This is a genomic window from Psychromonas ingrahamii 37, from assembly GCF_000015285.1.
Classification (GTDB): domain Bacteria; phylum Pseudomonadota; class Gammaproteobacteria; order Enterobacterales; family Psychromonadaceae; genus Psychromonas; species Psychromonas ingrahamii.
Genome location: NC_008709.1, coordinates 1,614,800 through 1,672,470, shown reverse-complemented (window position 1 = coordinate 1,672,470; position 57,671 = coordinate 1,614,800). Strand labels below are relative to the sequence as shown.

The window sequence follows — 57,671 nt, the reverse complement described above, 5'->3', positions numbered from 1 at the left end:
TTGTCGCACCGCTCAGTGAGAAAGAACCGGTAGCAAAAAAGCCTCTTAAAGTATTGACGTATGTCTTTCGTTTACTCTTTGACATTGTGGTCTCTAATTACGACGTAGCGAAACGCGTACTGCAAAGCAATAGTAGTTTAAAGCCGGCTTTTATTGCGGTGCCTTTAGCCATTAATGAGCCTTTACCACTCACCATCTTTACTAGCAGCGTCTCATTAACACCTGGCACAGTGAGCGTAGAATTGTCGGATAACAGGCAATGGCTGTATGTACACGTTCTGCACCTTGAGGACGAGCAGCAGTTAATTAACCTTATCAAAGATCGTTATGAAGCACCTTTAAAGGAGATTTTCGGATGTTAAGTTACGCTATACTGATTTCTTGCGGCTTAATTGGTTGTGCTTTAGCCTTAAATGCTTGGCGCTTGATCATTGGCCCCACTACCCCTGACAGAATTATCGCCGTTGATACCATGTACATTAACAGTATTGCACTGATCATATTGTTAGGGCTTTACCAAGGCTCGCCCAGTTACTACGAAGGTGCATTACTGATTGCACTGCTTGGCTTTGTAAGTACTTCGGCCTTTTGTAAGTACTTATTACGCGGCGATATTATAGAATAAGGAAGAGTGATGAGTGTATTTTTAGAAATAGTGGTGAGTATTTTATTGGTATTGGGTAGCATTGTTACGCTAATTGGCTCTATTGGCTTAGCCAAATTCCCTGATTACTTTACTCGCTTGCACGCGCCAACTAAAGCCAGCACCGTAGGGGTTGGCTGTATCCTGATCGCTTCGATGATATTTTTCAGCGTTGAACTTGGCCATGTGAACTTGAAAGAAGCATTGATAAGCATATTTTTGTTGATCACAGCTCCCGTAGCCGCACATATGCTAGCTAAAGCAGGCTTACACTATAAAGTAAACATGAAGGAGAACACCCAAAATCAACATTTGGCTAAAAAGGCTTACTTACACAAAAGTCCTGATGATGAGTAGACGTTAGTATTGAGAACTTCTTGCAGCAGATAACCACAAACAAGCTTTTCACAATGGGCTTCTCATTCAATTTATAGTTTGTATTGGGCTAAGATTTTTTATCTTAACAAAAGAGAATTGGGTAGTTCACATCGAGCGGCTGTTTGCGCCCTTGTATTTAAATGGAGCAGAATAATTTATAGGTGTTGGCCGGATCACAAGCCATATAATGAAGTACGTTATTTAAAGGCATTAAAAGATTGTGGTTCACCATTATTAGACTGAGGAAAAGCTTAAACTAATCCTCAGGGCGTGAAGCGAGTTAGAAACTTATAAAATTTGAATCAGTATCACTTACCCACTACAAAAAATAAATGGGTTCATTTAGCTATTTGAGCTTGAGAAAATACCAAATGGGAAAAACATTTTCATCCTCAAAAAACAGTCGTTAAAAAATTATAACCTGCTATTTTTAAGCTTATATAGGTGACTGCCTCTTGGTTTTAAGTGGTTTGTTTAAATCTGATAATGACACCGTTATTTATGCAAGAAAAAGTCCCTACTTAGAATAATAAGTATTTTGTACATCCCTCTTCTCTCTTTTTACATGATTTTTTATAAAAAAATGTAACCTTTCAAAATAACTGGTTGGCGAGTTTTTTATGAAAGTTCGTCATTAATGCTAGGGATAAACTAGCCAATCAAATTTACCTTAATAAAAGAGTATTGGTTACAGCTTAAGCTTAAGCTACTATCACTTTAATAAAACACGTATTATAGAAATAATGCTATACGCAAAAAAGGTGTTCTTAATGAAGCTAGGCGAATTGGAAAAGTTACTGTTAAATTATCTGTGGAGAGTAAAAATAGCCAATGCTAAACAAGCTCATCTTCACTTTGAAAAAATTCGCGGAGGGACACTTAACACTATTCAGTCAACTCTGGACAGGCTTTATAAGAAAGGACTGCTGTCTCGGAAAAAATGCAGCCATGCTTTTGCATACTCTCCTGCAATTGAGCGAAAAGAATTATTAGGTTCGCTGATAACTGATATTACGCAAGAGCTGGCAAAAAATGATTCTGAAGCAGTATTAGAAGCTTTTGTTGATATTTCATCCCAATTGGATCCACTGAGCTTGCAACGCCTTGAAGATCTGATTGCCAGTAGAAAAAACGAGATAATTAAAAAAGATGATTAATAGCGTGTTCAGCTTGAGCTTACATCTGCTCTACATCATTTCCCTTTTTACTCTGGTATTGAGCGCTGCTTGTTGGTTAGTCAGCCCTTTTTTTACTCAATGGCTTAAAAAATTCACTCTTGAGTCGAAGCTGATATTATTACGAATTTTCGGCATTTCACCACTCGCAGGGGCTGTGATGCTCTCCATAATAGTCACTGTGCCCGCTTTAAATCACGACTCCTTACTGCCCATAGATCATTGTCATGCTGCCAGCGCCTGTTTTGGTGCACCTACTTCTCATATGGTTACCTTGGTTGAATTATTGATAGCAGGGGCTATTGTCGGCCTTTTTTTATGGGCTTGTATATCAGCTTTGAGATACTTCCAGCGCGCTCAAAAACTATTTAAGCGCCTAGATCTGGTGTCAGAAGTGGGCCCTGAATCAAACGTTAAGATCATCGAGAGTCCCGTACCCTTGGCTTTTTCTCTTGGTATCTTTAAGCCTATCACGGTGCTCTCAACCGGACTCAAAAATCAGCTCTCGCCCCGGCAGGTGCGAATAGTGTCGATACATGAAGAAGTACATACGAAATATCGGGATGGCTTGTCTAAATTGCTAATGCAAGCAATATGTACCTTCCATTTTACTTCTGCCCAAAAATATATTCTGGAGCAACACGCTCTGGTATTAGAGATGAGGGCTGATCAACTTGCAGCCCAAATTATTCAATCTAACCTGGATGTTGCAGAGACTATTTTGACAGTAAAAAAATTGATGAGTCCCGAGGCTCAAACCGAGCCATTGTGCCAGTTTTTAGCTTCAGAGTTAGAGCAAAGAGTACATTATTTGTTAGCGCCTGTGCCTGAAAAATCCTTATGCCCAAAAACGATTAAACTGGCCGTACTGACTCTGATAATCACAGCGGTTTGTGCTTCTGTCCCCCTTCACAATGCCATTGAATTCTTCATTACTCTATAGCCACTCAAGCATGTTATGACTCCCTTCACAAAAACCTATCGACAATCGGTTTTTACTTCGGTACCCTTATTAAGTAATAAGGGCACTACACATGCCTCCGATAATCACTTTACTAACAGGAACTATTTTATGTTCAAAAAGATAATATCTACGCTCGTACTTACTTCAGCGATGCTGATTTCCAATGTGGCTTACAGTCACTCCGAACATAGCAACTCATCAGTTGAGCCCCCCACTACAGAGCAAGTTATAACCAAAGCAACTAATGATCTTATTAAATTAGTTGATGATAAAGCGACTATTGAAGGGCAAATACTTAAACCAAGCTGGAAGTCTGTGGATAATAAAAAAATGCATTATAAATCTGTCCGATACTACTCTATTTCTTTCACTAATACGGTCGAGAGTCGAACGTTATACATTTTACTGAACGCTCAAGGCACATATTTAGGCGCTAACTTCGACGGAAATTTTGAACAATTATAAGAAATTTCACATATTGTACTAATTAGTCACAATTAACGAGGCATTTTCTGCAATGTTTACTAAATCCAATGTTATTTCCAGGGTACTCTTGTTGCTTTGTTTTTGTGGCTTCTCTGCCACGCTAATGGCTCACGGTGTGGATGAAAGCACCAAAGGCTTCTTGCAAGCCAATCAGGGTGTTTCCATCATTCCTTATATGTACATCGGTGCTAAACACATGGTGACGGGGTATGACCACATATTATTTTTGATAGGGGTTATATTTTTTCTCTATCGTTTAAAAGAGGTCATGCTTTATGTGACCTTGTTTACCATAGGTCATAGTTTGACCCTGATGTTTGGCGTCTTATACGACATGGGAGTTAACGCCTATCTGATCGACGCTATTATCGGATTTTCTATCATTTACAAGGGGTTTGATAATCTTGGCGGGTTTAAACGGGTACTTGGTTACCAACCTAATACAAAAATAGCCGTAATGATTTTTGGTCTATTCCATGGCTTCGGTTTAGCAACCAAAATACAGGAATTTGAGATCCCACAAGATGGCCTGATAGAAAATCTGATTGCTTTTAACGTGGGGGTTGAGTTAGGACAATTGTCAGCATTGATTTTGGTTTTGTTAGCACTGAGCTATTGGCGCCGGCACCCGAGTTTTTTGCGTTTTTCAACAGCAACAAATGCACTACTTATGAGTAGTGGCGTGATGTTGGTTGGCCTTCAACTAACAGGCTACTTTACAACAATTTAAGGTTAAAAGATGACTCAGTTAAAAGAAACAACAGCTACCCAACATAAAATAGAGCACACTTTGCCTTCAATTCGAACGCTAGTCAAAGCCAGTGTATTTGCAGTAGTACTTGGCTCTATAGTGTTAACAACAGCCATTTTACCTGCTGAATATGACATAGACCCAACAGGCATAGGTGCAGCGCTTGGCTTAACCCAATTAGCGAACCCATCACCTGTTGAGCAGGTAAAGCCGGTGGTAAAAAAAGCTAGTGGGAAATATCAAGAGCACAACAACGAAGTCATTATTCCAGCTGGAAAAGGGCTCGAATATAAGTTAAAAATAAATAAAGGGGCAGCGATCCGTTATTCCTGGAAATCGACCAGCGAAGCGCTCTTCTTTGATTTTCATGGTGAACCCAAAGGCGATACGACTGGCTATTTTGAAAGCTATGCAGTCAGTACGGGTAGAAAAGTAAAGGGCACATTTACCGCCCCTTTTGAAGGTTCGCATGGTTGGTATTGGAAAAATAACAGCTCATCTCCGATCACCGTTTTGGTAAGCACAGAAGGCCATTACGAGCTTATTGGCATCAAGTAATGTCACCAGAAGCACGGCCCATTTGGCTATAACCATCAACAGGGAAACATAATGAAAAACCATGACATACTGAAAGCACTTATTCTAACTGCCGTGCTTGGGACTGTTTCTGCTGCAATCATCACTCGCATGAAGAAAGTAATACAAAAGAGCATGGCCACAGCCACGAAGAAGTAGAAAAAGCTCAGTGTATAAATCTGCTGATTTATCCTGAACGAGTATCACCGAGTCGATATAATGAGAAGATTGCTGCCCTTTAGCCTATGATCTAGAAGGGTTAAGCAATCTTCAGACAGCGGAAAGCAGACCCAATCAATAATACTGGGCTAATAAAACCGAGAAACCATGTTTATAATCATTAAGTATTTGGTCACCGCAGCACTGGTGGTACTGATTTCCGAAGTCGCTAAACGCAGTGAACATCTTGGTGCGCTATTAGCTTCATTACCTGTGGTAACTTTACTGGTGCTGGTTTGGCTTCATCTCGAAGGCACACCAACAGAAAAAGTGGCCAATCATGCATTTTATACCAATTCTACTAATTATGTGATCTAATAGTATTCCAATTATTAAATAATGAAACGCTATTGATGACTACAAAAAAACATGACTTTACTGCATTAGCTAAAACGCATCAAAGCGTTCGAATGAGGCTCCGTTTTTTAGCACTTGCACACTTCCAAGAAGGTAATTCACGCACTGCTATCGCTAAATTTTTAAAGGTCAGCCGAACCAGTATAAATAAATGGATCTCTCAGTATCACCAATTTGGAATGGATGGCTTAATCGATAAAAAAACAACTGGCAGGCCTTTTCGATTATCGAACGAGCAACATAAGCAACTCATTCATTATGTAACTGAGTCATCTAAAAGTGAGCTTGGTGGACGATTAAATGGCTCAGACATACAACTTTATATAGAAGAAAATTTTGCAGTGCATTACCATTTATCAAGTGTTTATAAGTTACTGCATAAGTTAGGTTTTTCTTGGATAACATCCCGTTCTAAGCACCCTAAGCAATCAATTGAAGCGCAAGAGGATTTTAAAAAAATTCCAATTCAAAACGATCTTTAAGATCCCTGGTCATATTGCATTAGATCGTGTGGATATATGGCTACAAGATGAAGCACGATTTGGCCAGCAAAATACAACAACCAAATTATGGGCTGAAAAAGGTAGCCGTCCAAGAGCAGTAAAACAACAGCAATTCGAATACGCCTATTTATTTGGATCTGTCTGTATTACCAATGGCGCTTCAGAAGCACTAGTCGTACCTTATGTAAACAAAGACATTATGATGACGCATCTTCAACAAATATCAGATAGAACCCCAATTGATAGACATGCCGTTATCATCATGGATGGTGCTGGTTGGCATAGCGATGATATTGACGCTGACTTCAAGAATTTAACAATCATAAAGCTGCCACCCTATTCACCCGAACTAAATCCGATTGAACAGGTATGGAGTTGGCTTCGACAACATCACTTAGCAAACAGATGTTTCAGTGGTTATGATTCAATAGTTGAAACTGTCTGTGATGCTTGGAATGATTTTGTAAGTGACAGCAAAAGAGTGATAAAAATGTGTACGAGGGATTGGATGTCATTGATCAGTTAAATAAGCGGATTGGTATTACACTTTCTGGTACGTGATCCCGACTCTGCCGATGTTCTTGATTTTTCCCCTTGTTTACCCCAGATTTGGCTTTTGGCTAAGTTTATCAGGCGTCTGTCTCATGACATTAGGGTTGTTTTTACTATGGGCTAAATTAGTATCATTGTTTGGCATTGAACTACTTTAAGCCTCTGATAATTGAAAACGACTTATCAAGTCCTCAGTTTATATACTGTTATTTTAAATCTTAGCCATGTCAATTTCTTAACTAAATAGCTCTATCTCATCTACCATCCAGGGAAGGTCAATATTCACTGTATTTGAAAAAAGTAGTTAACCTGAGATTGGGTTATTTACATTAGCAGAAGAAAAGCTGAGTATTTTTGCTAACAAGTTTAATTTATACCCCTGATACTTCAAGATGCAAAGTCAGCAAGGAAAACCAGCGCTGCGTTGCACCAATCGGAAAGGGAATGCTGCATTTACATTTACCGCTAGAGGATTAACACAGTTAATCGCTCGAAAGGTCATGTTGCTTCTTGCGCTGCTCTCCGAGCTTGCGCCTGACAAAGCATCTTGAAGTAACATGGGTATAGCAGGAAGTAATAGGAAAATAGCGCCAAGTTCACAGGTTGTAACACCCTCACAAGTTATCAAGTTACTCGGTGATTTTTCTTCACCAGAACAATTAAATAATCTACCGTATTAAACGAAAAATTCACCTGAAACAGCTTATCTAGAAGCCTTTGGAGAATTTCGAGAAAAGTTAATTAAAGTTTTTAAATGATTATAGGGATAGATAGTTTAGTATAAAATCAACTCTGAACTAGCACGTTTTATAAGTCCAAGCTCAGCTGTTTTACTTGCCCTTCAGGTTTTAAAACCACACTTAGACCGAGGAGCCTTATCTCTCTGCCATTCTGTCTTTTGATAATTTCACACAATAGTTCACGGAAATATTCCAGCTCCAATTCGTGATGTCCATGCTCTATTGTGGTAAGTTGAAAATCAGCAAACTTCATCTTGATCCCCTGTTTGATGATCGAACGCTCCGGAGTAGCATGCCCAAGTCGTTTATCTAGCTCAGGAAAGAGCTTCCGTTCGATGAACAGCCAGCATTCCTCAAAGGTAGTGATATTAATTGAAAATGTACGCTCTACTCCGACGGACTTACGTTCTCGCTCAGTAACTACTTCGCGATTGTCGATGCCATGGCTAAAATTCCAGAGTGCCTCGCCCATACGACCGAACCGTCTAAGTAATTCATAATAATTGCTGTTTTTAATATCCGCACAGGCATAAAACTCTGCATTATTAAGCTTTTGCAAGCTTACCTTACCAACACCAGGGATTTTCTCCAGTGGTAGAGTATCGATTACGCTCTGTACCTTATCCGGAGGGATCACAAACTGACCATCCGGTTTATTCATATCAGAAGCGACTTTAGCTAAAAACTTAATCGGTGCAACACCAGCTGAAGCAGTAAGATTCAACTCCCTACGGATATCATTTCTTATTGCTTCAGCAATAAGTGTTGCAGAGCCGTGTAATTGGCAGCATTCAGTGACATCAAGAAAAGCTTCATCTAAAGATAAAGGTTCGATTAAGTGAGTGTAACGCTCAAAAATAGCTCTAATTTGCGCTGAAATCTCTTTATAAACCTGTATTCGACCAGGAACCACGGTTAAGTGTGGACACAATCTCAAGGCATGAGCAGTTGCCATTGCAGAACGCACACCATATTTACGAGCCTCATAGTTAGATGTGCTAATCACCCCGCGCTGAAGCTCACTCCCTCCAACTGCAAGAGGAATCCCTCTATAGCTTGGTTCGTCTCGCATCTCCACCGATGCAAAAAATGAATCCATGTCAATATGGATAATTTTGCGTTGCCGAGGGAGGGGAAGATCAGACAAAATAACCACCTGTTTTAGAGACAATTTATTTTGGGCTTTTTTGCTTAAAATGCAACTGCTTTTTATTGGAATGGTTGGCAGCAACAGGGGTTCGAAGAGTAAGAATCAGCAGGGTATTGTTTTTTAATTAATCTAAAAAATAAGACCCTGCTTAATGATGATTGCTAACAACGATTATTAAGCAACTATTCTCTTTTCGATCAATGATTCAATACGTTCAAACTCAGACAAACCGTGACGCTCTTCAAGTACCGCATTCAAACAGGATTTTATTTTTAACTCATGCTCTTCTAGCGTTTTTTTAATAGCAAATGAAGTTAGTGTTTCGATAATTTTCAGATCACCTAACTCACTTGCGGCTAGTTGAATCTCTTCGATTGTCTTGTTTTGCATTTTTTTACCCTAATTTAATAATATTTATTACCTTTATATTTCACTAATCTGTGTAAAGATTCTGGAGTCAGCATCTTTAAAAGAAAGGGAAATCGTGACAGAGAAAGTTAATTCCCCGTGACTGAGGCAACAAAATTGCAACCGTTTGCAATTAATTGATAGTTTTACCAGGATGACATCCTGTCAAATTTTATAAATTTATCGCTTCCATCGATAAGCTTCGCATAAATTACACTACTCATTACACTATTGGAAGATGGACAATTTTTCGATTATTTTAAAAAAAATAAAACACAGAACGTCAGCTTACCAGCAATATTTTTTAAAAAACTGTATTACATTGTTTTTAAAGTATCTTTTAAAAATTGATCTAGATCAATTTTTAAAAGATATGAAAATACCTTTATCTTAAACCTGCTTAATATTTTACCTATATATATTAAATAATTGACATTAACTTTATAATAATATTTTTTGTGAGGATTATATCAATAACTCTTATAATCATTAATCATAAAAAGGCGATGATTCGATTTTTACTGACTTAATAAGCATAAAAAAAGAGAGAGTGACTTGCTCTAATTAGATACTGATGATTGCCATAATAAGCACATTGGCATCTTCGCTTTAAATCGGCTAACCGATGAAAAACAGATTATATTTATTGAACCACTCTCTCTATCACGCGGTTCGCAATCAACCCGCTGCTCGGGGGTGTAAAAAAATTCATGATTAACATTGACCTTACCCTAAGGGTAATGGCTAAACTCATTATATCTCCTCCAATAAGTTAAGGATCTGTCATGACAAATTCATCTCTGTTAAAACTGCCCGTCTATGGCATGAACTGTGCCGGCTGTGCAAGTCGACTGCAGTCTGCATTAAATGAGATAAAAGGTATCGAAGCAGAAGTCAATTTTGCATTAGAAGCTGCGCATATCAATTTTGACCCTGAGATCGATCATAAGAACACGCTCAATACCATTATGGCGCTGTTAGAGCAGAAAGGTTATCAAACCGATACTGAGACTATTCTCTTAACAGCCGAAGGTTGGAGCTGCGCAAATTGTGCTAATACAACCAGTAAGATGCTTAATGCGCAAACCTTAGTAATAAATGCTCAAGCTAACTTTGCGACTGAAAAAGTGCAGGTTCAAACGATCAGGGGTGCATTAAAAAAAGCGGATATTGACACTTTTTCATCATTAATTCCCTACACCTTGCATATTTCATCGAAAAAAAACCTTAAAGCTGAAAATGCATTAAAAGTAGCGAAACAAAACACCGCGGATAAAAAAGCGCTGCTCATATTAAGCTTCTCTATTTTACTTAGCCTGCCTTTTTTACTGAATATGGTCACCATGTTTGTTAACAACCATATATCCCTGTTACCTGGCTGGTTAGAATTTATGTTAGCCACTCCGGTACAATTTATTATCGGCGCCCGTTTTTATAAGGGAGCTTGGCTTAGTTTAAAAAACTACAGCACTAATATGGATGTATTAGTTGTACTGGGAACCAGTTCCGCCTATTTTTACAGTTTGGTTGTTTTTTTAGGTGGGTTAAATCAGCCACTTTATTTTGAATCAAGTGCCATGGTAATCACCCTGGTGACCCTGGGTAAATACTTAGAGCATCGCGCTAAACAAAATACAACCACTGCCATTAATGCATTGGCGGCATTACGTCCTGATACGGCAAAGGTTAAAAAAGGCAAAGTTTTTATTGATGTGAATATTGATGAAGTGCAACTGGGTGATTTAATACAGGTCGCTATTGGCGAAAAAGTCGCTGTTGATGGCTTAGTCATTGAAGGTCAAAGTTATCTGGATGAATCTTTATTAACCGGTGAGAGTAAGCCTGTTTTAAAACAGAACAATGATCCTGTCATTGCAGGCAGTATTAACGGTGATGGGGTTTTATTAATCAAAACAACGGCAGTGGGAGAATCCACCAGCCTCAGTAAAATTATTTCTTTGGTTGAAAATGCACAAATGAGTAAAGCCCCTATTATGAAACTGGTTGATAAAATCAGTGCTATTTTTGTGCCCGTTGTTTTGCTTATTGCGACCATCACATTTTTAACCTGGTACCTGTTAGTGGGAGATTTTCAGCAGGCTCTAATCAGTGCCGTCGCTGTCTTAGTTATCGCTTGCCCCTGTGCACTTGGGCTTGCCACACCAACAGCTGTTGTGGTGGGTACTGGGGTTGCAGCACAAAAAGGGATCTTGATTAAAGATATCGACACATTGCAAAAAGCCTATAAATTACAAACTATTATCTTTGATAAAACTGGGACATTAACGCAGGGTAAAGGGGAAATAAGTACGGTTTACAGCGTAAATCAAGATAATAGCACCCTGCTAAGTTTATTAAGTGCCCTGCAAACGGGCAGTAAGCATCCTATTGCCAATGCGATTAAAAACTACTGTGAAAAAAATGCGATTAGCCCCTTAGACGCGAGTGAGGTACAAGCTATCAGTGGTCAGGGTATTCAGGGAATCGTCTCAGGAAAATTGTTAGTCGCGGGTAATATTAGTTTGATGAATGATTTTTCTGTTAAGTTACCGGAAGGGTTAGTTGATAAGCAAAAAGCTGCCACGGGCAGTATTGTCTATGTCGCATCTGATAATGTGTTTTTAGGTTATATCAGTATCGAGGATGCGCTTCGTCCGGAAAGTGCTGAAGCGATTCAACAGTTACAGGGCCGAGGCTTAGAGACAATAATGTTAAGTGGCGATAAACAAAGTGTGGTTGAACATATCAGTCGACAACTCCAGATGAACAGCAGTTTTTCCGAATTAAAACCGGAACAAAAACTTGAAAAATTAACCTTTTTACAAAACAGTAAACAAGTTGCAATGGTCGGAGACGGGGTGAATGATGCACCAGCGCTTGCGCAAGCCGATGTGAGTATCGCAATGGGCACTGGCAGTGATGTGGCCAAAGAGAGTGCTTCTATTACCTTAATGCGTAATGACCCGCGTTTAGTGGCGTTAGCGATTGATATCTCTAAAGCCACTTGGCGAAAAATACAACAAAATCTCTTTTGGGCTTTTATTTTCAATACGGTGGCTATTCCGGCAGCGGCATTGGGTTATTTAAATCCGGCCATCGCGGGTGGTGCAATGGCTTTGTCGAGTATTACAGTATTAAGTAACTCTATATTGTTAAAACGTTTTAAAAGTCATTAATTTAATAGCGTATTTATGTAATCTATCGGGCAAGTCGATTTGGCATAATAAGCAAGTCGACAATCAGCTTATAGATTATTAAAATTTCACTTATATTTAAGCAGTAACGGGCACTTTATATGTTATCTATCGGTCAAGCAGCAAAAGCAACAGGATTATCGGTGAAATCAATCCGCCATTATGAACAGATAGGTTTGATCCCTCCCCCACCACGCAGTGAAAATGATTACCGCTGTTATCCCGCATCCTTAATTAAACGCTTACATTTTATTAAAAAAACCAAAGAAGCAGGTTTTAACTTAAAAGAGAGCAAAGCATTATTGTTATTATCTGAAAATAAAACCCGCAGCAGCGCAGATGTAAAAGCAATAACAATGCAAAAAATAGAAGAGTTACAGCACCGGATAGATCAACAGCAAATTTTATTAAATAGCCTGAAAGAAATTTCCAAGCAGTGCCATAATGATGAAAACGCCCAGTGTGCGATCATTGATGCCTTTGTTAAGGGATAAAAGTTAAGGGATAAAAGTTAAGGAATAAAGGTTAAAGAATCAAAGTTAAAAAAAAGCCCCTTTAGCTAAAAATAAAAATAAAGGGGCTGTTATTTTCAAAGAATTTACGCGTTTCTGACTCTTTCAGCTTCAGCTTCTAACCCTAATTTATGAAGACGTAATTCTTCGTCTTTATCACCCGCCTTAGGATCATTAAATACATCAATATTCATTTCACCTTCGGATTTAGCGACAATACAAGTAACAACACAGTCGCCCGTGATATTAACCGCGGTACGGATCATATCTAACAATCTGTCGACACCCATAATAATGGCGATCCCTTCAACCGGCAGACCCACTTGATTAAGTACCATGGCCAGCATGATCAGTCCAACACCGGGCACCCCGGCTGTGCCAACGGATGCAAGTGTTGCAGTGAGTATTACCGCACCGTAGTCAGCTAAAGACAAATCAATATTAAAGGCTTGTGCGATAAATACCGTCGCAACCCCCTGCATAATGGCAGTACCATCCATATTGATGGTAGCGCCCAGCGGCACCGTAAAGGAGGCCACTTTATTTGAAATACCGAGATGCTTAGTCGCGGTTTCAAGCGTGACAGGAATGGTTGCATTTGATGATGCCGTTGAAAAAGCAAAGGTGATGGCCGTTTCCATTTTCTTTAAAAAGGTAATGGGATTAAGACCGGTAAAGACTTTAAAACAAATACCGTAAGTGATTAAACCATGCAGTAACAAAGTGGCAGATAGCACTAAAAAATAACTTAATAAATTGCTAATCGCATCTAATCCGATTTCCGTAAATAATTTAGCCATTAAGAAAAACACACCGTAGGGTGCAATATTCATTAACATTACCACCAGCTTCATAATCACTTCATTAAGATCAACAAAAAAGGCTGCGATGCGTGCACCAGATTGTCCGGAAGCACTGACAGCGATACCAAATAAAATGGCAAACACAATAATTTGTAAGGTGTTGCCCTCGGCCATAGCGTTAACGGGATTGGTAGGGAACATGTTAATAATAACAGAGGCTAATGAAGGCGCTTCTGACGATGCGTAAGTTGTTGCGGTAGAAAGGTCAGTCCCAACACCCGGTTCAAAAATATTACCCATAATGATTGCAAAGGTAATAGCAATCGCTGTAGTCATCAGATAAAAGGCGATGGTTTTCCCGCCCAAACGCCCCAGGGTTGAAATATCTTTTAATGAACTGGTTCCGCAGACTAATGAGACAAAAATAAGCGGTACGACTAACATCTTCAAGCTGGCGATGAATATTTTTCCGCCCACTTCAAAGAATCCATTCACAATATATTCATTAACAAATGCGTTGTCAGGTAAAAATGTACGGATTAAAAAACCCGTTATGATGCCAATAAGCATACCAAGTAGAACACGTTTAGTGAGTGACATTTTTTGTTTTTTTTCTGTCATGCTAACTCCTTGTAAATTCATTATTATTGTCGGCAAAATATGCCGTATTGTAGGTTAAAGACATTGATTAATTGTTAATTCTCTCTGCATTAACATAAGTGTCAGAAAATAAAATTTGACTTTTTTTCCCTGATTGGCCCATCTTTAGTTGGTTTTGCTGATAACCTTAACGTCACCCCCTTTTTTAATTATTATTTGGGGTACTCAATAAAAACCGTTACCTGCAGAGGTAAATATAGAGATAATTATCTTGTTTAAGCAATTTTTTATCAGCATTGTCATCACTTACAGCCGGTAACTCACAACCAAAATTGCCCGTCATATTGCAGAGATTAACAAACTGTTTTTACTGGTGAAAAACACAAAGAAGCAGGAACACTCTTGTATGAACAGCAGAAAAAAGCATCAACAATCTGCTTTGGGCCCATTAGATGCTCTATTTGGATAAGCACATAATTTTTGGCGTACTTAAGATCACCCTTAAATAACCGATCTTTGATGGATAAATTTTGCCATCAACAGCAGTTTTATCCTCACCATCAAATTATAGGCTACGCGTTTGCTATTAAGCGGGCGAAATATAGCAGCTTAAGAGAGCGCAATATAGGGGGTTATAAAGGATTAGATCATGATAAGTCGTTAAAAATATTAATAAATTAGCATTGTTGTATGAAAATTATTCAATACAATCTAAAAACACAAGTAATTGAAAAATAAGCCTTCGAATTGGTGTTCAGAGACAAAATGGGCAGATTAGCCGTTATTGTAGAAAAAAGACTTTCTTGGATAATAACCGGCCATTAACAATAACCGATAAGTGATGTAAACCAGGGTAGTATTGGCGCGTCGATATTTTTTTGAAATCAAACTGTTTAGAAATCTGTTTACAATTTTTGGTGATAGTTGATTCTGATATTTGAAATATTTTACCGGCTAAACTGCCATTTTTTTTCATAAAATCAATTGCAAATTCAACCCGTAATTTCCCTAATGCGGCCTGGCTGCTTAAGGTAAATGAAAAGAGTAATTTATCCCCCATCATAACAACGTCATCCACTTTAAAGGCGATGATTTTTATGTTTTCAGGTCGGTGGAAGCCAAATAAGGATAATATAATAGGATTGGCCTGCTTTAATAATCCCCGGCAGGCATGTTTAACCAGTCTCTGTCTGTTGTTACCAAGGTTATTGTTATTATCAAGGTCATTGTTATCAGCTTGCTGTAACCAGCGTTGCGCAACCTTTATCACCACAGCCGGATGATCCTTGCTAATATCATTTAGGTTATTAGCCACACTGCGACGTACATATTCACTAGGATCGTCTTTTAATTGTTCAAGAATAATAAACAAAGGCTGCGGATCCTGTTTAAATTCAGATAATGCGAAGGCCCAGGGCAGACGCGGCCTGCAACCTTCCGATGCAAGCCGGCGCACATGTTCATTATCTGATTGGCTCCAGATAAACATCTGTGCCATCATCGCCTCGGGGTATTTAAGGATAAAGGGCCGGACGGCGAACTCTGCGCTTGAGTAGCGGGTAAAATATTCAAGCGCCTGCAACGAACTTTGGTAATGATCCAAACCATATTTTTCAACAAAATCAGGAAAAAACAGCGCTTCTAAACCACTAAACCGGTGGGCTATTTTTTCCAAAATGACAATGCTTTGCTCAAAAGGCGCGGGCAGAAAGCGATGCAGGGCGTTGGTGATGGTTCTGATACGTGCCTTTAAGGCTTTGTCGTCCCACTCAGCATCAAATATAACGTCTTGAAAGGCGGTACAACAAAAGTCGGGATAAACCGATAAAACCTGATCGGCAAGGTCAAGAATAAAGACTTTGTTATACACATCTTTTAACGGCTCAGCCATCTCATTTCCCCAGTATAATTTATGCTTAATAACGCGCAGTATTCACCATCAAAAAACACGTTCTCCAACATAATAAATAATGCTTAATAACGCGCAGTATTCACCATCAAAAAAACATTCACCATCAAAGAACACGTTCTCCAAAATAGAATACGCAGAATTCACCTTCCTGCATTCTGGTCCAGCGCTCATTATTAGTTAACGGACGGGTCGTTATAATAGTGACCACATCGTCAGGTGATGTTTCTTCATTAAAGTCGATCACCATATCCTCATCAATCAACCGGGCTTTGCCAAAGGGTGCTCGACGCGTTATCCAGGAGAGGTTATTGGTGCAATAACACATCACATATTCGCCATCACTTAAGAGCATATTAAAAACACCCATTTCACGCAGGGTATCCGCATAACCCGCCACTTTTTTGAACATCGCCGGCATATCAGCAGGCTCAGTTGAATAATCCTGACGTAATTGATCCAAAATCCAACAAAAGGCACGCTCACTGTCGGTTTGTCCAACGGGAATATCATGTCCCATCGGCAGCGCTTCAGAGCCCGTTAGTTGACCATTATGGGCATAAGTCCAGTTTTTCCCCCACAATTCACGAATAAAGGGATGGGTATTTTCTAAACTCACAGCACCTCTATTCGCCTGACGAATGTGACTGATCACAGATTTACTTTTGATCGGATACTCTTTTACCAATTTTGCGACGGGAGAATGGCAACTGGGAGTAGGATCTTTAAAACTACGGCAACCCTTACCTTCGTAAAAAGTGATTCCCCAGCCATCCTTATGCGGGCCGGTTTCGCCACCCCGCTTTATCAACCCGCTAAAACTGAAACAAATATCAGTGGGCACATTTGCGCTCATTCCTAATAATTCACACATTTATAAGTCCTACTCTCTGTTAACTCAATTCCGCTTTTTTTTATTGCGGCCTTGGCATAAAACTTTACTTACTTAACATTAAAAACGAAGGAATTGAGTTTAAGCCATTTTCTTTTCTATTAAATAAATCAAAATATGAATAATCTTGATATGAACCTCTTGGATACGATCTGCAAAACCAAAATGAGGTACACGGATCTCAACATCAGCAAGCCCCGACATTTTGCCGCCATCTTTACCGGTTAATGCAATAACAGAAATACCTTTTGCTTTTGCCACTTCGATTGCATTTAATATATTTTTAGAATTACCACTGGTTGATAAGCAAAATAACACATCACCTTTGCGCCCCACACCCTCCAGGTAACGCGCAAAAATCGCATCATAACCGTAATCATTACCAACACAGGAAATATGACTTGGATCTGAAATAGCAATAGCGGGATAGGCGGGTCTATGTTCGCGGTATCGCCCAGTCAATTCCTCTGCGAAATGCATCGCGTCACAATGTGAACCGCCATTACCGCAGGAAAGCACTTTACCGTCATTTTTAAAGGAGTCAGCGAGTAAACTAGCCGCTTTTTCAATATTTTTTAAGTTTTGCTCGTCGGCTAAAAATGCCTGTAATACTTTTTCAGCTTCTAACAGTTCAGCTTTAATTATTGATAGATTCATTATATCTCTTCTTATTTAATTTTTATTCAGGGCAAAAATGCATTAATACAGAATAGGTCTTTACCCAAACTGCTTGAAGACGCAGGAATCAACAGGTTGAGAGGTGATCCCTTTCGGATAAATCGACGCTATAACGTTGAAGCATCATCCTAAATCAATGCATTACAACGTCGAAGAGACTGATTGCCCTACGGGAGGTTGGTTATGCGCTTATTTTTACACAGTTGCCAAAGTGATAACAGCATCTTCATAGGATAAATGTGAAATTAAACGGGCAATAATTGAGTAGGTACAAATTGAAGTAAAAAACCAGATAACTATTATTTGACTCTAGGTTGATTTAAGAGCCACTCACCAGTTTTTACCTAAAGAGAAAAATGCCCTAATGTCATTTCCCTTATTACGATCCAGAGCAACGCCAGAACCCACTCCGAACACGGCAGGTCCAAAATTCGTATCTGTTCCTAAAAACAAACTGCCAGACGTCATTAACTCATCTATTTTAACGCTATCATTTATCCCCCATACATTACCCACTTCCAAACTCCCTCCCAGGTATAACGGTAACCCCGCATTGCCAAAGATTGAGCGCCCTAAATCATATTGATAAACCGCCGCACCAAATACTTTATGCGCACCGATAAACTCATCTTTATGGTAGCCGGAAAGGTTCAAAAAACCACCCAGCTCTGAGGCACGTATAGAAAAATCATCATCACTTAATACTGTTGCAAGAGAGGTGACACCCACGAAAGTATGCTGTCCCAGCCCCACTGCACCACGCCAATCAAAATTAATTTCAAGTGAGGAATTTTCTGTATTTTCTAAAAACGGGTGAGCATATTGATCCTTGCGCAAATAAAAATCGAGTGATAATTTATTACCTTGGGTGGGGAAATTAATACTATTAAGATTATCAAAACCAAATGACAGATAAGTACCCATTGAATAGTAGTCAAGCGCATCGTAGGACTGATCTTCAAAATTCATTTGGCCAATTTCAGCTAACAGACCCACTTCTGAGATGCCGTTATCCGTGTAAGCATTTCCCAAACCAAGACTGACTTGCCCATAATGATGAGTTAATGCAGGTCTGCTGTTATTCTGTGTAAACTGGCCCTGTGCATATTTTTCCTGCCTATATTCAACACGTGCACGGCTAAAATAATCATGCTCTGTGTCTAAAGGTTGATAAAACTCAGTCGCCAGCATCGACTCCCAACCTAAAGAAACCTCATTTATCCACTGCCCACCATTGTCTGTTATATCCGTAAGGATATAAGCGAGATCCAATGACACTTGAGAATCACTGGAAAAATCCCCTTGCCAGCTAAAACCAAAATGTAAGTAATTAGGTCCCCATGACTTGGCCCTGGTTTTTATCACTAACATACGTCCGGTGTTCGTATCAATAAATTCCGCATTAACCGTGTCAAACAGGTCTAATGCGTAGACGCGTGAAATGGCATCGTCTAATTTTTCTTTGCTGACCAGATCCCCCACTCTGATGCCCAACTGTCGTTCAATAATCTCCACGGCGACATTAGAATCATTTTCATATTGAATAGTGACAATAGGCTGAGATGCAGCTTTTATCCATTGCGCTTGTTTGGCTTTTTTGTGCCGAGTATATTGTAAATATTGCTTATCATAGAGACTTAAGGATTGTATTTTATCCCTATTTTCAAGTGCAGATTTTTCACCTAAGGCCATTGCTGCAGGCATCTGAGAAAAATCGCTGGTGCTTAATGCGCCGATATCAGGTCGAATCAGCAGATCTTTTTCACCGAGTAGGTCTATTTGTCTTTTTGTGGTATTGATGGTTAATATATTAGATAACTGATCCAGTACATCGATAGGAAGGTTAATCTCTTTCTGGGTTAACAAAGGGGAGCCGATATCAACGGCAATAATAATATCTGCCCCCATGAGCTTAACGACATCAACCGGCATATTATTAACTATCGCCCCATCAACAAGCAGCCGTCCATCAATCACAGTCGGCTCAACCACACCGGGCACCGTCGATGATGCTCTCATTGCTTGAACAAGACTGCCATGATTGAGTACCACGGTCTCAGCCGTTACAATATCAGCCGCCACTGCGCGATAGGGGATAGGTAAATCGTCAAAACTCTCAAATTCGCTGACTACCCCGGTTGAAAGCTTAAGCAGTTGAAATGCGGATTGACCGAGCAAAAGACCGCTGGCTGTTTTAAGTGTGGCATCGCTATAACCGAGTCTCAGGGCAATATTGTATTCATCGCGCAACTGTTTATCCGCATATTGTAAATTTTCTCGCGGTATAAAATCTGAAAAACCTTTGTCCCAGTCGACATTGAACATAATATTTTCAATCTCATCGGCATTATATCCTAGCGCATACAGTCCACCGATATAAGCGCCGATACTGGTACCTGCAATAAAATCAATCGGCACATTATTGCTTTCTAAGACTTTTAAAATACCGATGTGCGCAGCCCCTTTCGCACCACCTCCACCTAAAACAAGCCCTATTTTAGGCCTAGCTTGGGAATCTGCAAAAACCGTTAAGGACAGAAGGAGTGATAACAGCAATAAATAACGCACTATAAAGCTTCCTTGTGTTAGATTATGAACCAATTAGGTATTGTTAGTGTGCTAATGCCTGATAGCAAAAAAATAATTAAATGATCACATTTTAAAAAAAGCATAATTCCTTTAACTGTTGATTTAAAGGGGTATTCCCACTTTTTAATTCAGATCGTAATTTAATTTATTTTGCTATAAAAATTACTTAACAAGCTAACCTGATTTAAATGACAAAAAATGCGCTCAGTATAAAGCATTCATTATCTTATTATCTTACTAATCACTGCAATTTTATGTCCTAAAATTAACCGCCTGTAATAGTTGTACGACTTTACATACTCACCTAATTCTTGGTATAACAGATAAATTAAAAATTGAAGAGCAAAGCCGATGCACATATTAAATTTTGAAGCCTTTTTAATCGCGATAACGATTCTCACTTTAACACCGGGTTTAGATACTGCGCTGGTTATTCGCAATGCTAGCCGTTCGGGGGGAATCGACGGTTGTGTGACCAGTTTGGGGATCTGCCTGGGGCTGTTTGTCCACGCGACATTATCAGCTGTGGGTATTTCAGCTATTTTGCTGCAATCAGCACAACTGTTTCAGGTTATGAAGTGGTGTGGAGCAGCGTATTTAATTTGGCTGGGCTTAAGTAGCCTTAGGGCCACCTTTAAAGGTGCAAGCCATCTCAATATAAGCACCTGCACTGGGGTTACATTTGATCCCAAACGCTCCCTTCGTGAAGGTTTTTTATCTAATGTACTTAACCCCAAAACAGCTATTTTCTACCTTGCTTTTTTACCGCAATTTATTAATCCCGATTACTCCCCCTTTGTACAGTCACTTACCTTGGCGGGTATTCATTTTTTAATTGCGATGGTCTGGCAATGCAGCTTGTCCGGCGCAATTAATTCTGCTAAAAACTGGTTAAAAAACACTTCTATTATGACTTGGATGGAGGGTGTGACCGGCACTGTATTGATTCTCCTGGGCATAAAATTATTAATGGATGACTCAGTCGTTTAGCTTAAAAAACACATTAATGATGACCAGAATGGAGGTGTAACCGGCACTGTGCTGATTCTATTGGGCGTGGAATTATTGATGGATGACTCAGTGGTTTAGCTTAAAAAATACATTAATGATGACCAGAATGGAGGGTGTGGCGGGCACTGTGCTGATTCTTCTGGGCATAAAATTATTAATGGATGATTCAGTGGTTTAATTAATGGAATGAGTATTATGTTATCAGTAGGGTGCATTTTATGCACCTCAAGCAGCGGTATTTGATGCGCACAGCACACCCTACGACCAGCTTAAAAAACACCTCGATAATGACCTGAATGGAGCCTGTAATCGGCACTGAACTGATTCTTCTTGGCATAAAATTATTAATGGATGATTCAGTGGTTTAATATCACGATAAGCAATTCCGCTAATCAATTGGCCAATAAAGCCGCTCCGCGTACCCCACTGCTATCACCAAATTGTGCTTGGACAATAGGCACAGCTTGAATCCCTTTAAATAAAAAATAGGGTAAACGCTGCTGAAGATCGGCATAAAGACGTTTAATATTGGATAAACCACCGCCAAGAACAATAATATCAACATCATAGGTCAATTGCAGGTTTGCAAAACCAGTGCATAAAATATCAATAAATACTTGATAGACATGCAGCGCTTGCGCGTCTTTGTCTGCGACTCGTTTTAAAAATTGCTCAGCCTGCAGCGCTTCCCCTAAAAAATATTGGCAAAGATTGCTTAATCCCGTGCCTGAAATGTAATGCTCTAAACAGCCATAAAGACCGCAATTACACTGTTTTACAAACAGTCCATATTGGTTGACTAAATGGGCAGAAATCGGCATATGCCCCCATTCACCAGCAATTCCGCTTGCTCCACGATACAATTTACCGTCAAGCACTAATCCGCCGCCCACGCCGGTTCCTAATACAGCAGCAAATACTCTGGCGTTCCCCTTACCCGCACCTGTCAATGCCTCACAAAGCGCAAAACAGCGGCTATCATTATCAATATGTACCGTCCGATTGAGCTCTTTTGCCAAGTCATAGGCGACATGCTGCCCGGTTAAGCAGGGAATATTTGAAGATATCTGCTTCAATGACCGGGTTTCCTGGACACCGGGCAGACCGATACCAACACTGCCAATACAGGAATATTGCCTGTCTCTTTGCCTTACCAGTTGGCAAACTGTTTGAATAAAATGCAGATAATTATCACTTGGGGTGTCTATTCTGGCGGTATTTATCACTCTAAAATCTTGGTCAAAGACCACAATCTCAATCTTAGTGCCCCCAATGTCTAAACCATAACGCATGGTAATCCTTAACAGTCTCGGTTGTAGCAAATTTTATATTTGCTCCATGACACCGCCCCTAAAATGATCTTTAGAAGCGCAGCTAAATTAACATGCGAAAAGTCCACAGTTACTGGATAGTTTAAGCGAATAACATTTTACTGATAGTGCGCACACCGTGACCTTTACCGCCGGTCGCCCATAACCCATTTTCACTCAGCTGATAACTGCCCGAGAGATCAAAATGTATCCAATTTGATTGTGGATTAATAACAAAATTCGCTAAAAATGCCGCCGCCGTTGAAGCCCCTGCCATTCCCTCACCACTATGAATATTAGCAATATCTGCAAATGAGGAGCCAATTTGCTGGAAATGAAACTCTTCTAGTGGTAGACGCCACAGATATTCATTTTCCTGCTTAGCACAGCGACTTGCAAGCTCAGCCAATTGATCATCCATGCTTAGTACACAGTTATAATCACGACCAACCGCCATTTTAGCGGCCCCGGTTAAGGTTGCCGCATCAATAATAATGCCTGCGTTATCTTCCTGCGCTGCAATCAGACCATCGGCCAATACTAAACGCCCTTCAGCATCACTGTTTAATACTTCAACGGTGACGCCATTTTTATAAGTGATCACATCGCCCAATTTATAGGCATGACCGCTAACCAAATTTTCCGCGCAGCACAGGTATAATTTAACCCGCTTATTTAAGCCGTTCACAATGGCCAGTGCTAATGCGCCAGTCAGTGTCGCAGCTCCCCCCATATCACTTTTCATTATGGCCATTGAACCGCTCGGTTTTAAACTATAACCACCTGAATCAAAAGTGATCCCTTTACCGACTAAAGCATAGTCAACGGCTGCATCAGGATCACCCGTTGGATTAAAATCCAGTTGTAACATACAGGGCGGACGTGTACTGCCTCGACCAACCTGATAAATTCCCTGATAGTTTTCTATTAATAAGTCTTCACCTTCGATTATCTTATGGGAAATAGCGATACCTTCAGGTAAAACAGACTCGATTAATTTAACCGCTTTATCACAAAGTACATTAGGCGCTAAAGCTTCCGGCCCAAGATTAATCGTTTCACGTACCCATTCAACAATCTTTTTTTGCGCCGTAAGGTTTTGCAATTGAGCGGGATCCAATTCAGAAAAATCTATATTAGCGCCTTTTTTAGCATTATAAAAACCCTGAGAAAATGCCCAACGTAGCTCTTTATCCCAGAGAGAACCATCTAATTTAATACCTTCAAGTGACATACCATCTAACTTGCGCGCCGCTGCTTGAACCTGGCGGAATAAGGGGTTATCTTTATTCAAATGGATAGTTGCATGACCCTCGGAAAAACTCAGCAGAGCGCCCTTTCCCCAGATTACTGATGCCGTTGCAAAACTTAAAGAAACTAAAAAAACATTGCTCATATTATTTCCTTTTCAAAAAAAAACGCAAGCCGAAGCTTGCGTTTTTAAAAATCAGATAACCAAACCAATTGAAGATTCAGACTCCAGGTAATTTGGATATAACATTAAATTTCGTCAATCCAGCATTGCTGGACGGCTTCTAGAATCCGCTCGCTGCAATACTTAGGATCATCCTCAAAATCATCGAGACTTAAAATCCACTCGCGCAACGCAGTAAAATGCAGTTGGGTTGGATCTTGCTTAGGATATTTATCAATCAAAGCTAATGCTATTTCTAAAGAATCTATCCATTTTAACGTCATGTTTATCTCCTCATTAGAGTTAAATACGGCCTAGTCTGATATTACTAATGACTTTCTGAGACCATATTAACGGTATATTTAGGAATTTCTACCACTAAATCTTTATCTGTTACACAGGCCTGGCAGCTTAGGCGGGAGTCAGGCTCAAGTCCCCATGCTTTATCTAACATATCATCTTCCAGTTCATCACTTTCTTCAAGCGAATCAAACCCTTCTCGAACGACAACATGACAGGTAGTGCAAGCACAGGATTTTTCACAGGCATGTTCAATATGAATGCTATTTCTTAAGGCAATATCTAAAATAGTCTCGCCTTCTTTAACTTCAATCACTAAACCATCAGGACATAACTCTTCATGGGGTAAAAATATTACTTTTGGCATATTAATGGTACCTTCTATCTTTTAAATTAATTAATGCGTGCTAGATTTGATCTACTGCGCGACCGGTTAATGCGCTTTTGATTGATGAATCCATACGCAACGATGCGTAGTGATCTGTTAGTTTATCAATCGCTTCAAGTGCTTCTTTAATGGCGTGAACATCATCACCTTCAGCAATTTTAGCAAGCACGTTAATATTATGTTTAATAACCTGATATTCGTCTAAATCAAGCAGCTCTGCACCATCTTTATCAAGTGCCGCTTCAAGATTCTCAATAACACGTTTAACTTCGACTTTTTGCTCAATTAACATACGTGCTTGCATATCTTTTTCAGCAAAAGTCATGGAATCAGTTAACATCTCCATCACCTGCTCATCGCTTAAACCATAAGAAGGTTTTGCTTCTATAGAGGCATGCACACCGGAAGATTTTTCCATTGCATTAACACTTAATAAACCATCCGCATCAACTTGAAAAGTCACCTTAACATGTGCCGCACCTGCCGCCATTGGTGGGATACCGGTCAAGACAAAACGCGCTAAAGAACGGCAATCACCAACCATCTCTCGCTCGCCTTGTAAAACATGGATCAACATTGCAGTTTGACCATCTTTAAAGGTAGTAAACTCTTGCGCACGGGCAACGGGAATAGTGGTGTTACGGGGGATGACTTTTTCAACTAAATCGCCCATTGTCTCTAGACCCAATGAGAGAGGTAGTACATCCAATAATAACATTTCTGAATCAGGTTTATTACCGACTAAAATATCAGCCTGAATGGCAGCGCCAATAGCGACTACTTTATCGGGATCAATATTGGTTAACAGTTCTTTTTTAAAGAAATTAGCCACATTCTCACGCACTAACGGGACACGTGTTGAACCACCGACCATCACAACTTCCACTATTTCATCGAGGTTAATGTCAGCATCTCTGATCGCACGCTTACAGGCACGTAATGTTTTTTGAACCAATTTTTCAATCAGTCCATCAAAAGTGTTTTTATCAAGCGTACCTGACCATGGCACAGTATTAAGTTTAATCTCAACCTGTTGTTGATCGCTTAACTGCTGTTTGCTTGTCCGTGCAACCTGTAATAACTCTTGCTGTAATTGCGGCGATATTTCACCGGTAATACCGGCTTCAGATTTAATCCAGTTTACAATGGTCAAATCAAAATCATCACCACCAAGAGCTGTATCTCCCCCCGTAGCAAGCACTTCAAAAACCCCGGCATGCAGGCGCAAAATAGAGATATCAAAAGTCCCGCCACCTAAATCATAAACGGCAATCACGCCCTCTTGCCCGGAATCAAGTCCATAGGCAATGGCCGCAGCAGTCGGCTCGTTTAATAAACGTAAAACATGTAAACCTGCCAAACGCGCAGCATCTTTTGTGCCTTGACGTTGTGCATCGTCAAAATAAGCAGGCACGGTGATAACAACGCCATCAAGGTCCCCCTGCAGACTTTCCGTTGCACGCAGGCTTAATATCTTTAAAATTTCACTTGAAGCCTGAACGGCATTGATTGCACCCGCTCTGGTGTTAATTTGCGCTAAACCACTTTCGTGAGCGCTAAGCTGGTAGGGAAGATGGGTTTTATCCAAATCAGCTAATGTCTTGCCAATCAGTCGTTTAACAGAAACTAGGGTATTTAAGGGATCCGTTAAAAGGTGTTGCCGTGCATCATAACCGACGCTTATCTGCGTATCACCTTGAGCATTTTTTTCACCATAGTGCACAACGGATGGCAGCATATCTTGTTGCTGATGGTCGACTAATGTAACAGCCCCACCACTACGAACAGTTGCAACCAATGAATTGGTTGTACCTAAATCGATACCAGCAGCTAATTTATGCTGGTGCGGCGCTGCAGATAAACCGGGCTCTGCAATTTGAAGTAATGCCATCGTTTAATATCCTGTATTCTAGTGTGATACCAAAATAATTAATGAAGTAATCAATAAGTACAACGGAAAAAATAAACTCTAACAAGATGAGAATTGGATCGTTATTCTCACTTCACAAAATCCTATGCAACGATTTTGAACAGCTTTAGCTGACCAAGAAGTGGTAAAGAACAAGATCGTCTAAATAAAACTCATCACACAGTTAGGGATAATTTTAACCAGCAAAGCTGATCACCTTTTTAATTCTTTTGGTATTAGTATTAATCAAATAATTTTTCTTCGATTAATACTAATTCAATTTGAAGTTTGAGCATAAATTTTAATTGTCTGATGCTGTCCGCAGTTGCTTCCAATTCATCATTTTGAAGTTGCACTTCTATCTTTGACTCTAAACCTGCGACCTGCTGCTGTAATTGCAGTGCAAATTCATCCATTTTATCTTGATCATCTTCTGTAAATGCTGCGATAGTTTCACGCCATTCCATCTGCTGCACCAAGAAAGCAGTATCTTGTAATGTTTTATGTTCTAAAGCGATATCCAGGCCGGCCAATAAAAGCAAATATTGTGCACGTAAACAACTGTTTTTTAATGTCTGATAAGCATCATTTATTTCGGTGCTTTTCTGCATTGCGCGCAAACGTTCACTGTCGTTTTGCATCACAAATTTATCCGGATGGTATTGCTTTTGCAGTTCGCGGTAAGTTTCGGATAATCGAGTTTGATCAATTGGAAATATAACCGGAAGAGAAAATAGATCGAAGTAATTCACAACAGTTCCCTAAAAAAAAGAGGAAAAATGTAAACATAATTCCTCAGTAAAAATACGATTTATCAGTATAACGGGTTAAAGGATTAAATTTAAGTGTTAAACATTAAAACTTTCACCGCAACCACACTCACCGTCTATATTAGGGTTATTAAATTCAAAGCCCTCATTTAGGCCTTCTTTAACAAAATCTAATTCGGTACCGTCAATGTAAAGGAGACTTTTTTTATCAACAACGACTTTGACGCCTTTATCGATAAATACTTGGTCGTCATCATTAAGCACATCAACGAACTCGATTACATAAGACATACCGGAACAACCCGATGTTTTAACCCCTAACCGTAAACCAATCCCTTTACCGCGATTAGATAGAAAAGCAGCAACATGTTTTGCAGCTGGTTCTGTCATTGTGATAGCCAAAATTGACTCCAGTTATTAATTCAAATATTCAATATTGGCAAATATCATCAAGATGATACCTGCCAAACCGCTTTTATGCGTTCGGGTGTTTACTTTTATAATCAGTAATTGCCGCTTTAATCGCATCTTCCGCAAGAATAGAACAGTGAATTTTTACTGGCGGTAAAGCAAGCTCTGCTGAGATTTGAGTGTTAGAAATAGTACCCGCTTGTTCTAGCGTTTTACCTTTTACCCATTCAGTCACTAAAGAGCTTGATGCTATTGCGCTACCGCAACCGTATGTTTTGAATTTTGCATCTTCAATCAGACCGTTCTCACCAATTTTAAGTTGCAGTTTCATTACATCACCACAAGCAGGTGCACCCACCATACCAGTTGCAACACTTAGATCATCTTTGTCAAATGAACCAACGTTACGTGGGTTTTCATAATGATCTATTACTTTTTCGCTGTAAGCCATGATATATATCCTTTTAGTCTTTTATCTAAAATCGTTTGTGAATGTAATTTAGTGTTCGTTCTCTTTGATAAAAATACAATGCTGCTTTTATCAGCCTTGTACTATTATCTAAAAAGCTCAATCAACCCTATTAATGTGACCACTCGATACTCTTAATATCGATGCCTTCTTTATACATATCCCATAAAGGAGACATATCACGTAAGCGTCCAATATTTTTACGAATAATATTAATTGCGTAATCAATTTCTTCTTCAGTAGTGAAACGGCCAATACTGAAACGAATTGAACTGTGCGCCAACTCATCATCACGGCCTATTGCACGTAAAACATAAGAAGGTTCTAAACTTGCCGAGGTGCATGCACTGCCTGAAGAAACCGCTAAATCTTTAAGCGCCATCACCAAAGACTCACCTTCAACATAGTTAAAACTAATGTTGATATTACCCGCAATACGGTTTTCTAGAGAGCCGTTGACATACACTTCTTCCATATCATTAACGCCATTTAATAAACGCGTTCTTAATGCCAAAATACGTACCTCATCAGAAGCCATTTCTTCCTTGGCAATACGGAAAGCTTCGCCCATAGCGGCTATTTGGTGTGTTGGCAATGTACCACTGCGCATACCACGTTCGTGTCCGCCACCGTGCATTTGTGCTTCTAAACGCACGCGGGGTTTACGACTGACATATAGTGCGCCAATACCCTTAGGACCGTAAATCTTATGCGCTGAAAATGACATTAAGTCTACTTTTAAAGCTTGGGTATCAATCTCTATTTTGCCGACACTTTGCGACGCATCAACATGAAAGATAGTTTTATTTGCACGGCATAGTTCGCCAAATCCTGCGATATCTTGAATAACGCCAATTTCATTATTAACGTGCATTAAACTCACCAGCACAGTGTCTGGACGTAATACCTCTTTTAATTGTTGTGGTGTTACGATGCCATCTTCCTTAGGATCAAGGTAAGTCACTTCGTAACCTTCACGCTCAAGCTGACGACAAGTGTCTAATACTGCTTTATGCTCAGTTTTTGCGGTAATAATGTGCTTGCCTTTTTTAACATAAAAATGCGCAGCACCTTTAATAGCAAGATTGTTTGATTCTGTCGCGCCGGAGGTGAAAACAATTTCACGAGGATCTCCACTGATTAAATCGGCGATTTGTTCACGAGCGACATCTACCGCTTCCTCGGCATGCCAACCAAAACGATGCGAACGGGAAGCTGGATTACCGAATTCGCCGCCTGGGGTTAGATATTGCATCATTTTTTCTGCAACACGTGGGTCAACCGGTGTGGTTGAAGAGTAATCAAGGTAAATTGGTAATTTCATTTGTATCTCCGCTGTGCTATATAAACGTATTAGTGTGACTTAACATTTAGCTTTTCAGTTTGGTTAAATTTATTATTTTGAATTCCAGAAATATGCTGTACATGATCAGAGACCATTAGCTCTTCAAGGGTAATATTATCTAAAAAAGTACTGATGCGATCACTCAGCTGAGCCCACAAAGAGTGTGTCAAACACTGTACCCCATCTTCTGCACAGCCCCCTTTTCCGCCGCATTTTCTGACGTCTACGGACTCATTAACAGCATCAATAATCATTGCTACAGAGATTTGATGACGCTCTTTGCCCAGTTTATAACCACCACCTGGACCGCGAACACTGCTCACCAACTCTTTTTTGCGTAATTTGGAGAAAAGCTGCTCAAGATAGGAAAGGGATATTCCCTGACGCGCCGAAATGTCAGCTAATGGCACCGGGCCTGTATGCTCTTTAATAGCGACATCAATCATGGCGGTTACTGCATATCGCCCTTTTGAAGTTAATTTCATAATGCTTCACTTATATAGTGGGAAAATGAGATATAACAACCTATAGCAACACTTTCCGTGGACTTCATTGTGTTATTATAAATACCTGACAAAAATAGTCAAGTAAAAATACCTGACAAAAATAGTCAGGTAAAAATAATGCACTTTATGAGATTTTATTCTTTGCCTGCATCGATTGATTAACTTCTTTTTCTGCTGAACTCACTGATTTTTGGACGCTACTTAAAATCCCCCGCCACATTCTCAGCTCTTTGACTTCAGGACGAGCGCGGTTGAAAAAGCGGCGTAATTTATTCATTACCAATCCCGGATGTGCGGGAACGATAAAGCCGGTATCTTTTAAAGTTTGTTCTAGGTGGTTAAACAATCCTTCGATTTCGTCAGCAAGAGGATATTCCTGTGGCTGCTCAGGGTAAGCCTTAGATGCCAAAAATTCCATGCGAACTTCATAGCTCAGAGTTTGTACAGCCATTGCTAAATTTAATGAGCTATAGTCAGGATTTGCAGGAATAAACACATGAAAATGACACTTTTGTAGCTCATCATTAGTCAAACCACTATTTTCACGACCAAATACTAATGCCACAGGATGTTTATTGCCTTCTTCGACAACTTTTTGACCCATTTCTCGAGGATCCAACATAGGCCAGTCCAAAGTACGTGAGCGAGCACTTGCACCAATCACTAAACCACAATCAGCAATTGCATCATCTAACGTATTGCAAACTTTATGATTTTTTAATACATCCGAAGCACCCGCAGAAAGTGCAATGGATTTTCCATCAATTTCACATTCAGGCGTGACAAGTACTAGTTTTGTTAACCCCATTGTTTTCATTGCTCTTGCTGCACTGCCGACATTACCGGGATGAGAAGTGCCAATGAGTATAATGCGCACGTTTTCTAGCATTTGTATTCCTTTATGTTTAAGACGAATTTAAGTGCCCGAAGTTTACCACTAATTAAATTACAAAAAATAGTTCTATTAACGCTGTTTAATTATCTATTTTTTAGAATAAAGCAAGTGATTACCCTTAAAATTAAACACTTGCTCGAAAAATAAACAAGGCAAAATATTGCAGATTTATGTGATCTATGTATAATTCTGCGCCGAGGGAATCTCCCTTCAATGTTCTTTAAAATCTAATGGTGATCCAATGCATCCAATGTTAAATATTGCGATTCGTGCTGCCCGTAATGCAGGCAAAGTAATTGTTAAAGGCTACGAAAATTTAGAAGCCGTCGAAGTTGAAGAGAAATCGTTAAATGATTATGTCTCCAGCGTTGATAAAGAAGCGGAAGTTGCAATAATTGGTACTTTACGCAAATCATACCCCGACCACTGCATCATTGCGGAAGAGTCAGGTACAGATGATGGTAAAGACAAGGATTACCAATGGATTATTGACCCGCTGGATGGTACAACTAACTTTATCCACGGTATTCCTCATTTTTCTGTTTCTATCGCATTAAAAATAAAGGGCCGTACTGAAGTGGGTGTTGTATTCGATCCCATTCGTAACGAGTTATTCTCGGCCGTTAAAGGTCAGGGCGCTCAAATCAACGGCTACCGTACGCGTACTAATACAGTCGCAAAACTTCCCGGTACACTGTTAGCTACAGGTTTCCCTTTTAAGCAAAAATACCACACAGAAACATACTTAAATATCTTTAGAGATTTATTTTTGGATGTTGCCGATATGCGTCGTAGTGGCAGTGCTGCACTTGACCTTGCTTACGTTGCGGCAGGTCGTGTAGACGGATTCTGGGAATTTGGTTTAAAGCCTTGGGATATCGCTGCTGGTGAACTATTAGTTAAAGAATCGGGTGCAATGATGACCGACTTTAACGGCGGCAATGATCAAATGAAATCCGGTAATGTTGTTGCAGCAAATCCAAAGCTATTAAAAGAAATGCTAACGGTTATTCGTAAACATAACCTTTAATACATTTGCTATAAACAGCATTAGCTTTTTTGTAAAAACGCAAACACCTGTTTGCGTTTTTATGCAAAATAATGATTAAAAGAGATACTAACGGGTATTGGTAAACAAAACCTGTAAACAGCATTAGCCTTTTTTATGCCAAATAATGGTTAAAAGGTATACTAGCGGGTATTAGTAAAAAAACAGCTTACAGTTAACTCCCCAGTAAGCTCAGAACTTCTATAACGTTTATTTTATAACCTATATTTTACTTAATAATGGCAATAGGTTGATCCACAACAAATTCACATCTGCTATTAATTGCAATTTAATCTCAACTACATATTATGAATATTCCGAATTTAATAAAAGTGAATAATCATGATTAAAAATTACCCTGATACTTTATTTGAAGAAATGAAACTGCTTTCTAAATTCCCATTTGCATCCCAACAAGAAGGTATTAAAGTTCATAAGGATGCCGATCCGTCAATTGTTACCGCAGCCAAATCGTTATTCGATAAAGGGTTAACGACTCTGCCCGATGGTGGTTATTTAACTGACAGCGGTTTCGAAACAGTCGATCATCTTAACCACGTCTTAGCGACATTAAGCTAAACCGATATTTTTCTGATCGACTCTGTTGAGTTATTAAACCGGACGAGGTACATTCTCCGCCTTCTATAATTTTATTCTATTTAAGGCCTTTTAATGAAAGTTATCTCGTTCAACATCAATGGGCTGCGAGCTCGTCTCCACCAACTGCAAGCTATTATTGATAAACACCAACCCGATGTCATTGGATTGCAGGAAATCAAGGTTCATAACGATGTTTTCCCTGTTGCTGATGTTGAAGCGATGGGATACCACGTCTATTTTCATGGGCAAAAAGGCCATTACGGTGTGGCAATGCTTTGTAAAAATAAAGCCCTCGATGTGCAATATGGTTTTCCTACGGACGATGAAGAAGCGCAGCGCCGCATGATCATGGTAACAGTGCAGGATAAAGCGGGTTTACCTGTGCGCATCCTCAATGGTTATTTCCCCCAGGGAGAGAGCCAAAATCACGAAACCAAGTACCCTGCAAAACGTAAGTTTTATCAAGATTTAAATATTTATCTCAATGAGTACCACACTGCAGAGGACCAACTGATTGTAATGGGAGATATTAATATTTCCCGGCTTGATTTGGATATCGGCATTGGTGAAGTAAATGCAAAACGCTGGTTACAAACAAAAAAATGTAGTTTTTTGCCAGAAGAGCGTGAATGGTTAGCTAAATTGATGGATTTTGGTCTTATAGATACCTTTAGGTTATTAAACCCCGAAGTATCTGACCAATATAGCTGGTTTGATTATCGCTCTCGTGGGTTTGATGATAATAGAGGCTTACGTATAGATGTTATTTTAGCCACGGAAACATTGGCAAATAAGACCATTGATACCGGTATAGATTATGAATTAAGAGCTATCGAAAAACCTTCTGATCATGCTCCAATATGGACAGAGTTTGCTAATTAATACCAAATTCATTAAATTCATGCCCATTTATGCTTGTTAAAACACATGCTAGCTAGACATAAAACTACGTTTTAGTCTTTGTTATTTATTTTATAATTAGAACAACTAGTTACTGCAATCAATGCCTTGCTTTAATGCGTTTTAACGGCGCCTAAATAGATCTTCTAATTAGTGAAATTGGTATAATACTTTAGCCTAGCAAACTTATTTAAACTCACTTTAGGTGAGTTTAAATTTTTGGCCAATCCAACTTTCCAACAGCACCAATGGCTTCTATTTGATTAATAAAAACATCACTTGTAAATAAACAACCTGACTTTGGATATGCTTTAAAATGGTAATCTTGATTATTTAACTTAAAGTCAATCTGGTAGGCATGCAGATAAGCACGATCAAATGCAGCACTCTGCGGCGATTTTTCAGCATAGAGAGGATCACCGCAAATAGCACTGCCGATACTGTTAAGTGCAACACGAATCTGATGTGTTTTCCCCGTACGCGGTTTAATTACAAACAGACGTTTGCCATTCTCTAAGGAATAACTGAAGAACTGTGTGATCGCTAAGTTATTAGTCTGTTTAGTTAATTTCCACATAGAGCGACGCGACTTTTCCATCCCGCCTTTTATTAAACCCTGTTTCTTTTTTGGTTTTTTATCGCTAATAGCCAGATAATATTTTTGAATCTGATGCTCAAAAAACAAGGCGGAAAGCTGCGCGGCACTCGGTGAAGATTTAGCCAGCAGTAACAAACCTGAAGTCATTTTATCTAAACGATGAACGCTATAAAGTTTACAGGAAAACGCTTTTTCAGCGGCAACCACTACACCAAACTCGCCATCTTCACTGTGAAAATTAATACCGGCCTGCTTATTGATGACAATAAATTCATTATTTTCATGCACCACTGAAAAATAATTTTTATAGTTAAAAAAAACCTCATCTACACTATTAGTCATGATAATTTGCCTGCAAAGAAAAATGCCCCAGTGTACCTAATAGCAGGGGTAATGAAGACACTATTTCATCTACTTCAGGTAGTTGATTAAAAAGAGTCAACATCTCCAGATTATCGCCACTGGGATTCGTTATTTTACTTAATAGTAATGTTGCAGTTTGTAATAACTGCTCAAGTGTCCCTTCTTTCACTATCTCAATATTCTGCTCAATACTTTGAAAACCCGATAAATAACCTGATGCAAAACGGCTGCCCTGCTCGGTAATTTCTAGGGATTCATTTATCCATCTCTGTGTCGGTAACACAAGCGCTATCGATTGTTGGTAGCCAGTCAAACAAGCATCGTAAAACTGCATGCATGCAGTCGCAAATTCAACCGCTAACTGCTCATTGCTAAAAGAAGGCATTAGACCTTCAGCCCATAAACAGGGCAACCAGTCCTGAAGATCAAGTTGTGTGGGAGACGCACTAATGGCGCAGATAAACCCTAACATTTGATCAACATCCAGCGCATTTTTTTTGATTTCTGCTATTTCACAGAGCGCGACTAAAGCTTGATAAGGGGAGGTTTGTTTATTCATTTTCACCTAAAAAATTCCATGTCTAAATAAGCGGTTGCCAGTGTTACTGTCTATACTTAACGTATTGTAATTTTAAGGATTACAGCGTTAGCACCGAGCCAAAAAAAAGCCTACCATAAGGTAGGCTTAGATCATTTAAATTAATCGGCTTATTATTAGAATAACACGTTCGATAAATTGTATAAATCTTCACGGAACGGACGCTCCATCTCTTCTAAACATTCAATAATATCATGGTCAACCATCTTGCCATACTGAAGACCGATACAACGCGCACTTTTACCATCAATCAAAAGCTCAACTGCACGGGCACCCATACGACTTGCTAATACGCGATCAAACGCCATAGGTGAACCACCACGTTGGATATGGCCTAAAATAGTGGCACGCGTTTCTCGGCCGGTCTTTGCTTCAATACGTTTAGCCAATTCTGTCACATCCGTTACATGTTCAGTGATCATAATAATGGCATGCTTTTTACCCGAGGCTTCACCCGTTTCAATATGCTCAAATAATTCAGCTTCGTCAAAACCTATTTCCGGCAGGACAACATATTCACTGCCGCCAGCAATGGCAGACCAAAGCGTTAAATCACCACAATAGCGACCCATTACTTCAACAATAGAGATACGGTTATGTGATGAAGAGGTATCACGTAAACGGTCTACCGCATCAACAATGGTATTTAAGCAGGTCATAAATCCGATAGTATAATCTGTTCCGGCAATATCATTATCAATTGTTCCAGGAATACCGATACAGGGATAACCCATTTCACTGAGTTTTTTCGCCCCCATATAAGAACCATCACCACCGATCACAACTAATGCTTCAATACCGTGCTTTTCTAGATTTTTAATCGCTTCCTGACGGACACTTTCTTCTTTAAATTCAGGAAAACGGGCACTGCCCAAGAAAGTACCACCACGGTTAATCATATCCGAAACAGAATGACGCGTTAACTGTTTGAGATTACCTTTATGAAGTCCGGCATAACCATCATAAATACCATAGACTTCAATATCATTTGCCAGAGCACAGCGCACGACTGCACGTATTGCTGAATTCATACCCGGTGCATCACCGCCGCTTGTTAAAACACCAATTTTTTTAATCATTTGCTACCTCATCCTGTTACTGCTGTAACTGCTAAGTCAATATTCGAAATATGTGATTCGGAAGGGATATCCTGAACTTATATCTGCCTACCTTAAAATTTTTTAAACTAAAACTGAGTAATTAATAAAAATTAGTCTACCTTTTTTTATAGCATCTATCTATTTAATTACACTATGTTACTTTTCTGATAAATGCCTCGACGGTAAGTTTTAATTTGCGCTAATTATCTGCTAAAAAAGAATAACATTCTTTGTTTTTCCTCAATATCAGGTACAAAAGAAACATCTTTACTGTCACATTTCTGTAATGAAAAATCGTTATAGTGCCCCTAAATCAAACAGGAGAAAATAATATGAGAAACAAAAGAAAAACCCTACGTAACAACCATATCTGGTTTTCACTATGGAATACAAAAAACCTTCAAGAAGCCCCTAAGTGTGACGCAACTTATCGCCCTACTCGCGTTTCAAGTAAATAAAGTCTGATACAAATCACCAGAATGCCCATTTAAAAGTGCTAAGCAGCATTTGAAATTATTTCATTATGGGACGGGGGGAAGAAAGAAAGAAAGAAAAAATAAAGACTATAATCAATGTGTTACATGATTAACTTAAAACTGCATCATGTTGTAACCCATTGATTAAAATAAGTTAACCCTCTTTATGCATTAACATTAAGACTCTCTGATAGTATTACTACTAATGAAAAATAGTGGAAAATTTCTTAATTGCATTGTTATTTCCCATCTACTTTATGGCTTAACCTTAAGACACTTTAAGTGTTTTATTACTAATGGAAAATAGTGAAATATTTATTAATTCCACTATTATTTCCCATTCATTTCTTGTGCCTATTAGTCTCTATTGAATGCCTGAATTGTAAAAGCGAAGGGCTCATCTTACCCAAAGCTTTAATTTATTAAGCGAGTTCATCAGAAACAACTTTATAAATAGGATCTTCAATGGTATTAACCTCGACCAGCACGCCGGCTTTACTCAACAGTTTGTGACAGTCTTTACTGAGATGACGAATATGTAGTTTTTTGCCCTCTTTTACATAACGATCCGTTAATACACAGATGGCTTCAATCGCAGAATGATCCGCAACACGAGATTCCGCAAAATCAACAATGACGCTGCGAGGATCATTTTGCACATCAAAGAGGTCAAGAAAATGACTCACTGAACCAAAAAATAAAGGGCCGTTAATGCGATAGGTTTTTTCTTTTTGATCTTCACTGGTAACATTTACTGCATAAATATGTTTAGCATGCTCCCATGCAAATACCAATGCTGAAACAATCACTCCCACAAAGACTGCAATGGCCAAATCAGTGACTACCGTCACCCCTGTTACTAAGATAATAACGATCGCATCTTTCTTGGGTACCTTACGCATCATCTTAAACGACGCCCATTCAAAGGTGCTTAATACAACAATAAACATCACACCAACCAGTGCCGCAATAGGTACTATCTCAATTAAACCGGAAGCGAATAAAATAAAGGCTAACAGTGTCAGCGCTGCCGTAATACCCGATAAACGACCACGGCCACCTGAATTAATATTGATCATGGACTGTCCGATCATTGCACAGCCACCCATGCCTCCGAAGACACCATTGACCATATTTGCGCCACCCTGTGCGATACACTCTTTATTAGCGCGACCACGCGTTCCGGTCATTTCATCAATAACAGTCAAGGTTAATAGCGATTCAATAAGGCCGACTGCCGCTAATATGAATGAATAAGGTAAGATAATAGCCAAGGTTTCCATCGAAAATGGCACCACAGGAAATGCAAATGTTGGTAATGTACCTGCAACGGTGGCGTTTTCATCACCCGTCATACTGCGCAGGAAATCAACAACGGTACGTGCCTCTAAAGCAGGAATAAAGTAAACTAATAATGTAACAACCACAATCGCCGCCAGCGTTGACGGTATTGCTGTGGTAAATTTAGGCAGAAAATGAATAATCAGCATCGTTAGCAGCGCTAAAGCAAGCATGATATATAACGATGAGCCCTGCATCCATTCAAGTTCTCCTACTTTATTGACTACTTTGAACTGCCCCATTTGGGCCATGAAAATAACAATTGCCAAACCATTCACAAAGCCAATCATCACGGAATGAGGCACCATGCGAATGAATTTACCAAGGTGAAAAACACCAAATAAAATCTGCAGTAGACCCGCGAGTAAAACCGCTGCAAATAAATATTCAACGCCGTGCTCAGATACCAGAGACACGATAACGATTGCCATTGCACCGGTAGCACCGGAAATCATTCCAGGACGGCCACCGAAAAAAGCGGTAATTAAACCGACCATAAAAGCGGCATAGAGACCAACCATAGGTTCAACACCCGCAACAAATGCAAATGCAACCGCCTCAGGCACTAATGCCAGGGCAACGGTTATCCCCGAAAACACATCATTTTTGACACTACTCTTATCGACTTGTGGAAATTCAAACACAGCTTGTGATCCTTAATGAGTACAAATAGTACCCACGATGACTTAATGGGATAGCTATAATAAATTGGTGGCATATTATAGCCAATTTTGCGATCAACATCAAAAAAAATATTTTCTTTAATCTTTATTACAGAAAGTGCCCGATAGCTTAATAACATTTAATTAAGCTTACTATTCAAAGGGTTAATAAAGAGAATAGTCATTATTCAACTGACAATAACCCGCACTACTGCTTTTTGCACATCAATGTTTTTATTAAGGTGCTTTTTTAATGCTCCAACATAGAAAATAATGCCAATCAGTTTAACCTTGCCTGCGTATCTAACCTGATTTTTAATCTATTACCATCTAAACTTCATCTAAAAATAATAACTCCCTTGGCGTTTTATGACTGATGAATACCAAATCAATTAATTTTCTGCTCATTTACACGGGTTAAAACACATGCTGGCGAGACATAAAACTACGTTTTAGTCTTTGGTTTAACTTTTATTGTTGCTGTTTCGCCCTAGGTACTCTGTTTCCACTTGCTAAAGTGTTTATTTATTACACTATAAGCGGATGGTAATTTCTATTGCCGCCTTGGTCTGGTATTTTATTATTTGAATCTAAGCATTGAATTACCTATAAAATCAAAGTGGATTTTCTTTCTATTATCACTCAATTTAACCAATGGGTTATTAAAAGTTGGATTAACTCATTGAATATCAATAAAATATAAATTACTCTCGTTTTATTTTATACTGATGGGCTGAAAATAAGAAATTCTACAGCCCTATAGACAAGAGGAATATTAATGCCAAAAATTCACACTCAAGATCCAAAGTTTTTTCTGCAAATTGCCAGCCCTGATGACGCAGTACTGGTTGTTAACTTTATGAAACAGCTGGGTACTTTTCAAAAAATGGCCGATAAAATAACTGCCACACCAGAACGAATAGAACGATTGCTTGCCGCTAAGCAAGGTGAGGCCGTGTTTGGCGTTTATGAGGGTAAAATGGTTGGCTTTGCATATTTCCATCAGAAAAGCTCAGCCTTTACGGGCCGCTTAGGGTTATACATTGACGGGTTCTTCATTGATGATTCAATGCGCGGTAAAGGATTGGGCAATATCATGATGCACTTTTTATCAAAATATGCCCTTGATCGTGGATGCGAAATGCTCGAATGGGCTTGCTTGGATTGGAATACTCCCGCCATTGAATTTTACCAAAAATTAGGCTCTGACTGTATTGATACGATGCGCATATATCGCCTATCCCCGGATAATTTAGCGGCAAACGCGTTGCTGTTTAAAGATGCCCCAAAACCTCATTGAAAAAATCTCGTTGAGGAAAGCCAATCTTTTTATTGCAATTCTATGTTAATAAAAAGGCACTTTATCGCTAAATATGATCGGGTATTTGTGTAATTATGCCACAGAAAAAATTAGAGCATGCTGAATTAAATAATGAGTTTTTTTAAGGAATTAGAACATCATTATCCCTTAGCAATGTGCTAATTTGACGGATAGATTGTTAATAATGACTTTTAATGCAGTATTTTCTGTAATTTATTTTACCGGATATCCAGCGTTTACCCGTATGCTCGGCAAACAATGCAAGTTTATCAAGTAAGCCCACGGCGCCATGATACTTTCGCCAAAATAGCATGCTAATGCTAACCAAGCCTCACGCTCTAAACCCGCTACACTCAAAAAATTTGGCTGTCCAGCTATTTACTTTGATTCCGTCCACCAGTTTTGGCCAGATAGAGTGCTTTATCGGCCTGAATTAATGCGGTTTCAATGGGGGTTTCATTTAGCTTGACCACAGATATCCCAATACTTGTGGTCACTTTTATTATAACGTCAGGTGTAAGCTCCAGCTGTAACTCATCGATGCGTTGTCGTAATCGTTCTGCCGCCAGTCTTCCTGATACAAGATCAGTGTCCGGCATCATCAAGGTGAATTCGTCACCCCCCAGGCGGGCAAATACATCAATAGTTCTTGTACACTTTAGGCAGTTATCCGCCACCAAGGACAAAAGTTTATCTCCAACATCATGGCCGTAGGTGTCATTGATATGTTTAAAATGATCGATATCTATCATCATGATGCAGGTTTTATTTGGTCGTCTTTTGGAGCGCTCAGTCTCTTTTTCCGCATAAGTAAAAAAGCTGGCCCGATTGTTTACCTGTGTTAGGTGGTCAATGGTTGCCATCTGATGTGTCAGCAAAGCCTCCTTTAGTAATCGCTCTAAAGCGCGTGCCATGGCAGCAATTTCATCACGCCCCCGAACCCGAATTTTGGTATCTGAATCGCTGGTAGGGATACTACGCATGGCCTGACTGATTATCGTCAGACGGTTACCAAAGCCGCGTACGACAATTATCCAGTAAAAAATTAACAGCAGTGTAGCGGCAATAATATTAAGGATCACGGTGAGATTGATGGCTCTTTTTTCTTGAACGATTGCGGCATCGGCAGTGGTTTGAAAGCGACGAAAAATTCGTTGTCTATAATCTGACGTGAGTGATGTTAGCTGATCGGCAAGTTGATCCAATTCTGTTAGATATTTTTTAGCAGACACCTGCAAGAACAATACGCGCTGTTTAATTTCAAAAACTCTGTTCCTTTGTTCTGAAGGCGTATTCAGCCATTGCACGATGGTGGAGGAGTGTGCCAACGAAGACTTATTTTCGCTCACTTCAGCCATTAGCTTTTCACTGCAAAGAAGGAATTCATCTTCTTGTTTTTTTAGCTGTTGTAACGTTTCAGCATAAAGGGCGCGTTCGATCGAAACGACCATACAGATGGTGATGTCTTGGATACTCGCAAAAAGAGCAGTATCTATCACTGTCGCAGTTTGTTGTGTGTAAGCATCAAGAACGTCGTTGCGTATAGTCTCTAAAATCTCTAATTCCGAAGCAGCTACACTCCGCGCCTGATCTTCTTTTGTAAAACTACTATTGATAACTTGAAACACAATTTGTGACAGGGAGCGGATTGACTGGCTCAGACTGTTCACTGTTAGCACATTAATATCTCCCCCTTCCAGTGAGATGGCAGAGGTTTTTATTTCCAATTCGTCTAATAATTTGCCAATCGATATATAAGAATCCGTCAATTTTTTTTGTTGTTGGGCCCCGATAAGACGATTGGTTTGTAGCGCGATACTATTCCCAATAACTTCAAGTTCGTTGGCCGCGTTTATCATAGGTACTGCGGTTGAAACGAATTTTTCTATCGAGAAGGTGAACTGCTTAATAAAATAGATCTTTAGCAAGTCATCGCTGCTAAATACCAGGACTGCAGAGATAAAGACCAAAAGCAATTTTCCTTTAATGCTGTATATGTAGCTCATTCAGTTTCCTGCTACACATGTTATTAAAGTCACTTATTTACCCAACCAGATTTTTGTATAAAATCGACGGTAGTTGTTATCTGGATCAAAAGGAGTCAGTGCCCGACTGTAGTTATCGATATTTTCTGTCGTCACAGTATAGGGTGGATTCACATAACCGCTGGGATCCTCTCCAGCAACCCTTCGATTGAGCTCATCTATGAGCTGCCAGCCGTGTAACAGGAGTGGCTCGGGTATAGTCGCGGCTTGATATTCATGATTGCGTATCCGCATAAAAGCTGAGGCGCTACCGTCACCGGCCGAGATGTTGATCGGCGCTTCATCAGAAGATTTTCCAGCTAGAATCAGGGGTACAACAGCGTGATCAAAATAAAGATCATTGATTCCAATGGCATGGGTCCAGTGATTGCCATACCGTTGCAGGAGCTCCGGAATTATCTGATTCATCTCTTTTGCAGTAGTATCAAGGGCAATATCTTCAACAGAGAGCAGTGTGGATTTTGGACTGGCATGAATGATATCGCCCATCAGTTCGGCCTTTTTCATGGCAATGGCATAACGACTATCAGTAAAAATGACCACACCCGCCTTACCAGATGATTTCTCAATAGCATAGTTGGCCGCGGCTCTCGCTACGGCAAGGGAATCGGTGGTAATATTTATAAATATTGGAGTGCCTTCGACGGGTCCAGGGAAGGGGCTGGAGTGCCAACTGGCCACGGGAATGCCTGCATTGGCAAATAACTGTAAATACTTGTTATTTTTCAAGGCGTCAACACCACCGATAATTAATCCATCTGGCTTAAGCTTTAGCGCCTTGTCAAATACACGTGCTCGTTGACTCTCAATGCTGCCAATATCAAGAACGATTAAACTCCAACCAATAACTCGTGCGGCTTCTCTAACTCCTTCGCCAACTCCCAGAATACCTGCATTTTTCAAATCCTCTGCGACATAGACAATTGTCTTCCCTGATTTGGCAGACGGCCCCGTACGTGGGCCATCCCATCGACTGGTAGCCAAAGCGGAATGACTGAAAATCAAGCTACAAAGAAGTGTCAGTATGGTATAAAGGTGCGGGCGTAGACCACAAAATATTGATTTCATATTCAGATTCTATTTGATATTTAGATAGCACTAAGGCTAAAAAACAAGAGTAATGTCACCGATCATAACAGCAACCATTTCATTCACCTTAAAAGAGCGGTAGGTGTTATTGGTCTGCATCTGACCATAGTAGGCTGGCAAATGCGGGATACCTGAATCGGTAGCACCGTTTTTGTTGCCACCATTGAAGTAAAACAGAGCGATACTGCTTAAATTTTCACTCAAAGGCATTACCACGATCCTCACCAGAAAAGGCCGCCAAGGCTACAAATGCGACAATGAACATCGTAACCACAAACCTCTTTATCATCGTCATATCCTAGCGTTTTTTTTATTTTTTAATATACCAGGCTGTGGTTGACTAAATCAAATAATGAACAGCATACCCAAAAGACTGTATTTTATTCGAAAAAGCTAAAAATGGCCTGTATTGGTTAGAATAACTATTTGAATCTATTTTCAAATTAAATAATACAATAACACACGTTAATGAAAATGGTTTGCAAATACTTTCTAGTTCATATGAGATCCGGTTAAGTCATTATGATATCTTTGCCAATTAGGGTAAAAGCGGGACACACAAGCCTTTTTAGGTTAATAAATTGAATTTAAAAATCAATTTCGTCTTAACAAGTCAAAAGTAGGACAGCCAAAAGTAGGACAGCCAATTTTTTATTACAATTTTCTGTTAATAAAAAAGGCACCTTATCGCCAAATATGACCGAGTATTTGTATGATTACAGCAGAGAAAATACTTTAGAAGGTGCTGAATTAAATAATGAAATTTGTTAAAGAATTAAAATATCGATATGACTTAGCAAGGTGCTAATTTGATGGATAGATTGTTAATAATGGCTTTTAATGCACTATTTTCTGTAATTTATTTTTACCCGATATCCAGCGTTTACCCGTATGCTCGGCAAACAATCCAAGTTCATCAAGCGAGCCGACGGCGCCATGATAATTTTTACCCAAATAGCATGTTAAGCTTATCGCTCTAAACCCAGTACACTCAAAAAATTTGGGTTTTTCCCGCTAATCGCACCGCATTTATCATATCTGATAACTCGCCCGGTCCAGTCAACAAGCTCTAAATAGTCGATGAAAGAATAAGGGATACCTTGCGGCTGCTCGTTATATTCCCCCGCTACAAAGCCGAATAAAGGTTTACCAACAATGTCTGAGCATACTTTTTCTTGATCGCAACAACCACCATGAAGTCGCTCAAAAAGGAAAGTATATTCTGATTGTTCTATACTTTCCGTCATTTTCGCAAGGATATATGTGGACAACCACAATACCCAAGTCTATAAATAACCTTGATAATAAGAAAATAAATATCTAACAAAATAAAAACAATTTTTGTGGAGTACTTATGTCAATAACCAAAAAAATTCAACGCTGTGTGGGATTAGGGACTCTGTTCCTATTAATGAGTCCTGCTTTTGCGACCTCTGTTCCATCCGCTGCAGCCGTATGCACCAGTTGTCATCTGACGACGGGGATGGGATCACCTAACACCAAACCTAACCCTGCCCCTATGATTGCAGGACAAGATCCTGAATACCTCACCAACCAAATAAATCATTTCCTGTCGGGGAAGCGAAGCGATCCGCTTATGACCGCAATGGCTGTAATGGTTTCTGATCCGCAGAAAAAAGCGGAAGCCGTAAACTACTTTGCTTCTCTGTCGACACCTGATATTAAAAATCTGGAGCAACGCGGCGATCACGTTATTATTTATGATCCTGCCCGTAAATTGGTTTATCAGGGTGATTGGAAGCGCAATATTCCAGCTTGCTCAACCTGTCATGGTGCAAGTGGTATAGGCGTAGAAGCCTTCCCTCGTTTAGCCAATCAACATCCCAACTATATTGAGATGCAGCTAACCGCATGGAAAAATAATACACGTTCTGGGGATCTCAACGATGTAATGGGCAGTATTGCAAGACAACTCACCAATACTGAAATATCTCAATTAGCACTCTATTTTGCTAATGTGAAATAAGGAAAATACGATGAATAAATACCTAATCGCGCTGGCAACTGCCACCTTATTTTCACAAAGCGTTATGGCAACGACGGAGATGGAACTGCCGGATAGGCAAGCTGAGCTGCCGGCACACCCAAAAACAAAAAAAGTGGATCAATTAGTACCACGGGACTTAAGCACTATTCCCAATACGCCTTTTGGTGCAAAAGTAAAACAGGGCTACTCCCTGTTTGTTAATTCACAAACCCTACGAGACAAGTACGTCGGTAACGAACAAAACTGTGTCAATTGCCATATGCAGGCAGGCATGAAAGCCAATTCAGCCCCACTTTGGGGAGCGTTTATGGCCTACCCTGCTTATCGTTCTAAAAACGACAAAGTAAATACCTATGGGGAACGTATTCAAGGTTGTTTTACTTACTCAATGGACGGTACTCCACCAGCAAAAGACTCTCCAGAGTTAGTCGCACTGAGTGCCTACTCTTATTGGCTGGCAATGGGCGGATTATTCGATCAATACGACATGCAGGATAGACCTATTTCGGAATTATCTGATGCAGCCCTGCAATTAGGTGGTAATGATCCATCATTTATTTTACCTGTTGAAATGAAAGAAGATTTACCCGCAGGAAAACGGGGAACCTTAGCAGGTCGTAGCTACCCTAAACTTGACAAACCTGAGCAAGGCCCTTCAATTGAACGTGGGGAGATTGTTTATAATACAACCTGTGCAAGTTGTCATGGTGCAAATGGCGAAGGCATTAAAGCCAACGGTGTACAATCTTTCCCACCATTATGGGGCAAAGATTCGTTCAACTGGGGCGCAGGAATGCATCGTGTTAATACAGCGGCATTCTTTATCTATGAAAATATGCCACTGGGTAAAAGCATTCAAATAGCCAAACAACAAGCATGGGATGTAGCCGCCTTTATGAACAGTCATGAACGCCCTCAAGATCCTCGTTTTAACGGCGATTTAAAGGCAACTCAGGAGAAATATCATAATCACCAGGGCTACTACGGAAAAACCGTTAATGGTAAAGTGATCGGCTCCAACGCATTTTAATAAAAAATACTGATAAAATAGCCTCTCTATTGGCTAAAAAAAGCCCTTATTTATTTCTGCCAAGAATTGAATAAGGTTTTTTTATTATAATATTCCTGATACACCACTCCCGTATAACTCACAGTGCGGTATGAAGGGACAGCACGCTCATTCGATTTTCCTGCTTGCTGAAGCACTTGTTCAGTACCATAAAAATGGATGGGAATTTTCGTAGCTGCATTGATTTTTGATATCGGAGTCAACAAAAAAAGTCTCTTTTGACCCATAAAGCAGATAAAAATGTTACCGCTTTATACTGAAAAAAGAACCAAGCACAATACAGGTGGCAGAGCTCTGAACAAAAAATCAGTGACTAGGCTTATAGATTTATCACCAGTTTCAGGGGAAGGGTTTATTATCTGTTATAAATAGATTCCCTTTAAATAAATGAGAAAGCTTCTCTATGTTCCCGCTCATATTTATTCTTATTATTGCAGCAGTCGTCATTACCGGCATTATTGAGGGGAAAAAATTTCAGAATAAAAAAATTAAAAACACCATAATGCGCGGTGTGCAGAAACAGGCCCTGAAAAAGCAGCTGATTCAGCAGAATAAAATTCGACACCTGGATAAACACTTTTCCACCGCACTTATTACCAGCCGAGTTGAAAATGCCTTTTATATTATCAAGCAGGCCTGGTCTGAGCAGGATATCTCCTATTCCCGTGCTTTTATCAGTGATGGTATCAGCGAGTCCTATCAGATTCAGTTTGAGATACAAAAGAAACAGCAGCACCGTCGTAAAATAGAAAACCTGATCATTACTAACAGTGAATTAGTTGGAATAGAAGCGGATAAACACTTTGAAACACTGCACTTTAAAATAACATCACGGGCAGATTATCCGATCGAAATAAAAGGTCGCAATAAACAGACTGACAGTTGGGTGCCGTTAACAACTAAAACCGAGTATTTAACCTATGTACGCTTACCCGGCGTGCAGACCCGCACTCAGCCGGGCCTGATGGAAGGAAACTGCCCGAACTGCGGCAGCACCTTAAAGCTTAGTCAGTCTGTCCGGTGTCAGGCTTGTCGATCGCTGATTGGATCAGGCGAATACGACTGGATTTTAGCGAAGATCACTCAGGAAGCGCAGTGGCGTTTTCAGAATGCAAAAAGACAGATAAACGGCGTAAGTGATTATCAGGTTGTCGATCCGGCTTTTAATATCCCGCTGATTGAAGACAGGGTAAGTTCTGTTTTCTGGCGGATGCAGAAGGCCTGGTTAATACAGAACAGCGATCCGCTTCTCGCAGTTGCTCACCCGAGTTATATCGAAAAATTCAATCAGCTGTCAGCTGCACATTTCTTTGATAATGTGCAGCTTGGCCTGTGCGAAGTGAGTAAAGTGCAATTTGGTGAAGACATTGACAAAGTGTATCTGTTAGTAAAATGGCAGGGCAACAAGATTTCACATACGGAAAAAGTATCCACAGCCATCGGGTATTATGCTCATCACCTGACGATGATAAGAAAATCAGGTGTTAAAAGCGATATCAAAAAAGGCCTGCATTCTTTACACTGTTACCGCTGCGGTGCACCGCAAACCAATAATTATCAGGACTGCTGTGAGTATTGTAACAGTTCTTTTAATCAGGGTGAGCAGGACTGGATTTTACAAGACTTTATCCCACATATTGAACATCTTGTTAAAATGAAAGGTCTGGAATTTGCGTTTCAGGAAAGAGCTCAGGTCAAAAGTGATCGTATTTTTGATCCAATATCACTATTATCAAGCTTAATCTTAGTTTTATTTGCCGACGGTAGAGTTGATAAACAGGAGAAACACTTATTAGATCAGTTTGTTAAGAACCGCCGCATTCCGCAGAGCGTATTAGATAAGATAATTGTGGCCGCTGAAAATGGACAATTAGATATGCTCACTCCGGATGAAACTCTGGATGCATCTGACTGGTTAGATAAACTGATTGAGATGTGTTTAGCCGATGGTCAGGTCTGTGTCGAGGAGCGAAAACTATTATTACAGTTTGGAGAAAAATTTAATTTTTTAGCCATTGATATTAACCTGCGTATTAAACGTAAACGCCATCAGCTATATCGGCGAAGCCGACAAACTTTAAAAAGCTAAACATCAATAACCAATAACCAATAACTAATAACTAATAACTAAGTGCTCGCCCGAAAGCTTTCTGATATTAAAGGGTGCCTTTATTGAGTAAACTGCTAAAAAATAACGGGAAATTGTTGTAAGAGTACTTACAATATATTGATAATGAGGGAGGGATAAATAATGAATATCATTGATCGTGTCAAATACAATGGTCCCGGTGATGTTTTTGCCTGGCGTTGGCCCCATGACAGTCTAGTATGGGGGACACAGGTTATTGTTAACCAGGCACAAGAGGCGGTCTTTTATAAAGACGGCAAAGCACTTGATGTACTCGGCCCGGGCCGCCACACACTAAAGTCTGCGAATATTCCGTTATTAGAACATCTGGTTAATATCTCTTTTGATAACCAGTCCCCCTTTGCTGCAGAAATTTATTACGTTAATAAAGCCGTTAATCTAAATATGAAATGGGGTACGCAGGAGCCAATCCCGATTCTAGAGCCTGTTTATAATATTTACATCCCGTTGCGGGCATTCGGACAGTTCGGCATAAAAATTACCGATGCAAAAAAGTTTGTTACTACGCTAGTGGGAACCGTTGACGAGTTCGATGCAGAGCAAATTCTTAACTATTTTCGTGGCCATCTAATGAGCCGGATAAAAGACTTTATTTCTAAAAAAGTCATTAACGATAGAATATCAGTGCTTAATATCAGTGCGCATCTTAATGAAATGTCAGCGGCCCTGCAGAACGATATCATGGCTGAATTTAAGCGTTTCGGTATTGAAATTGTAAACTTTTATTTGAATTCGATAAACGTGCCACAGAATGATGACAGCGTAATACGTTTAAAAGAGATACTGGCGAAAAAAGCGGAATTTGATATTTACGGTGAAACCTATAACACCGTTAAAATGTTTGATGTAGCGGAAAAAGCAGCTTCAAATGAAGGTGCGGGTGGTGTTGCCGGCGCAGGTGTCGGCATGGGAGTGGGTTTCGGGATAGGCAATCAGATGATGAAGTTGAATTCAACATCAATGGAAAATGAACAAAGCACCATTATGGCAGGCCCGTCTTGTTCGTCTTGTCAACAGACTATTCCGCAGGGAGCAAAATTCTGCCCCAGCTGCGGCAGCGAACAAGTACAAGCACAGGTAAAAAAATTCTGTGTGGACTGTGGCACAGAAAGATCATTAGATGCCAAATTCTGTCCCGGCTGCGGTAAAAAACAATAATACCCATTCTATTAATGAGTTAATCTATTCAGGGTGCAAGAAAAATAAAGCGCCTTGAACGGGAGTGCCTGCTTATGAACTGCCGTTCAATTCGCCTACCCGTTTTTTCTTATTTGTATGCTTTCGCTTGAGGTGTCTGGTTTAACTTTTATTGTTGGTCTTTCGCCCTTGATGGCGACTTTACTTTGCTTTTGCTATTGAAAGAGCATGATTCCCTCGAACTGCGAAAGCCTATGAAGAACAAATACAATTGATCAAGACACCTATATTAATTATTTAAGGAAATTTATCAAGACACCCATGTTAATTATTTAGCGCTCAAAATAATACCACTGTATTAGAGAATCGCGTTGGGAGAGAGGTTTGAGCGTAAATCACTGCGCATTGTCTCTGTGAAACCATAAAAGTACAAAACGGCTATTGAGTCAGATTTCGGATGGTGTACAGCCTATTTCATATAACGGCTTTATTTAATATAATGTAGCACGTTGAAATAATGATAAAAAATAGATATTATCGTGATTATTTTCAATGATATAGATGCACACATTTTAGCGTATAATAAGACCTTTAAAACGATTAGTATTATACAGGGAAATAAATAAGCGACCAGCAGGAAAAAAAGAACAGTACCAACACCAATGACCCAACTTATAAATAGCTTCACTTAACTGTTTATTGTGGTCATATTTTTTGAAAAAACACTCAAAAAAGCGCCAATCTCAGGCTGAATAGCCAATTTTTTATTGAAATATTATGTTAATAAAAGCGCACATTATCGCCAAATATGACAGGGTCTTTGTATGATTGCTCTTTTTAAACATTAAATACACGGGAGAAACATACTCAATGGTTGAAGAAACGAAAATCAATAATGAAAATCCTGACTGGTCCGCCAATCAAGCTTTATTGAATAACACTGGGATTCCAGCTTCTTCGACACGGATTCATTGGTTTAGTCACCTGGTCGAATCTCCCTTCCTGTTTCCGGCGATTGCCGTTCTCATGCTGGCCGCAATCTGGAAGACAATCCTGAACCTTATCAACATCGAACAAACCGCGGCAGAGCAAACCGCGACGGCATTAAGCCATGAACTGGCCGACACTTATGAATCGCAGGTCGTGCGCTCACTGCGCGAAATCGACCAGACTCTGAAGGTCGTCAAATATGCGAATAATATCCTGAGCATACAGGACGTACTGCCAACGTTGAAAGCCAGAAATCTATTACCGCCTACGCTGGTGTTCGACATCAGTATTGTGGACAGCAGGGGTGACATTGTGACCAGTACGAATCTCTCGGACAATGCCAATGTTGCCGACCTTTCTTTCTTCCAGAGCCAGCTCCAGAGGGATGCTATCTCTGTTGGTAGTCCGGAACTTGACCCGAGCACCGGAAAGTGGAACCTGACATTTAGCCGCAGACTTGATTTTGTCAATGGAAAGTTTGCCGGTATTGTAATGGTCTCGGTCGACGCGGCCTATTTTGTTAGCAGCTATGAATACTCGAAACTGGGAGAGCATGGCATGCTTGGCATTATCTGCGAGGACGGCATATTCCTTGTCAGGCGCAGTGGGGAAACAATTACTGCCAGCGATAAGTCTAATTTAAAAGCGCTGAAAACATATTCTGCGGTGGAAATGAAAAGCGAAACCATGCTTCAGACCAACGTCTGGGATGGCGTGCAGCGCTACACCAGTGCACACAAGCTCTATGGTTTCCCCCTGACGGTGATTGTTGGATTATCCGCAGACGAAAAATTGGCCGCTGCTCAACAGAAGAAGCAAGTCTATCTGTGGCAGGCGGTAGCCAGCAGCTTTGTCATCTTCCTGATTATCGCGGTGATGTGGCGCATGAGCTATCAGCTTACCTTAAGCCGCCAGCGCATCATAGAGGAACATATCACCCATGCCGCAAGAGTCGAATACCTTGCCTATCATGACAGTCTCACGACGCTACCGAACCGCAGTCTGTTCAGTAAACTGCTGAGTCATAGTATCAAACAGGCAGATCGCCACAATGGACTGCTGGCATTGCTATTTCTCGACTTGGACCATTTTAAAAATATTAACGACACCCTTGGACACCAGGCTGGCGACCAATTGCTGCAGGAAATCGCAGCAAGGCTCAAGAAATGTCTGCGCGAAAGTGACACTATTGCCCGGCTAGGGGGTGACGAATTTGTTATCATGCTGCCTGAACTGGATAACGAAAAATATACAGTAACAGTGGCCAAAAAAATTATTTCCGCTGTCGCCAGACCATTTACTCTGGCCGGTCAGGAGTGCCGCATCACAGCAAGTATCGGGATCAGTACCTATCCAAAAAACGGTCTGAACGAACAGATTCTGACCAAAAACGCGGATGTCGCGATGTACAAGGCGAAGGAGAAAGGCAAGAACAACTTCCAGTTCTATTCTAATAAACTGAACGACAATCCACTCTAACGGCTTAATCCGCTAAGCATGCGTTGAAGAGAAATCAATTTTGTCTTTATAGCAATAGTCAATTGGATACTCAAGATTGCCTGCTTGGGAAAATCAGGGTCTGGCTATGTCTGTCAATCTGACAGATTTCACCAAGATACTCACCAACACGGGCATAGATGCATATTTTCTAGCGCTGGAAATGTCAGAAGCGCTGCTGAGCTATAATATTGAAAAAACCAAAGGGGTATTTTATGGGATCAAGGATATCGGCATCGACGTCTCCTCACTGCGGAATATAGCGGATATCGATTCAAACCTTGCCAACTCACAACTCAAGGGAATCATCGCGGGTCTCACTGGATCCGATTATTTCATGAGGATCACCTTCACACTGTCATCCACCCACTTATGCTCAATGTAGCCGATGGCATCGGGATGTTTGGCGATGAACTTCTTTACTGCGACGGCATTCGATACTTCCGGTGGCGGCTGGCCGCGGCCGGTGAAAATGATCTTCGACCAAAAGGCCTTGATCTGCGCGGAGGACTTTCCGGCGAATTTTAAGTAGAACTCCTCGCGAGCGACGGAACCTTCGTCCTGATCGATAGGCAAGGCTTGATGGCCATCGGGGAAAAAGTTTGCCTTGCCCAAGAATATATCCACAACCTGATTTTTACTCAGCGTGGTCACTGGATTTTTGGCCGAGACCACCAATACTATGTCGGCCACAGCCTCAACGGAACCCAAACTCAGGGACAGAGCGATGATGATAGATCCGATGCGATTGACATTAATCATAATTGGCTTCTCATCAGAATACGAAATCAATCGTGGCGCTGAACACATCGACCTTGCCGCCCGATTGAAAACCCGGTTGAAGGTTGGTTAATACACCAGACGAACCCGCGCTAATATCGGTGTGATCATATTGCAGTTTGAGGGCGACATTACGCATAAAATCCCAGCGCCCGCCAATAGATACGGTGTTCTGAACCGGTTTCGCACTCAATAGCGAATTAAGGGTAGCGTTGAGACCCGCAGCAGCGGGGGCAGCCAAGCCCGGATCCGATAGATTGTCCGCCTTCGCCTGAGCATAGGTGATGTAAGGAGTGAATTCCCCAAAGCGATAGCCACCACTCAAGTACCAGCCGGTTCCATTACCAAAAAAAGAGCCTTGGCTGTCTAAATGGCTCCATTCTCCCATTACAAACCACTGTCCTGGATCGTAACGTGCACCCACGGTGATAACGGATAAAGGCCTGCTATCGACATCGTATTTATCCGCAAGGACGATGCCTTCCGGCCCAAACTGCCTAAATCCATCGAAAATCGTCTTAAGGCCTTTCAGAGTCACATAGGTTGATTCGTAGCCTATATGCACAGTGGCGTTATGGTATTCGCCTGTATAAGCCATACCCCATGACTGCTTTGCTTTAATAGCGCCGACGTCGTTTGGCAGCTTGCTTTCGCTTTCACCGAAGTGAGCTTGTAAAGCGTTTGTGACATCACCAATGCGCATCCGGTAGCGGGCATCCACACCATCGATGGAGGTAAAGGGCCCAGACGATAGACCTCCACTGGAGGACGTATCCATGGATAGGTATAAGCCACTTTACGTGTGTCGGAATAAAGAAAGGTGGGCAACACTGTACGACCAACGCGTATACCTAAATCTGGTGTGAGCTGATAATTGATATTCGCCCACTCTACTTGGGGCAGGTAGGTATTGTCATAATTCTGCTCTGCAATGACTTGCAGGACGGCTGTAAACTTTGGAGTAAGATTAGCAGTGACCTGCCCACCGATCAGACTGTCAACGTCGAAGCTCCAGACATGGCTGTCGCCAGCGCCGTTGGGCTTCAAAATGCTCGAGGTAAAGTCCGCCTGATCCTCGCTGGAATGAACCACTCCCAAAGTGCCGAAGCCGCTGAATGAAAACAGTGGTGCTTCTAATTGGTCGGCGCTTGCATTAGCCGCAAGCAGCGCGGTCACAAGCAGTGCGATGTTAGCCAGTTTGTTCAATATGCTTTTGATTATGCTTGCCCCTGAGTGCGTATGAGCCTTCTATTATAAGTAAATCAAACTGAATCGTTACCACTTTTCTAGACAGCATAAAAATGGGATAGGATACCCAAACTTTTTTAGATAATAAACTGAATTTTAACCATTCAGTAAATAGTTCTTCCCGACTTCCGACTAAATAACCTGCACAAGGTTGTCTTAATCAGATATTAATATCTGTGACGACGCTCTAGTCTTACATTAATAAACATAATCTTACAGTTATATTTATTAATAAAATAAAAACTTAATAAGGTTAAAATCGCAAGAATTGCTCTTGAATATTTATTGCTCAATCAATTCCTTTAGCAAGTGGAAACATGGAGGAAATTGAACGACAGTTCAGCTCGTAGGCTGCGCTCCACGCACCGATTAATCCTGATTGCGGTGTATAGAATGCCCTACCGATAACAGAATACCAAGAGTATTAAGTTTATGACCTCTTTCTTTAAAGGCAAAACTGACGCTCAAAAGCAAAAGCCTACGACTCCCCGAGTTAAGAGAATGGTTAACTCTTTTCCACAAAAACATATTGCTTATCCAGCTGACTGTACCCTGCCCCGCTGCCTTTACTGACATGAATCTGCTTATTAATCCGCTCCTTAAGCGCATCAACGTGGGAAATAACCCCAATCAGCTTGCCGGTTGCATTTAACCGCTCTAGCGCATCTAAGGCGATTTCTAAGGTATCCGCATCTAAGGTGCCAAATCCTTCATCTAAAAATAACGATTCTATCTGCGTCTTATGACTGACCAGATTAGAAAGCGCTAAGGCCAGTCCTAAGCTTACTAAAAAGCTTTCCCCGCCCGACAGGGTTTTTACATCCCGTACGGCATTCGCCTGCCATAAATCAATGACCTGCAGTGCTAAGGGTTCATCAAGATTTCTCTGCAGCTGATAACGCTGATGCAGATCTGCCATCTCTTTATTCGCCAGATAAACCAGATTGTCTAAGGTTAAGCCCTGCGCAAAGGTTCTGAATTTACTGCCGTCAGCTGAGCCGATCAGTTTATTGAGCATCGCCCACTGCTCTGCACTGTCTTTTTGTTGCACCTGTTGATCCAGCAGTGCCTGTTGCTGCGCTTTTAAACGAATATCAGCCTGCAGTTTGCCTTTTTTCTCCACCAGCTGTTCACCGATGACCTCAGATTTTTCCTGATTCGCAGCCTGCGCATTTTCTAAGACTAATGGATCTTCTTCAGTAACACTTAATTTGAGATGTTTTTCAAGACTCTGCTGTGCCGAACTTAAACGGGTTTTCTCTGTGAGTAACTGCTCATGCAGCTGCTTTTGCAGCGCGAGCAGTACCTGTAATGGCTCTTCTGCTAAACGCGCATTAATAAAGTCAGTCTGATCAATAAAAGGACTAGTGATTAACTGTTTTTTAAAAACAGTCAGTAACGTCTGCTGGTTACCTTGCAGTTCTGCCTGAGTATTTTTCTGCTCGGCAAGTTGCCCTGCTAAACGTGCAGATTGCCCCTGCACATTTAGCAGGGAGGCCATCGCAAGCTCCAGCTGACCTGATAGTTCATTTTTTTCAGATTCAAGCAGCTGGCGAATCTGCGCCTGGCTTTGACTGCCAAATTCATCTGCCCTTTGTCGCTGCTGCTCGGTCAACTGCGACTGATTAGATTGCCATAATGTCTGCAGCTGCTGTAATACACTTTGCTGCTGTGCATATTGCTGCTCCTGCAGGGCTATTTGATGGGCTTGCTTATCGACCAGGCTTTGCAGCGTTATGCTTTGCGCCTGTTGTGACTGGTATAAGAGAATTAAACTCTTCTGATTTTCAATCCACGCTGCTGGACTATTGAATAATTGTTCGACTTCAACCTGCTTTTTTAATAACTCGGCAGGCAGCTGCTGGCAGATGCCCTGCTGATTTTCTTCAAGTTGTGCTAAAAGCATCTGCTGTTCTTTAGCTAATCGCTGATCTTCATTATCTGCAACGGCATGCTGGTTATTAAGCTGCTGTAATAACCTGTCATGGTCATTGGCTTTTTGCGTTAGCGCCTGCATAACCTCTCGTAAATCAGGAAGCTGGGCATCTATTTGCTGAATTTGTTTTTGCAGATTCTCAATATTAAAACGTTTTTCGCGTAAGCTTTGTGTTAATAAAGATAAATCCGCAAAACTGCTCTGCTGATAGGTAAAGGCAGATAAATAAGGACTATCTTGCCATTCAGTCAGCTGTTTTTCCAACAGCTGACTAAGATTAGCCGCCTGAAGACGATATTCAGCGAGCTGTCTGGTATCTGTTTTTATTCGGTTTTTAGCATCTGAATACTGCTCTCGGATACTCTCGAGCCGCTGCTCTTGCAGCGATAGCGCTATTTGCGTTTCAGGTATATCGACGGGCTGATAATTACTCACCGACGGGTGTTCAATCGATCCGCATAACGGGCAAGGGTTATCTTTCTGTAAATGTTTTTTTAAATCACTCAATTGGGCAATCACCTGCTCTTGTTTTAACAGCTTTTGCAGTGCAAGCAGCGAATTTTTGCACTCTAGTCCTTGCTGCTCACTCACCATTAATGCCTGCTGATTGCCTTTAATGCTTTGCTCTAATTCAGCACTGCCTTTGTGTACAGCGGCTAACCTTGCATAACTATCATCTAGCTGCCTTGTTAAAGATAAAGCCTGTTGGTTTTGAGACTGTTGATCAAAGACCTCGGTCAGTATTATATTCATTTGCCCGGCACTGCTAAATTGACCACTGTCCAATAATGACTCTCGGTGCTGCTGAACTTGTTGCAGTAGCAGCTGCTTTTCATGCAGCGCTTGTGCGCTGAGCTTGACCTGCTTATGCACATCCAGCAGGTCATTGTGCAACACGCTTTGTTTTTTCTGCAACTCAGAACTGCCAGACAAAGAGTCTTTTAATTGCGACTGCTGCTTAATATAGAAAGAAAACTGCTGCTCAATAAGCGGCAAACTTTCCTGAAGATGATGCGCAGCCTGCTGCTTCTGTAAACCCTCATTTAACGTTTTTAAGGCAAGATTATCAGTCTTTTGTTGGGCTAAGCGAATATTCAGCGTCTGCTGCGTTTCAACGGCTGTATTTATCTGTTTGTCGACGGCCAATTGTTGTTCACCGCATAGGCCTGTTAACTGACCTATTGCCAAATCTAAAGGCATAAGATGTTCATTGATTTTATTATGCCGGACAGCATGGCTTTCTTGTAGAGATTTCTGCGCTGCAGTGAGGCTTTCAGCCCCGTTTTTGCACTCTATTAGCTGCGCTTGTAATATTTTGTTTTTTTGTTCATTTTCAACTAGCAACGTCTCGCCAGACTGGATCTTCTCTGCGTTTAACAACTGATTCTGATACGGCTGTTCCAGCCGTTTAGCCTGCTGTGCAAGTTCAATCTGCTGCTGTTTATTCTTAAACTCAGCGGCAGACTGCTGCGCGTTTGTTAACAGTCTCAACTGCGCTTCTACCTGTTCTTTTAATACTTGTGCGTTTTTCAGCCACAATAAAGCGCCTTCAAGATCCTTTAAGTCTGTTTGTACTGTCTGTTTATCGGCGGCAAGGAGCTGAACTTGCTTATTTAACTCATCAACCTGCTCTTCTGACAGTACTTCTAATACATCCGCTTGTTTGATTAATAAATCTAATTCCGCCTGAGCCTGTTTATTACGTTCAAACACGTGTTTAGCGATTTCACAATAAATCTCAGTCCCAGTTAACTCTTCTAATAATTCGGCACGATCTCTCGGGCTGGCGTTTAAAAACGCGGCAAAACCGCCCTGCGCCAGCAGCATAGATTTTGTAAAACGGGAAAAATCGAGTCCGGTAAGCTCAATAACCTGCTTTAATACTTCACTGCTTTTAGTGCAAAGTACA

The 57,671-nt window shown here is 40.4% G+C and carries 51 protein-coding genes (2 of these 51 running past the window's edge); 22 read left to right on the top strand and 29 right to left on the bottom strand.

Annotated features, from left to right (window positions below):
• The 10 genes from PING_RS07165 to PING_RS19810 form a co-directional block, all read left to right on the top strand.
• On the top strand, positions 1-362 hold the 3' portion of the coding sequence (locus PING_RS07165) for a Na+/H+ antiporter subunit E (protein WP_011769740.1). The gene continues 139 nt to the left of window position 1, outside the view; only the last 362 of its 501 coding nucleotides appear in the window; its start codon lies beyond the left edge, outside the window; its stop codon occupies positions 360-362.
• A complete protein-coding gene (locus tag PING_RS07160) occupies positions 356-625 on the top strand; it encodes a K+/H+ antiporter subunit F (protein WP_011769739.1) in 270 nt (89 codons plus the stop codon). The genes PING_RS07165 and PING_RS07160 overlap by 7 nt, the downstream gene beginning before the upstream one ends.
• Positions 626-634: 9 nt before the next feature.
• Positions 635-1,000 (top strand): Na+/H+ antiporter subunit G, encoded by a 366-nt coding sequence (locus PING_RS07155; protein ID WP_011769738.1) that lies wholly within the window; start codon positions 635-637, stop codon positions 998-1,000.
• Between the two features lie 791 nt (positions 1,001-1,791).
• The gene (locus PING_RS07150; RefSeq protein ID WP_011769737.1) at positions 1,792-2,178 is read left to right on the top strand and encodes a BlaI/MecI/CopY family transcriptional regulator; all 387 of its coding nucleotides are present in this window, start codon (positions 1,792-1,794) and stop codon (positions 2,176-2,178) included.
• A 178-nt stretch (positions 2,179-2,356) separates the two neighbouring features.
• A complete protein-coding gene (locus PING_RS07145) occupies positions 2,357-3,139 on the top strand; it encodes a M56 family metallopeptidase (RefSeq protein ID WP_011769736.1) in 783 nt (260 codons plus the stop codon).
• Positions 3,140-3,268: 129 nt separating this feature from the next.
• Positions 3,269-3,625, top strand: a complete 357-nt coding sequence (locus tag PING_RS07140) for a DUF6488 family protein (RefSeq protein ID WP_011769735.1) — start codon at positions 3,269-3,271, stop codon at positions 3,623-3,625.
• Positions 3,626-3,677: 52 nt separating this feature from the next.
• On the top strand, positions 3,678-4,376 hold the full coding sequence (locus PING_RS07135) for a HupE/UreJ family protein (RefSeq protein WP_011769734.1): 699 nt from the start codon (positions 3,678-3,680) through the stop codon (positions 4,374-4,376).
• 9 nt (positions 4,377-4,385) lie between these two features.
• A complete protein-coding gene (locus tag PING_RS07130) occupies positions 4,386-4,955 on the top strand; it encodes a hypothetical protein (protein WP_011769733.1) in 570 nt (189 codons plus the stop codon).
• A gap of 345 nt (positions 4,956-5,300) precedes the next feature.
• The gene (locus PING_RS07125; RefSeq protein ID WP_011769732.1) at positions 5,301-5,510 is read left to right on the top strand and encodes a hypothetical protein; all 210 of its coding nucleotides are present in this window, start codon (positions 5,301-5,303) and stop codon (positions 5,508-5,510) included.
• 35 nt (positions 5,511-5,545) lie between these two features.
• A protein-coding gene (locus PING_RS19810; RefSeq protein WP_232279378.1) for an IS630 family transposase occupies positions 5,546-6,578 on the top strand; the annotation gives its coding sequence in 2 pieces (ribosomal slippage) (positions 5,546-6,009 and positions 6,008-6,578; 1,035 coding nt in all).
• Between the two features lie 833 nt (positions 6,579-7,411).
• Here the strand turns inward: PING_RS19810 and dinB are convergent.
• Entirely contained in the window at positions 7,412-8,491 is a 1,080-nt protein-coding gene (dinB, locus tag PING_RS07110) for a DNA polymerase IV (RefSeq protein WP_011769730.1), read from the bottom strand.
• 177 nt (positions 8,492-8,668) lie between these two features.
• Positions 8,669-8,884 (bottom strand): hypothetical protein, encoded by a 216-nt coding sequence (locus tag PING_RS07105; RefSeq protein WP_011769729.1) that lies wholly within the window; start codon positions 8,882-8,884, stop codon positions 8,669-8,671.
• A gap of 803 nt (positions 8,885-9,687) precedes the next feature.
• Here PING_RS07105 and PING_RS07100 point away from each other — a divergent pair.
• The gene (locus tag PING_RS07100) at positions 9,688-12,078 is read left to right on the top strand and encodes a heavy metal translocating P-type ATPase (RefSeq protein ID WP_011769728.1); all 2,391 of its coding nucleotides are present in this window, start codon (positions 9,688-9,690) and stop codon (positions 12,076-12,078) included.
• 119 nt (positions 12,079-12,197) lie between these two features.
• The gene (locus PING_RS07095) at positions 12,198-12,590 is read left to right on the top strand and encodes a MerR family DNA-binding transcriptional regulator (protein WP_011769727.1); all 393 of its coding nucleotides are present in this window, start codon (positions 12,198-12,200) and stop codon (positions 12,588-12,590) included.
• A 104-nt stretch (positions 12,591-12,694) separates the two neighbouring features.
• Here the strand turns inward: PING_RS07095 and PING_RS07090 are convergent, their stop codons facing one another.
• From PING_RS07090 to PING_RS07070, 5 genes are all read right to left on the bottom strand, one after another.
• Positions 12,695-14,032 (bottom strand): dicarboxylate/amino acid:cation symporter, encoded by a 1,338-nt coding sequence (locus PING_RS07090; protein ID WP_011769726.1) that lies wholly within the window; start codon positions 14,030-14,032, stop codon positions 12,695-12,697.
• Between the two features lie 760 nt (positions 14,033-14,792).
• Entirely contained in the window at positions 14,793-15,902 is a 1,110-nt protein-coding gene (locus PING_RS07085; protein ID WP_011769725.1) for a DNA alkylation repair protein, read from the bottom strand.
• A 124-nt stretch (positions 15,903-16,026) separates the two neighbouring features.
• Positions 16,027-16,794 (bottom strand): class II glutamine amidotransferase, encoded by a 768-nt coding sequence (locus PING_RS07080; RefSeq protein ID WP_011769724.1) that lies wholly within the window; start codon positions 16,792-16,794, stop codon positions 16,027-16,029.
• 99 nt (positions 16,795-16,893) lie between these two features.
• Positions 16,894-17,469 carry a D-sedoheptulose 7-phosphate isomerase gene (gene lpcA, locus PING_RS07075; RefSeq protein ID WP_011769723.1) on the bottom strand — a complete coding sequence of 192 codons (576 nt, stop codon included), beginning with the start codon at positions 17,467-17,469 and terminating at the stop codon, positions 16,894-16,896.
• 351 nt (positions 17,470-17,820) lie between these two features.
• Positions 17,821-20,058 (bottom strand): patatin-like phospholipase family protein, encoded by a 2,238-nt coding sequence (locus PING_RS07070; RefSeq protein ID WP_011769722.1) that lies wholly within the window; start codon positions 20,056-20,058, stop codon positions 17,821-17,823.
• Positions 20,059-20,430: 372 nt separating this feature from the next.
• On the opposite strand from PING_RS07070, the gene PING_RS07065 reads away from it, so the two are divergent.
• Positions 20,431-21,069 (top strand): LysE family translocator, encoded by a 639-nt coding sequence (locus tag PING_RS07065; protein ID WP_011769721.1) that lies wholly within the window; start codon positions 20,431-20,433, stop codon positions 21,067-21,069.
• Between the two features lie 413 nt (positions 21,070-21,482).
• Here PING_RS07065 and PING_RS07060 read toward each other — a convergent pair whose 3' ends face one another.
• From PING_RS07060 to trmJ, 11 genes are all read right to left on the bottom strand, one after another.
• Positions 21,483-22,382 (bottom strand): ROK family protein, encoded by a 900-nt coding sequence (locus PING_RS07060; RefSeq protein WP_011769720.1) that lies wholly within the window; start codon positions 22,380-22,382, stop codon positions 21,483-21,485.
• A 121-nt stretch (positions 22,383-22,503) separates the two neighbouring features.
• Positions 22,504-23,796 carry an aminopeptidase PepB gene (pepB, locus tag PING_RS07055; RefSeq protein ID WP_011769719.1) on the bottom strand — a complete coding sequence of 431 codons (1,293 nt, stop codon included), beginning with the start codon at positions 23,794-23,796 and terminating at the stop codon, positions 22,504-22,506.
• Between the two features lie 104 nt (positions 23,797-23,900).
• Complete coding sequence (iscX, locus tag PING_RS07050; RefSeq protein WP_011769718.1) at positions 23,901-24,098, bottom strand: Fe-S cluster assembly protein IscX; 198 nt, start codon at positions 24,096-24,098, stop codon at positions 23,901-23,903.
• Positions 24,099-24,142: 44 nt separating this feature from the next.
• Positions 24,143-24,481, bottom strand: a complete 339-nt coding sequence (fdx, locus tag PING_RS07045) for an ISC system 2Fe-2S type ferredoxin (RefSeq protein WP_011769717.1) — start codon at positions 24,479-24,481, stop codon at positions 24,143-24,145.
• A gap of 40 nt (positions 24,482-24,521) precedes the next feature.
• Positions 24,522-26,393, bottom strand: a complete 1,872-nt coding sequence (hscA, locus tag PING_RS07040; protein WP_011769716.1) for a Fe-S protein assembly chaperone HscA — start codon at positions 26,391-26,393, stop codon at positions 24,522-24,524.
• A 260-nt stretch (positions 26,394-26,653) separates the two neighbouring features.
• Positions 26,654-27,163, bottom strand: a complete 510-nt coding sequence (gene hscB / locus PING_RS07035) for a Fe-S protein assembly co-chaperone HscB (RefSeq protein ID WP_011769715.1) — start codon at positions 27,161-27,163, stop codon at positions 26,654-26,656.
• A 96-nt stretch (positions 27,164-27,259) separates the two neighbouring features.
• On the bottom strand, positions 27,260-27,583 hold the full coding sequence (gene iscA, locus PING_RS07030; protein WP_041766116.1) for an iron-sulfur cluster assembly protein IscA: 324 nt from the start codon (positions 27,581-27,583) through the stop codon (positions 27,260-27,262).
• 73 nt (positions 27,584-27,656) lie between these two features.
• Positions 27,657-28,043 carry a Fe-S cluster assembly scaffold IscU gene (gene iscU, locus PING_RS07025; protein ID WP_011769713.1) on the bottom strand — a complete coding sequence of 129 codons (387 nt, stop codon included), beginning with the start codon at positions 28,041-28,043 and terminating at the stop codon, positions 27,657-27,659.
• 130 nt (positions 28,044-28,173) lie between these two features.
• A complete protein-coding gene (locus tag PING_RS07020; protein ID WP_011769712.1) occupies positions 28,174-29,385 on the bottom strand; it encodes an IscS subfamily cysteine desulfurase in 1,212 nt (403 codons plus the stop codon).
• Between the two features lie 29 nt (positions 29,386-29,414).
• The gene (gene iscR / locus PING_RS07015; RefSeq protein WP_011769711.1) at positions 29,415-29,891 is read right to left on the bottom strand and encodes a Fe-S cluster assembly transcriptional regulator IscR; all 477 of its coding nucleotides are present in this window, start codon (positions 29,889-29,891) and stop codon (positions 29,415-29,417) included.
• Positions 29,892-30,036: 145 nt separating this feature from the next.
• A complete protein-coding gene (gene trmJ, locus PING_RS07010) occupies positions 30,037-30,801 on the bottom strand; it encodes a tRNA (cytosine(32)/uridine(32)-2'-O)-methyltransferase TrmJ (RefSeq protein WP_011769710.1) in 765 nt (254 codons plus the stop codon).
• A 247-nt stretch (positions 30,802-31,048) separates the two neighbouring features.
• Here trmJ and suhB point away from each other — a divergent pair, with 247 nt between their 5' ends.
• From suhB to xthA, 3 genes are all read left to right on the top strand, one after another.
• Positions 31,049-31,837 carry an inositol-1-monophosphatase gene (suhB, locus tag PING_RS07005; RefSeq protein WP_011769709.1) on the top strand — a complete coding sequence of 263 codons (789 nt, stop codon included), beginning with the start codon at positions 31,049-31,051 and terminating at the stop codon, positions 31,835-31,837.
• A gap of 360 nt (positions 31,838-32,197) precedes the next feature.
• The gene (locus tag PING_RS07000; RefSeq protein ID WP_011769708.1) at positions 32,198-32,434 is read left to right on the top strand and encodes a TIGR02647 family protein; all 237 of its coding nucleotides are present in this window, start codon (positions 32,198-32,200) and stop codon (positions 32,432-32,434) included.
• Positions 32,435-32,527: 93 nt separating this feature from the next.
• A complete protein-coding gene (gene xthA / locus PING_RS06995) occupies positions 32,528-33,337 on the top strand; it encodes an exodeoxyribonuclease III (protein ID WP_011769707.1) in 810 nt (269 codons plus the stop codon).
• A 229-nt stretch (positions 33,338-33,566) separates the two neighbouring features.
• Here xthA and PING_RS06990 read toward each other — a convergent pair whose 3' ends face one another.
• The 4 genes from PING_RS06990 to PING_RS06975 all read right to left on the bottom strand — a co-directional run bounded on the left by PING_RS06990 (position 33,567) and on the right by PING_RS06975 (position 38,475).
• Positions 33,567-34,295, bottom strand: a complete 729-nt coding sequence (locus PING_RS06990) for a TIGR01621 family pseudouridine synthase (RefSeq protein ID WP_011769706.1) — start codon at positions 34,293-34,295, stop codon at positions 33,567-33,569.
• Positions 34,288-34,875 (bottom strand): UPF0149 family protein, encoded by a 588-nt coding sequence (locus tag PING_RS06985; protein WP_011769705.1) that lies wholly within the window; start codon positions 34,873-34,875, stop codon positions 34,288-34,290. The genes PING_RS06990 and PING_RS06985 overlap by 8 nt, the downstream gene beginning before the upstream one ends.
• A 155-nt stretch (positions 34,876-35,030) precedes the next feature.
• Positions 35,031-35,993 carry a 6-phosphofructokinase gene (gene pfkA / locus PING_RS06980; protein ID WP_011769704.1) on the bottom strand — a complete coding sequence of 321 codons (963 nt, stop codon included), beginning with the start codon at positions 35,991-35,993 and terminating at the stop codon, positions 35,031-35,033.
• A gap of 919 nt (positions 35,994-36,912) precedes the next feature.
• The gene (locus tag PING_RS06975; protein WP_011769703.1) at positions 36,913-38,475 is read right to left on the bottom strand and encodes a SulP family inorganic anion transporter; all 1,563 of its coding nucleotides are present in this window, start codon (positions 38,473-38,475) and stop codon (positions 36,913-36,915) included.
• 796 nt (positions 38,476-39,271) lie between these two features.
• On the opposite strand from PING_RS06975, the gene PING_RS06970 reads away from it, so the two are divergent.
• Positions 39,272-39,793 (top strand): GNAT family N-acetyltransferase, encoded by a 522-nt coding sequence (locus PING_RS06970; protein WP_011769702.1) that lies wholly within the window; start codon positions 39,272-39,274, stop codon positions 39,791-39,793.
• A 395-nt stretch (positions 39,794-40,188) separates the two neighbouring features.
• Here the strand turns inward: PING_RS06970 and PING_RS19410 are convergent, their stop codons facing one another.
• The 4 genes from PING_RS19410 to PING_RS06950 all read right to left on the bottom strand — a co-directional run bounded on the left by PING_RS19410 (position 40,189) and on the right by PING_RS06950 (position 44,219).
• On the bottom strand, positions 40,189-41,820 hold the full coding sequence (locus PING_RS19410; RefSeq protein WP_011769701.1) for a sensor domain-containing diguanylate cyclase: 1,632 nt from the start codon (positions 41,818-41,820) through the stop codon (positions 40,189-40,191).
• A gap of 33 nt (positions 41,821-41,853) precedes the next feature.
• Complete coding sequence (locus tag PING_RS06960; RefSeq protein WP_198134747.1) at positions 41,854-42,843, bottom strand: substrate-binding domain-containing protein; 990 nt, start codon at positions 42,841-42,843, stop codon at positions 41,854-41,856.
• Between the two features lie 120 nt (positions 42,844-42,963).
• A complete protein-coding gene (locus tag PING_RS06955) occupies positions 42,964-43,158 on the bottom strand; it encodes a hypothetical protein (RefSeq protein ID WP_041766112.1) in 195 nt (64 codons plus the stop codon).
• Positions 43,159-43,916: 758 nt separating this feature from the next.
• Positions 43,917-44,219, bottom strand: coding sequence for a hypothetical protein (locus tag PING_RS06950; protein WP_157035317.1), 303 nt, complete (start codon positions 44,217-44,219; stop codon positions 43,917-43,919).
• An 83-nt stretch (positions 44,220-44,302) separates the two neighbouring features.
• Here PING_RS06950 and PING_RS06945 point away from each other — a divergent pair, with 83 nt between their 5' ends.
• The 5 genes from PING_RS06945 (at position 44,303) to PING_RS19405 (ending at position 51,780) form a co-directional block, all read left to right on the top strand.
• Positions 44,303-44,935: a c-type cytochrome gene (locus tag PING_RS06945; RefSeq protein ID WP_011769699.1), complete on the top strand. Its 633-nt coding sequence runs from the start codon at positions 44,303-44,305 to the stop codon at positions 44,933-44,935.
• Positions 44,936-44,945: 10 nt separating this feature from the next.
• A complete protein-coding gene (locus tag PING_RS06940) occupies positions 44,946-45,986 on the top strand; it encodes a c-type cytochrome (protein ID WP_011769698.1) in 1,041 nt (346 codons plus the stop codon).
• A 442-nt stretch (positions 45,987-46,428) separates the two neighbouring features.
• Complete coding sequence (locus PING_RS06930) at positions 46,429-48,114, top strand: tellurite resistance TerB family protein (protein WP_011769697.1); 1,686 nt, start codon at positions 46,429-46,431, stop codon at positions 48,112-48,114.
• Positions 48,115-48,276: 162 nt separating this feature from the next.
• Positions 48,277-49,332 carry an SPFH domain-containing protein gene (locus PING_RS06925; RefSeq protein WP_011769696.1) on the top strand — a complete coding sequence of 352 codons (1,056 nt, stop codon included), beginning with the start codon at positions 48,277-48,279 and terminating at the stop codon, positions 49,330-49,332.
• 849 nt (positions 49,333-50,181) lie between these two features.
• On the top strand, positions 50,182-51,780 hold the full coding sequence (locus PING_RS19405; RefSeq protein WP_011769695.1) for a bifunctional diguanylate cyclase/phosphodiesterase: 1,599 nt from the start codon (positions 50,182-50,184) through the stop codon (positions 51,778-51,780).
• 348 nt (positions 51,781-52,128) lie between these two features.
• Here PING_RS19405 and PING_RS06915 read toward each other — a convergent pair whose 3' ends face one another.
• From PING_RS06915 to PING_RS06905, 3 genes are all read right to left on the bottom strand, one after another.
• Positions 52,129-52,560, bottom strand: coding sequence for a type 2 periplasmic-binding domain-containing protein (locus PING_RS06915; RefSeq protein ID WP_011769694.1), 432 nt, complete (start codon positions 52,558-52,560; stop codon positions 52,129-52,131).
• A 13-nt stretch (positions 52,561-52,573) separates the two neighbouring features.
• Entirely contained in the window at positions 52,574-53,281 is a 708-nt protein-coding gene (locus tag PING_RS20890) for a porin (RefSeq protein WP_232279433.1), read from the bottom strand.
• A gap of 1,050 nt (positions 53,282-54,331) precedes the next feature.
• Positions 54,332-57,671: the 3' portion of an AAA family ATPase gene (locus PING_RS06905; protein WP_011769693.1), read on the bottom strand. It continues 365 nt past the right edge of the window; 3,340 of the gene's 3,705 nt are visible here — the last part of the coding sequence; its start codon lies off the right edge, out of view; it ends in the stop codon at positions 54,332-54,334.

Excerpts from the sequence above, each read along its gene's own strand:
- PING_RS06990 (WP_011769706.1), bottom strand. The coding sequence starts at position 34,295 with ATGACTAATAGTGTAGATGAGGTTTTTTTTAACTATAAAAATTATTTT.
- iscX (WP_011769718.1), bottom strand. The coding sequence starts at position 24,098 with ATGACGTTAAAATGGATAGATTCTTTAGAAATAGCATTAGCTTTGATT.
- PING_RS07150 (WP_011769737.1), top strand. The coding sequence starts at position 1,792 with ATGAAGCTAGGCGAATTGGAAAAGTTACTGTTAAATTATCTGTGGAGA.
- pepB (WP_011769719.1), bottom strand. The coding sequence starts at position 23,796 with ATGAGCAATGTTTTTTTAGTTTCTTTAAGTTTTGCAACGGCATCAGTA.
- PING_RS06940 (WP_011769698.1), top strand. The coding sequence starts at position 44,946 with ATGAATAAATACCTAATCGCGCTGGCAACTGCCACCTTATTTTCACAA.
- PING_RS07145 (WP_011769736.1), top strand. The coding sequence starts at position 2,357 with ATGCTCTCCATAATAGTCACTGTGCCCGCTTTAAATCACGACTCCTTA.
- PING_RS06945 (WP_011769699.1), top strand. The coding sequence starts at position 44,303 with ATGTCAATAACCAAAAAAATTCAACGCTGTGTGGGATTAGGGACTCTG.
- PING_RS07000 (WP_011769708.1), top strand. The coding sequence starts at position 32,198 with ATGATTAAAAATTACCCTGATACTTTATTTGAAGAAATGAAACTGCTT.
- PING_RS19410 (WP_011769701.1), bottom strand. The coding sequence starts at position 41,820 with ATGAGCTACATATACAGCATTAAAGGAAAATTGCTTTTGGTCTTTATC.
- PING_RS07160 (WP_011769739.1), top strand. The coding sequence starts at position 356 with ATGTTAAGTTACGCTATACTGATTTCTTGCGGCTTAATTGGTTGTGCT.
- PING_RS07065 (WP_011769721.1), top strand. The coding sequence starts at position 20,431 with ATGCACATATTAAATTTTGAAGCCTTTTTAATCGCGATAACGATTCTC.
- PING_RS07060 (WP_011769720.1), bottom strand. The coding sequence starts at position 22,382 with ATGCGTTATGGTTTAGACATTGGGGGCACTAAGATTGAGATTGTGGTC.
- PING_RS20890 (WP_232279433.1), bottom strand. The coding sequence starts at position 53,281 with ATGCGCATTGGTGATGTCACAAACGCTTTACAAGCTCACTTCGGTGAA.
- PING_RS19405 (WP_011769695.1), top strand. The coding sequence starts at position 50,182 with ATGGTTGAAGAAACGAAAATCAATAATGAAAATCCTGACTGGTCCGCC.
- PING_RS07105 (WP_011769729.1), bottom strand. The coding sequence starts at position 8,884 with ATGCAAAACAAGACAATCGAAGAGATTCAACTAGCCGCAAGTGAGTTA.
- PING_RS07090 (WP_011769726.1), bottom strand. The coding sequence starts at position 14,032 with ATGACAGAAAAAAAACAAAAAATGTCACTCACTAAACGTGTTCTACTT.
- pfkA (WP_011769704.1), bottom strand. The coding sequence starts at position 35,993 with ATGATTAAAAAAATTGGTGTTTTAACAAGCGGCGGTGATGCACCGGGT.
- PING_RS06930 (WP_011769697.1), top strand. The coding sequence starts at position 46,429 with ATGTTCCCGCTCATATTTATTCTTATTATTGCAGCAGTCGTCATTACC.
- PING_RS07100 (WP_011769728.1), top strand. The coding sequence starts at position 9,688 with ATGACAAATTCATCTCTGTTAAAACTGCCCGTCTATGGCATGAACTGT.
- hscA (WP_011769716.1), bottom strand. The coding sequence starts at position 26,393 with ATGGCATTACTTCAAATTGCAGAGCCCGGTTTATCTGCAGCGCCGCAC.
- PING_RS07085 (WP_011769725.1), bottom strand. The coding sequence starts at position 15,902 with ATGGCTGAGCCGTTAAAAGATGTGTATAACAAAGTCTTTATTCTTGAC.
- suhB (WP_011769709.1), top strand. The coding sequence starts at position 31,049 with ATGCATCCAATGTTAAATATTGCGATTCGTGCTGCCCGTAATGCAGGC.
- PING_RS07095 (WP_011769727.1), top strand. The coding sequence starts at position 12,198 with ATGTTATCTATCGGTCAAGCAGCAAAAGCAACAGGATTATCGGTGAAA.
- fdx (WP_011769717.1), bottom strand. The coding sequence starts at position 24,481 with ATGCCAAAAGTAATATTTTTACCCCATGAAGAGTTATGTCCTGATGGT.
- iscR (WP_011769711.1), bottom strand. The coding sequence starts at position 29,891 with ATGAAATTAACTTCAAAAGGGCGATATGCAGTAACCGCCATGATTGAT.
- PING_RS06955 (WP_041766112.1), bottom strand. The coding sequence starts at position 43,158 with ATGCCTTTGAGTGAAAATTTAAGCAGTATCGCTCTGTTTTACTTCAAT.
- iscU (WP_011769713.1), bottom strand. The coding sequence starts at position 28,043 with ATGGCTTACAGCGAAAAAGTAATAGATCATTATGAAAACCCACGTAAC.
- PING_RS06915 (WP_011769694.1), bottom strand. The coding sequence starts at position 52,560 with ATGATTAATGTCAATCGCATCGGATCTATCATCATCGCTCTGTCCCTG.
- PING_RS07135 (WP_011769734.1), top strand. The coding sequence starts at position 3,678 with ATGTTTACTAAATCCAATGTTATTTCCAGGGTACTCTTGTTGCTTTGT.
- PING_RS06985 (WP_011769705.1), bottom strand. The coding sequence starts at position 34,875 with ATGAATAAACAAACCTCCCCTTATCAAGCTTTAGTCGCGCTCTGTGAA.
- PING_RS06970 (WP_011769702.1), top strand. The coding sequence starts at position 39,272 with ATGCCAAAAATTCACACTCAAGATCCAAAGTTTTTTCTGCAAATTGCC.
- trmJ (WP_011769710.1), bottom strand. The coding sequence starts at position 30,801 with ATGCTAGAAAACGTGCGCATTATACTCATTGGCACTTCTCATCCCGGT.
- PING_RS07125 (WP_011769732.1), top strand. The coding sequence starts at position 5,301 with ATGTTTATAATCATTAAGTATTTGGTCACCGCAGCACTGGTGGTACTG.
- PING_RS07155 (WP_011769738.1), top strand. The coding sequence starts at position 635 with ATGAGTGTATTTTTAGAAATAGTGGTGAGTATTTTATTGGTATTGGGT.
- xthA (WP_011769707.1), top strand. The coding sequence starts at position 32,528 with ATGAAAGTTATCTCGTTCAACATCAATGGGCTGCGAGCTCGTCTCCAC.
- lpcA (WP_011769723.1), bottom strand. The coding sequence starts at position 17,469 with ATGAATCTATCAATAATTAAAGCTGAACTGTTAGAAGCTGAAAAAGTA.
- PING_RS07020 (WP_011769712.1), bottom strand. The coding sequence starts at position 29,385 with ATGAAATTACCAATTTACCTTGATTACTCTTCAACCACACCGGTTGAC.
- PING_RS06925 (WP_011769696.1), top strand. The coding sequence starts at position 48,277 with ATGAATATCATTGATCGTGTCAAATACAATGGTCCCGGTGATGTTTTT.
- PING_RS07130 (WP_011769733.1), top strand. The coding sequence starts at position 4,386 with ATGACTCAGTTAAAAGAAACAACAGCTACCCAACATAAAATAGAGCAC.
- PING_RS07080 (WP_011769724.1), bottom strand. The coding sequence starts at position 16,794 with ATGTGTGAATTATTAGGAATGAGCGCAAATGTGCCCACTGATATTTGT.
- PING_RS07140 (WP_011769735.1), top strand. The coding sequence starts at position 3,269 with ATGTTCAAAAAGATAATATCTACGCTCGTACTTACTTCAGCGATGCTG.